We start from the raw sequence: 49,907 nt of genomic DNA on the forward strand, positions 1-49,907 counted from the left end.
AAAAAAGCCGATGAGATTATATAATCTCATCGGCTTTTTGGTGATAATCACCAATTGACAATGTTTTATTCTTTTTTCGCCAAATCCACCAGTGAATGGGTAAAGAGGAATAAGAACCTTTCAGAAAAGACTTCTGGTGGAACGGGTTCATCTTCCGTGAGCCAGACACTGATAGCGGCCATAACGGAATTGATGGTTAGCTCAGCGAGCGTTTTGGACGTGAGGCCGTGGACGTTGCCATCTGCACCTTCATAGTAGGGCATTAAGAGGTCAACGTATTGCTTGTTGAGGTAGGGGCGCCAAGCCGGGTCAGCAACGTGGGAGTAGAAGACCCCTAAAAAGTCATGCTTTTCATAGAGGTTGGGGATGATTTCCTCGGCAAAAAAATTTAATAACTCTGGCAGGTCGTAACTCTCTTGGTGTTTGACGAACCGTTTCATGGCTTGAAAGGGTTTATTATCGACGTAGTAATGCAGGGATTGCGTCAACTCGTTGATATTTTGGAAATGATTTTTGTAGATGGCCTGACGGGAGACTCCCAACACTTCGGCAATTTTAGCCAAAGAGATGTCCTTTGGGTTGTCGGCATGACGGGCAACCTGTAAATAGGCATGAAAAATTCGTTCTGTTGTGAGGGGAGAAGGGTTATCCATAGGCACCTGCTAACTTTAATTAATTACTCCCAGTATAGCACCAAATGTTTCAAAGAGGTTTGAACGGGTCAAGTTAACGAGTGACAACCAAAAGCGGTTGAAGTATAAGTACATTTATCGGTAAAATGTAACTATTGTGATACTGACATATTTTTGAAATTTTGTAGTGAAGAGAGACACTACCGAAAAATTGTTGGTCGCTTGATGTTCGATGTGTTGTTCCAGTTAATCTATACATAGATTTCCAAGTTTGAAGAAAGAGACTAAGTTATTGAGAGTTAACTTAGTCTCTTTCTTATTCATATAAAATTGAATTTATAATAATATGACCTAAATTATAATATGGTAAAGAATGGTCAAAATGCCAGTCGTAGCAGTGGCTAAGACTTGCAATTTTTGAAAATACCCGTATAATTATTAACAGAAGCACTGTAAATAAATACGGCATTTGTGATCTCTTGTCCATAAAAGCCTTCATAATAGCAATGCCCGCTCCTTATCACGAGGTGCGAGGCTTGCTTTTTTTGTGCCTTTTTGGCCGGAAAAACGAAGGAAAATGGAAAATGTAATCAAAATGTAATATTTTATTTGCTCGAACAGTGAAATATAGACGAGGTGATACTGTGGCAGGACATTTAGTAAATTATGGTAAATACCGTACCCGTCGATCATATGCCAGCATTAAAGAAGTGTTGGATCTTCCAAATTTGATCGAGGTACAACTGGCATCCTACCAATGGTTCTTAGATGAAGGAATCAAGGAGATGTTTAACGACATCATGCCAATCGAAGACTTCCAGGGTAAGCTCTCTTTGGAGTACGTGGACTATCAATTGATGGAACCAAAGTACAACATCGATGAAGCCCGTGAACACGATGCAAACTACTCTGCACCCTTGCACGTAACTTTGCGCTTGACGAACCATGAAACTGGTGAAATCAAGTCCCAAGACGTTTTCTTTGGTGACTTCCCATTGATGACGGAACAAGGAACATTCATTATCAACGGAGCAGAACGAGTTATCGTTTCTCAGTTGGTTCGTTCACCTGGAATCTACTACAACCAAGAAGCTGACAAGAACGGTCGTCCACACTTTGGTACAACTGTTATCCCTAACCGGGGAGCTTGGTTGGAATACGAAACGGATGCGAAGGGGATTGCCAACGTCCGCATCGACCGTACTCGTAAGTTGTTGATGACTGAATTGATTCGTTCACTTGGTTTTGGTTCTGACTCAGATATCATTGATATCTTCTCAGACAGCTATGATGCCTTGAACATGACTTTGGAAAAGGACGTTCACAAGAACATGTCCGATTCCCGTGTTGAAGAATCATTGAAGGACATCTACGAACGACTACGTCCGGGAGAACCAAAGACGGCGGATTCATCACGAGCACTTTTGGTCGCTCGTTTCTTCGATCCAAAGCGTTATGATTTGGCACCGGTTGGTCGTTACAAGATTAACAAGAAGTTGTCTTTGAAGACGCGCTTGTTAAACCAAACTTTGGCCGAAACTTTGGCTGACCCTGATTCAGGTGAAATCATTGCCGAAAAGGGAACGGTTGTTGATAAGGCTGTTATGGCTAAGTTAGCACCATTCTTGGATAACCCTGACTTTAAGACGGTTACTTATACACCATCTGGTGATGCCGTCTTAGAAGACGAAGTTATCTTGCAAAAGATTAAGATTGAATCACCAGAAAACCCCGACAAGACTTTGCTCTTGATTGGTAACGGTCACTTGCCTGAAAACGAACATAACGTTCGCCCAGCCGATATCTTGGCTGGTATGAACTACTTCTTGAACTTGCAAGAAGGTGTTGGTCAAGTTGATGATATCGATCACTTGGGTAACCGTCGTATTCGTTCAGTTGGTGAATTGTTGCAAAACCAATTCCGTATCGGTTTGACTCGGATGGAACGTGTGGTTCGCGAACGGATGTCAATCCAAGACGCAGCTACTGTAACACCACAACAATTAATTAACATTCGTCCAGTTGTGGCGGCTGTGAAGGAATTCTTTGGTTCATCACAGCTTTCACAGTTCATGGATCAGACTAACCCATTGGGTGAAATGAACCACAAGCGTCGTTTGTCAGCCCTTGGCCCTGGTGGTTTGACTCGTGACCGTGCCGGTGTTGAAGTTCGAGATGTTCACTATACTCACTATGGTCGAATTGATCCGATTGAAACGCCAGAAGGTCCTAACATCGGTTTGATTAACTCTTTGGCCACTTATGGTCGTATCAACAAGTATGGTTTCATTGAAACACCATACCGTCGTGTTGATTGGGGAACCCACAAGGTTACCGAAAAGATTGATTACCTAACTGCCGATGAAGAAGACAACTACATCGTTGCCCAAGCCAACACGGAATTGGAAGACGATGGTTCATTCATCCACAAGACAGCCATGGCTCGTTTTGGTGAAGAAAACGTTGAAACACCAGTCGACAAGATTGATTATGTCGATGTTTCCCCTAAGCAAGTTGTTTCTGTTGGAACATCTGTTATTCCTTTCTTGGAAAACGATGATTCCAACCGTGCCTTGATGGGAGCCAACATGCAGCGTCAGGCCGTTCCTTTGCTTGACCCTCATGCACCAATCGTTGGTACTGGTGTTGAATATAAGGCTGCCCACGATTCTGGTGCTGCTATTATCTCAACTGCCGGTGGTGAAGTTGAATACGTTGATGCCAAGGAAATTCGTGTCCGTCGTGAAGATGGTCAATTGGATACCTACGAATTGATGAAGTTCCGCCGTTCAAACGGTGGTAAGAACTATAACCAAAAGCCAATTGTTAAGGTTGGAGAACAAATCGATGCCGATCAAGTATTGGCCGATGGACCTTCAATGGAAAAGGGTGAATTAGCCTTGGGTCAAAACCCATTAATCGCCTTTATGACTTGGCACGGTTATAACTTCGAAGATGCCATCGTTTTGAACGAACGTTTGGTCCGTGAAGATGTTTATACATCAATTCACATCGAAGAATATGATTCAGAGGCTCGTGATACAAAACTTGGCCCTGAAGAAATTACCCGTGAAATCCCTAACACTGGGGAAGAACAACTTAAAGACTTGGACGAAAACGGAATTATCCGGATTGGTGCCGAAGTTAAGGACGGCGACATCTTGGTTGGTAAGGTGACACCAAAGGGTGTGACTGATTTGTCAGCCGAAGAACGTTTGCTCCATGCCATCTTTGGAGAAAAAGCTCGCGAAGTTCGCGATACTTCTTTGAAGGTTCCGCACGGTGGTGGCGGGGTTGTTCAATCTGTCCGCATCTACACACCTGAAAATGGTGATGAGTTGGCCCCAGGGGTTAACATGATGGTTCGTGTTTATATTGCGCAAAAGCGTAAGATTCAAGTTGGTGACAAGATGGCCGGTCGTCACGGAAACAAGGGTACTGTTTCAGTCGTTGTTCCTGAAGAAGACATGCCATACATGCCAGATGGAACTCCAATTGATATCTTGCTTTCACCCATGGGTGTGCCATCACGTATGAACATTGGGCAGGTTTTGGAATTGCACCTTGGTTTTGCCGCTAAGAAGTTAGGCATCCACGTTGCTTCTCCTGTCTTTGATGGTGCTTCTGATGATGAAATCGAAGAAGCATTGGCCGAAGCTGGTTTGCCACAAGATGGTAAGTCTGTTGTTTATGATGGACAAACTGGTGAAGCCTTCGACAAGCGCGTTGCCGTTGGTGTGATGCACTATATGAAGTTGGCCCACATGGTCGACGACAAGATTCACGCCCGGTCAATCGGCCCTTACTCTCTTGTTACACAACAGCCTTTGGGTGGAAAAGCTCAATTCGGTGGACAGCGTTTCGGAGAAATGGAAGTTTGGGCACTGGAAGCTTATGGTGCCGCTTATACTTTGCAAGAAATCTTGACTTACAAGTCGGATGACGTTGCTGGCCGTGTTAAGGTTTATGAATCAATCATCAAGGGCGAAGCAATCCCTAAGCCAGGTGTGCCGGAATCATTCCGAGTTTTGGTGAAGGAATTGCAAGCCTTGGGACTTGACATGCGTGTCTTGGACCAAACTGGTGAAGCAGTTCAATTGAAGCAAATGGACGAAGACGACTCAGTCTTGCCTGTTGATGCTTTGGAAAAGTTGGCTCGAACAAACCCTGATTTGCTTAACCGTGATGATGAAGAAGTTAAGGTAGCCTTTGATAAGGTTGGGGATGAAGCAACTCCGGTTGCCCCAACTGATGAACAAGAATAATTAAAGAAAGGTGACCGAATAGATGGCAATCGATGTTAATAAGTTCGAAAGTATGCAAATCGGTCTGGCCTCACCTGATCAAATCCATGACTGGTCTCATGGAGAAGTCAAGAAGCCTGAAACGATTAACTATCGAACTCTCAAGCCCGAAAAAGATGGCTTGTTTGATGAACGAATCTTTGGTCCAACTAAGGATTACGAATGTGCCTGTGGAAAGTACAAGCGCATCCGTTATAAGGGAATCGTCTGTGACCGCTGTGGTGTTGAAGTTACTTCAGCCAAGGTTCGTCGCGAACGCATGGGGCACATTGAATTAGCTGCTCCTGTAACCCACATCTGGTACTTCAAGGGAATCCCTTCACGAATGGGATTGGTCTTGGATATGTCACCCCGCTCATTGGAAGAAATTATCTATTTCGCTTCTTATGTCGTGGTTGAACCAGGGGAAGCACCCGTTGAAAAGAAGCAATTGTTGACGGAACGTGAGTATCGTGACTACAAGAAGGAATTCGGTGCTAACTTTAAGGCTGGCATGGGTGCCGAAGCTGTTAAGGAATTGTTGGCTAATGTTGATTTGGCCGGCGAAGCCGATGCTTTGAAGCACGAATTGCAAGAAGCAACTGGTCAAAAGCGTGTCCGTGCGGTTCGTCGTTTGGATATTATTGAGGCCTTCTTGCAATCAGACAACAAGCCAGAGTGGATGGTCATGGATGTTATCCCTGTTATCCCACCTGACTTGCGTCCAATGGTTCAATTAGAAGGTGGCCGTTTCGCCACTTCTGATTTGAACGATTTGTACCGTCGTGTTATCAACCGTAACAACCGTTTAAAGCGATTGTTCGACTTGCATGCTCCTGGCATCATCGTTCAAAACGAAAAGCGGATGTTGCAAGAAGCCGTTGATGCTTTGATGGATAACGGTCGTCGTGGCCGTCCAGTTTCTGGACCAGGTAACCGACCATTGAAGTCTTTGTCTCACATGTTGAAGGGAAAGCAAGGACGTTTCCGTCAAAACTTGCTTGGTAAGCGTGTCGATTATTCTGGTCGTTCAGTTATCGATGTTGGTCCATTCTTGAAGATGAACCAAATGGGCTTGCCTCGTCCAATGGCAATCGAATTGTTCCGCCCATTCATCATGCGCGAATTGACGAAGCGTGGCCTTGCAGGCAACGTTAAGTCAGCTAAGCGTAAGATTGACAAGGCTGATGAAGATGTCATGGATGTTTTGGAAGATGTAATCAAGGAACACCCAGTTCTTTTGAACCGAGCACCTACATTGCACCGTCTTGGAATCCAGGCCTTTGAACCAGTTTTGGTTTCTGGTAAGGCGATGCGTTTGCACCCATTGATCTGTGAAGCCTATAACGCCGATTTCGATGGTGATCAGATGGCCATTCACGTGCCTTTGTCTGATGAAGCTCAAGCTGAAGCGCGTTTGTTGATGCTTGCTGCAGGTCACATCTTGGCTCCTAAGGATGGAAAGCCAATCGTTGCTCCTTCACAGGATATGGTGATTGGTAACTACTACTTGACGACTGAAGAAGAAGGTCGTGAAGGCGAAGGTATGATTTTCTCATCTGTTGACGAAGCCCGTTTGGCCTTTGAAAACAAGTTTGTGCACTATCATACTCGTGTTGGAATTCAGACAGCATCATTCCCTGAAGAAAAGCCATTTACGGCTGACCAACGCACTAAGATTATGGTGACATCAGTTGGTAAGTTGCTCTTCAACGAAATCTTGCCAACAGAATTCCCTTATATCAACGAACCTTCTGACGATAACTTCAAGGGACTTTCAGACGACTTCTTCATGGAAGCCGGAGAAGACATTCATGACTTCTTGGATAACCGTGAAATTATTAAGCCGTTTAAGAAGGGCTTCTTGTCAGATATCATTGCTGAAGTTTACAAGCGCTACAAGGTTACTGAAACTTCATTGCTTTTGGACCGCATGAAGGACTTGGGTTACGATATTTCAACTCAATCTGGATTGACTGTTGCCATGACCGATGTTACGGAATTGGCCGACAAGCCTCAAATTTTGGCTGACGCCCATAGTGAAGTTGAACAAATCACTAAGCAATTCCGTCGTGGATTGATTACTGATTCAGAACGTTATCAACGAGTTGTTGATGTTTGGTCAAAGGCCAAAGATAAGATTCAAGACGAATTGATGGCAACCTTCGACCCTAAGAACCCAATCTATATGATGCAGGATTCAGGGGCTCGAGGAAACATTTCGAACTTCGTCCAGTTGGCCGGAATGCGTGGATTGATGGCTGGACCTGGTGGTAAGATTATCGAATTGCCAGTTACTTCGAACTTCCGTGACGGTTTGACTGTTATGGAAATGTTTATCTCAACCCACGGTGCTCGTAAGGGTATGTCTGATACGGCCTTGAAGACGGCCAACTCAGGTTACTTGACTCGTCGTTTGGTCGATGTTGCCCAAGATGTTATCGTCCGTGAATACGACAACGGTTCTGACCGTGGTGTTGCTGTTCGTGCGATTATCGATGGTAGCTCATTGGTTGAACCATTGTACGACCGAATCCTTGGTCGTTACGCAATGAAGTCAGTCTTTGATCCAGAAACTGGTGAAAAGATTGTCGCTCGTAACGAAATGATTGACGAAGATGCTGCTAAGAAGATTGACCAAGCTGGTATCGAAGAAGTTACTATTCGTTCCGTCTTTACTTCAACCACTGAACACGGAGTTTCTGTCTTGGATTATGGACGAAACTTGGCCACTGGTGAAGAAGTTGAAGTTGGTGAAGCCGTTGGTACTGTTGCCGCCCAATCAATTGGGGAACCTGGTACGCAGTTGACCATGCGTAACTTCCACATGGGTGGAGTTGCCGGTGGAAACGATATCACGCAAGGTTTGCCTCGTGTGCAGGAAATTGTTGAAGCTCGTATCCCTAAGGGTCGTGCTGAAATTTCTGAAGTCACAGGTAAGATTACGACTATCGAAGAAAATCCAGCTGAACGGACAAAGGAAGTTACGATTGAGGGTGAAACTGATACTCGTACTTATACTTTGCCTTTGACAGCCCGCATGCGCTTCGGTGAAGGCGATTTGATCCAACGTGGTGATGCCATCAACGAAGGACCAATCGATCCGAAGGAATTGTTGGCCGTTACGGACACTTTGACTGCAGAATCATACATGTTGTCAGAAATCCAAAAGGTTTACCGTTTGCAGGGTATCGAAGTTTCCGACAAGCACATCGAAGTTATGATTCGTCAAATGCTTCGTAAGATCCGAATCATGGATCCAGGTCAGACTGACTTGTTGCCAGGAACTTTGATGGATATTGCTGACTTTAAGCGTGCGAACGAACCAGCTTTGTTCGCCGGCAAGACTCCAGCGACTGCTCGCCCAGTCTTGCTTGGAATTACTAAGGCTGCCTTGGAAACTAATTCATTCTTGTCAGCTGCATCATTCCAAGAAACAACTCGTGTCTTGACTGATGCTGCTATCCGTGGCAAGAACGATCCACTTGTTGGATTGAAGGAAAATGTTATCATTGGTAAGATTATTCCTGCCGGAACTGGAATGGCTGAATATCGTAAGATTAAGCCTGAAGTTGTTGGTGAAGTTGTTGCTCAACCTGAAAATTCAGATGACATTCAATCTTTGGACGACGTTGCCCACACGATTGATGGCCAAGATTAATTTCTTGGGAAAAACCAGCGAAAGCTGGTTTTTTTATTGTTCAAAGCGCCTGAGTACGGTAGACTAGAAATAGATTTTAAAACGAGGCAATTATGAAAAAAGTAGAAATTCAATGGAACCCCTGGGTTCAAAAATTAAGCAAAACCAAGTTGTGGTCAATCTTTGGAGGGGCGATAGTAATTTTGTTAGCCTTGCTAGGCTTACAATTTGCAAGTGGTAATGAACCATACAATCCGAACTGGTTTGTCTATTGTTTTACCATTTTTTACGCATTTGCATTTTGCCCAATTGGGGAGCAAATGCAATTTCGACTTTTCCCGAAGTCAATCCCACATAACCAGTACCAGGTAACGACTTGGGGGCAGTGGAAGCAAGCAATGTTGATTTCATTTGTTTTGATAATTACGTCATTGCTATTCTGGCCGATTCAAAAGCAGGGTGAAATTGCGATTCATTTGATTGCTGCACTAATCGCCGGATTCCTAATTATGTGGGGAATCCGCATGGTTCAAGGCATGCTGGCAAATAAAAAAGGGTAATCACGCTTTTTATACCAAGCAATTTGGGATATTTTCAAGGAAAAAGTTTGGAATTGTTCATTTATGCTAATTTTTAGCGAAAATATGGCAAATTCGGGGTTTTGACTTGGCAAAAAATGCTGTCCCTGTTATTGTCAAGGTGTTAATAGCCAGGTTGAACCGTAATAAAAGGAAAAACATGGAACAATTAGACTATCAACAAATGAATGGGTTGTCGCTAGCTTATATTGGTGATGCGATTTATGAACTCACGGTGCGCAATCATTTGGTGTCATTAGGGTTAACCAAGGTAAACGACTTGCAAAAAAAGTCGCGCGACTATGTTTCGGCAAAAGCACACGCTGCCTTATATCAGTTGATGGAAGAAAACCATTATTTGAATGATGAAGAAATGGTTTACTTTAAACGAGGCCGCAATGCCAAGTCGTATACAAAAGCGAAGAATACAAATGTTGTTGCTTATCGAATCTCAACGGGGGTTGAGGCAATGATTGGTTATCTGTATTTATCGCAACAGCAAGAACGTTTAACCGAAATGATGGAATGGATTTTTATCCAAGTTGAAAGTGGGAAAACCAATGAAAGCAGATGAACAAACACCGGCCTTTGTCTATGGCCATCATGCTGTAGTGGAGACACTGAAGCAAAAGAAAGCAATTAATAAACTTTGGTTGCAACCAGGGCTACAACCCCGAGTGGAACGAGAAGTTAGTCAACTAGCAAAAGCGCAAGGAATTGTTATTCAACAGGCCCCCAAAGCAAAATTAGATGAATTAGCCGATGGTGGTAATCACCAAGGGTTGGTTTTGTCTGTTGCGGCCTTTGAATATGCTAGCCTTGATGATTTATTTGCTAACGCAGCTGAAAAGAACGAAGAACCGTTTTTCTTGATTTTAGATGAAATTGAAGACCCCCATAATCTGGGATCAATTTTAAGAACAGCTGATGCAGCCGGAATTCACGGTGTTATTATTCCTAAGCGTCGGGCCGTTCAATTAACAGGAACGGTTGCTAAAAGTTCCACTGGGGCCATTGAACACGTTCCCGTATGCCGAGTAACAAACTTGGTGCAAACGGTTAAGACACTCAAGGAACGTGGTATCTGGGTCTTTGGAACCGATATGGCTGGACAAGACTATCGGTCTTGGGATGCCAAAGGGGCAACAGCTTTGGTGATTGGTAACGAAGGCAAAGGCATTTCGCCATTACTTAAGAAACAAGTTGATGGCATGCTAACCATTCCAATGATTGGACATGTCCAATCATTGAATGCTAGTGTGGCCGCTAGTTTGTTGATTTATCAAGGATTTAGTTCGCGACACCCTCGCTAAGGTGGCTGATTGAAGCCGCCGTTAGGAGGGCTTCAATGATCACAAACACAAGGAAAGAACGAATTCATAAGGCATTACTTGCAGCACAACAAGGTGATGAAGAAGCATACAGCTTGTTATATGATGATTTAAAGGGTCTGTCTTTTAAAATTTATTTTAATTTTTTACATGGTTCTTACCGGTCTGATGATTGGGAATCCGACGCCTTAGAAGTTTTGTTGCGGTGTGTTCAGCACTATGACTGTCAAAATAATCGAGCGTTATTTTCAACTTACTACATGACAGCTCTCCACCATAAGGCTGTTGATCGGCTGCGAGAAATGTACTCGCGAAACAAGCGGATTGAGCAAAAAATGTTGTACTACAATGGTTTAGACGCGCCGTGCATTGATATTAGGACCGAAAATTATAATCCAGAAGAAATTGCCATTACTCGAGCAGCAATCGAAGAAATGGCAATTCCTAAAAATGCCGATTATCGGAAGGTTGTTGCCTTCCTAATTGGTCAGGGACCAAAGCTCCACCAACCAGGGGCCCAAACTGAACCAGTCATTCGGGTTTCGTATCGGTTTAAAAAATTATTATTAAAGCATTTGCGCCAACACTAAGTTGTCAAATGGCATTAAAGATGCTATTATAGACACTTAGTGAGGTAAAATTATGCCAAGTCAAAGAGCATCACTGGCCTGTGAGGTCTGTGGATCAAGAAATTATACCGTTACCTTATCAAAGGGACGGGTTGAACGCTTGGGAGTTAACAAGTTTTGCCCCCATTGTGGAAAACACACTTTTCACCGCGAAACAAAGTGAGGTATTGAAATAATGATTACTTATTTTAAAAACGTCGCCGCAGAAATGCGTAAAGTTTCATGGCTTTCAATGGAACAGACGACCAAAGAGTCGGTTGCGGTTATTAGTATTTCAATCGTCTTTGCCATTATTATCGGGTCATCAGACTGGCTTTTGCAAAAGGCAGTTGATTTCTTCTTGGCACGATAAGGCCGGTTATAGTATACTTAAAGCAGTTAGAAGAGTCAGCCGACTCTTTTTTATTTGCACTTAAAGGAGGAGGGCATTTGCCCTAATATCAATTATGACTGAAGAAATCGAAAAAGCTTGGTTCGTTGTCCACACATATTCTGGTTACGAACATAAGGTCCAAGCAAACTTGGAATCACGGACACAAACAATGGGCATGGCCAACCAAATCTTTCGGATTTTAGTTCCGGAACAAGAAGTTGCCACCGTTCAAGATGGTGAAGTGAAAAAGTCAATCGAAAACGATTTCCCAGGTTATGTCCTTGTTGAAATGGCCACACCACAAGAGGGGAACATGACCGATGAAGCTTGGTATGTTGTTCGAAACACACCAGGAGTTACTGGTTTCTTGGGTTCTCACGGTGCTGGATCAAAGCCTAATTCATTGTTACAAGAAGAAGTTGACTTGTTGATGAAGCGGATGGGCATGACTGGTCAAGCAACGGTGGACTTGGACCTTGAAGTTGGCCAAGTTATCAAGATTGTGGCTGGTCCCTTCAATGGTATGGAAGGTGTGGTTCGCTCAATTGATGCTGAAAAGCAAGAAGTTGAAGCAACGGTTGAAGTCTTTGGTCGGGAAACACCAACTGAATTAGGCTTTGACGACATCGATACTAACTTTTAATCAAAATTAATTTTAAAAATTTCAACTATCCTTTACAGGGGATGGTTTTTTTGTTAAAATAGTTAAGTATGTCAAAGACATGCGTGGAAGCAGCATTCAAGCTGCGCTCTACCACAACACGAGGAGGAAATATATCGTGGCTAAAAAAGTAATCAATGTTGTTAAATTGCAGATTGCCGCTGCCAAAGCAACACCAGCTCCACCAGTTGGTCCTGCATTGGGTCAAGCCGGTATTAACATCGCGCAATTTACTAAGGAATTCAACGCACGGACTGCGGACCAAGCTGGTTCAACTATCCCTGTTGAAATCTCAGTTTTCGATGACCGTTCATTCGAATTCGTAACTAAGACTCCACCAGCAGCTGACCAATTGCGTAAGATCGTTGGTAAGGGTTCTGGTGAACCTAACCGCGTGAAGGTTGGAAACGTTACCTTGGACCAAATTCGTGCAATTGCTGAAAACAAGATGGCTGATTTGAACGCCAACGACGTTACAGCAGCAATGAAGATGATCGAAGGAACTGCACGTTCAATGGGTGTTACTGTTGAAGGTGTGGACTTGACTGTTGAAGGTACAGCAATCAAGGAGGACGCAGAATAATGACACAAAAGCATGGTAAGAAGTATTTAGAAGCTGTTGCTAAGGTTGAAGCTGAAAAGGCTTACGCCTTAACAGACGGAATTTCTTTGTTGAAGGAAGTTTCATACGCAAAGTTCGACGCTTCAGTTGAAGTAACATTCAAGTTGAACGTTGACACTCGTCAAGCTGACCAACAACTCCGTGGTGCTGTTGTTTTGCCTAACGGTTCTGGTAAAGACAAGACTGTTGTTGTCTTTGCTCAAGGCGACAAGGCAAAAGAAGCCGAAGCTGCTGGTGCTGACGTAGTTGGTGCTGCTGACTTGGTTCAACGCATCCAAGACGGTTGGTTAGACTTTGACGTTGCTGTTGCAACTCCTGACATGATGGCACAAGTTGGTCGTGTTGGTCGCGCATTGGGTCCTAAGGGATTGATGCCAAACCCTAAGACTGGAACAGTAACGATGGATGTTACAAAGGCTGTTTCAGATGCTAAGGGTGGTCAAGTGACTTACCGTACTGACCGTGACGGAAACGTTGCTGTTACTGTTGGCCGTGTATCATTTGATGATGCTAAGTTGGCAGAAAACATCAAGACAATTGCTGAAACTGTCTTGAAGGCTCGTCCTGCTGCTGTTAAGGGTACTTACGTTGCTAACGTAGCTCTTTCATCAACAATGAGTCCTGCAGTTACTTTGGACTTGGCTTCTCTTTAATTGACAGCCGGTTTCAAAACTGCTAAGATTATTAAGTAAATCAAATCAATTTTGCCTAAGACTCAGGTGGTGCTTGCACCTTAATATCCTGCCGAGGAAGTTAATTATTAACTTTACCCGTCTGTCTTTTGCAGGCGGGTTTCTTTTGCAAAAAAATCTTTGAAAGGAGTACATTTACATGAGTGAACAAGCTATTGCTATCAAAGCACAAAAAGTTGCTGAAGTGGCTGACCAATTCAAGAATGCTGCTGCTGCCGTTGTCGTTAACCCCCGTGGTTTGACAGTTGCGGAATCAACAGACTTGCGTGGACAATTGCGCCAAGAAGGTGTCCAATTGGAAGTTATCAAGAACAAGGTCTTGGTACGTGCTGCTGAAGAAGCTGGATATGCTGAATTAAACGATTTGTTTGCTGGACCATCAGCCGTTGCCTTCTCTACTGAAGACGCAGTTGCCCCAGCCCGCATTTTGAAGAAGTTTGCTGACGGAAACGAAAAGCTCGTTATTAAGGGTGGAGTTGTTGACGGAAGCGTTGCTAGTCTTGATGAGATTAACAAGTATGCTTCATTGCCTTCTCACGAAGGTTTGCTTGGCCAGTTGATGGCCGAGTTCCAGTTCCCAATCCGTTCCTTCGCATATGCTGTTAAGGCAGTGCAAGAAAAGATGGAAGCTGAAGCCGCTGCTGAATAAGCAGTTTGACACATTACAAACTATTTAAACTAATTGGAGGATTTAATCATGGCTTTTGATAAAGACGCGATTATCGCATCATTGAAGGATGCAACAATTTTGGACTTGGCTGACTTGGTTTCAGCTATCGAAGAAGAATTTGACGTTTCAGCTGCTGCTCCTGTAGCCGCTGCTGGTGCTGGTGCCGAAGGCGCAGCTGCTAAGTCAGACTTCGACGTAGAATTGACTTCAGCAGGTACTGCTAAGGTTAAGGTTATCAAGGCAGTTCGTGAAGCTACTGGTCTTGGCTTGAAGGAAGCTAAGGACATGGTTGACAACGCCCCATCAATCGTTAAGGAAGGGCTTGCAGAAGCCGAAGCTAACGAATTGAAGGAAGCTTTGGAAGCTGCCGGTGCTGCAGTTACTTTGAAGTAATTACAAAAGGAGAGCCGTTTGGCTCTTTTTTTATACATAAATTTTAGTACACTAGAGATAGAGGATATAACGATGACTGAGAAAATTTCAGGCGAACAATACTTTACGGCCCAGCCAGACGCGGCCCATGATTACCAAGATTTTGATTTTGAATTATTGGGTAATCAAATTCATTTCACCACCGATGCTGGGGTTTTTTCGAAGCGGACAGTGGATTTTGGGACGCGGACGATGCTTGACGTTGCCGCGGGTCTTGATTTTCCCACGGGTAAAATCCTGGACTTGGGAACAGGTTATGGACCGGTTGGGATTGCGATGGCTAAGGCATTGAATAAGAATGTCGATATGGTTGATGTCAACGAACGAGCCTTGGAATTGGCTCGGAAGAATGCCGACCGGAATGGTGTCGGTAGTCAGGTCAATGTCTTCCAATCAAATATCTACGATCAAATTAACGACCAATATGCGATGATTTTGGTTAATCCGCCAATTCGGGCTGGGAAGACGGTCGTGACACAGATGCTGCAAGAGGCTCAACAACACCTAGTGCCTGGCGGCAAGTTGATTGCCGTTTTGCAAAAGAAGCAGGGAGCACCATCGGCCCAGAAAAACTTGGAAGCAGTATTCCCCACGGTTCAGGTTGCTGGCAAAAAGAAGGGCTACTACGTTTTGGAGGCCATTAATGGCTGAGATTCCAGACCTGACTTCTCAAGAGGTCGCCCATTTTATGGATTTGGCCTTAGAAGAAGCCCGTAAGGCCGAAGCAATCGGTGAGGTGCCAATTGGCGCGGTTTTGGTCAAGGATGGCCAAGTGATTGCCCGCGGGTCCAACCGACGAGAAATCGACCAAGAAGCCAGTAGCCACGCCGAACTATTAGCAATCAATGAAGCTAATCAAACACTTAAGACCTGGCGTTTGGAGAATACAGCCCTCTTTGTGACCTTAGAGCCGTGTTTGATGTGTGCTGGGGCAATTATTAATGCCCGTATCCCATTGGTCTACTATGGAGCCAAGGACGCCAAGGCGGGGGCGGTTTCGTCGTTGTACCACGTCTTTGATGACGATCGCTTAAACCACCAGGTTAAAACCTATGTTGGCATCAAAGCTGATGAATCCAAGTCCTTACTGAAAAATTTCTTTCAAAATATTAGGGCCCAGCAAAAGCTGCGAAAGCAATTACGTAAAGTAGAAAATCTCAGCGAAAATCAAGGGGAAAACTCGTGAAACTATCGGTTTTATCCCCTTGGTATTTCTTGCCTTTCGACTAAAATTTCGCTATAATATTAGATGCAGGCAAGGGTTGCCTTCGAACCGAGTCAGGACAGAGATGTAGCAGCTCTAAGATTGATTAACCTTGTGCCTGTGTACATAAGCAAAACCGCCTAGGGGCGGCTTTTTTTGTAAGGAGGAATCATGGCATACCAAGCGCTTTACCGGGTTTACCGGCCCAAGACCTTTCAAGATATGGTCGGCCAAGACGTCATTACAAAAACGTTAGAAAATGCCATTGAGCAAAAGCAGACTGGACATGCTTACCTATTTTCCGGGCCACGGGGAACAGGGAAAACATCGGCAGCCAAAATTTTTGCTCGGGCGGTTAACGGAATCAGTCCTGACCAAGCTGGGGCGTCTCATCCGGATATCATCGAAATCGATGCGGCTTCGAACAACGGTGTTGATGAAATTCGGTCAATCCGTGATTCTGCTAACTACGCGCCAATCGAAGCTCCCTTTAAAATTTATATTATTGATGAAGCCCACATGCTTTCGACGGGGGCTTTTAATGCGCTATTGAAAACGCTAGAAGAACCACCAGCCCAGGTCAAGTTTATTTTGGCGACGACTGAAATCCAAAAGATGCCAGCCACGATTCTTTCGCGGACTCAGCGGTTTGAATTCAAGCGGTTAGCTAATCAAACCATCAAAGACCAAATGGTCAAAATTTTGCAGATTGAAAACCAGGCATTTGATGAACCGGCATTAGATGTGATTGCTTCAGCTGCCGAAGGTGGGATGCGCGATGCCTTGTCGATTTTAGACCAGGTTATTGCTTTTGGCCCCGAGAAAATTACGGTTGATAATGCCTTAACGGTCACTGGGTCAGTTCAAATTGATCAGTTACTCGCCTATTTGGATAAGGTTTTGATCCACGAAACGGCGCAGGCATTGGAAGTTTTGTCAACTATCCTCCTAGCTGGTAAAGATGCCAACCGTTTTTTGGCTGATTTAATGTCAGCTCTACGAGATATCATGCTGGTTGAAATTGCTCCTGATTTGGTCAAATCAACCAACCAGTTGGCCGAATTAAAAGTCTTCAACCAGCGTCTTAACCAGACAGATTTGCAAACAATGCTGGTCACGATTGATGATATTAAGACACAGTTAGCACAATCATTACAAAGTGATATTTATTTGGAAATTTTAACGGTCAAATTAAGCCGAGTTGGACAAGAATCAGTTTCTCCTGTTGGTAAGGAAGCAGAAGATAGTCCAGCTAAACCAGCAGTTAAAGAAATCACCCAGCCACAAGTTAGCCAAGCCCCAAGTCAAATGAAGACTGACCAACCAGTTGAGACACCTGCAACGGAGTCAGTACACGCTCTCGACAAGAAAGAAACAGCTAAGTCAGATTTAGCCGATTCAGAAAACCAGTCTGATGAAGGATTGCAAAACTTGGTTAATCAAGCGGATCAAAGCGAGAGTCCTGACCAAGACATACGCCCAGTAAAGCAGTCCCCACAAGAGCCGGTGGCGACGCCGGCACCAGTTGAATCTGTTGCTTTGCCAACCATTTTTACCGGTCAAGAACCAGTTCAAGCGGTGCTAAGTCAGGCTAAGCGAGAAAGTCTAACCCATGCCCAAACTATTTGGTCAGAGTTAGTTCAAGGGTTTGCAGTTAAAGACCAGGCCGTCTTACAGACTGCTGAACCAATGGCTGCCTCACAAGATGCATTGATTTTAGCTTTTGATTTTCCAGCAATTTTAGCAGCGACAATTGAAAATCCAACTTTGCTCGCTAAGCTGGGTCAAGAGCTAGCTAAGAATAATTTACCAGAGGTATTGGTTTTACGAACGAAGGATGAATGGTTTAATGACCGTGCAGCTTACGTTCAGGCATTGAAGTCCGGCCAGGCTAGTGCAATCAAACTAAGTGACTTAGAGCCACATATGATAGCTGGCCAAGTAGTGAATAAAGTTGAGACAGAAGAAGTTGTTGCAGAAGAGACTCAACCGGCTGAAACAGGTTTTGACTTAGTTGCTGAAGCCAAAAATTTATTCGGTGACGATTTGGTTGTCGTGACTGATTCAGGGGATGAGGAGAAGTAGATATGCAGTATCCAGAGCCAATTGCAAAACTAATTGATTCTTATACGAAGCTGCCTGGTATTGGTGCTAAAACCGCCAGTCGACTTGCTTTTTACACCTTGGGAATGGACCAAGAAGATGTAAGGGACTTTGCTAGTGCCTTGGCAACTGTTAAAGATTCGATTACATTTTGCGATATTTGCGGTAATATAACAACAAAGGATGAAAACCCTTGTGCAATCTGTTCAGATCCAAGTCGTGACCAAAGTATTGTCTTAGTCTTGCAAAATCCTAAAGATGTCATGGCAATGGAACAGACTGGCGAATACCACGGGCTTTACCACGTTTTAAATGGTGTTATATCGCCAAGTTCTGGTACAGGGCCTGAAGACATTAACCTCCCAGCATTAATTAAACGATTGTCAAAGGATGAAGCTATCCAAGAGGTGATTGTTGGGACGAATGCTAATACGGATGGTGAAGCGACGGCGATGTACTTAGCCCGGTTATTAAAGCCAGCTAATATTAAGGTAACGCGCTTGGCAACTGGTTTGGCAGTTGGTGCAGACATTGATTACGCAGACCAATTGACTTTAATTAAGTCAATTGAAGGCAGAAATGAGCTCTAATGTTTAACAAAAAAAAGAAAAATACTCATCGTCAATTGAAGGATGAATATGATGCAATACTTTTACGTCAGGTTAATGAAGCTCGGGTAAACTATCAACAAGCACAGGAATCTGAAGTTGCCTTAATTGATTCTCGGGTCAATGGTCACCTAATTCAAGCCCAAACAGCAATGGAAAAGGCCAAGTTTAGTTACTTGTACAACGAAGCTCGGCGGCGCAAGACTGTGGCTAAAAATCCACTCTTGTTCCATCAGCCACAAGATTAGGAGTTCGAAAATGACAAAGATGCAATTTTTATCATTTGAAGGGCCCGAGGGGGCGGGAAAAACAACCGTTATTCAGGCGATTCAACCGTTTTTGGCGGAGCTAACGGGGCAAGAAGTCTTATTAACTCGAGAACCCGGTGGTAGCCAGGTTGCCGAAGGGATTCGATCAATCCTGCAGACGAAAACAACGCCTGCCATGGATGGCTGGACCGAAGCCTTGCTCTTAGCAGCCTCTCGGCGGGAACACCTAGTACAGACGATTCAACCAGCCCTTGCTGCTGGGAAAGTGGTTCTCTCAGATCGGTACTTGGATTCCTCATTGGCCTACCAAGGTGGCGGTCGCGGACTGGGGATGGATAAAGTTAGGGCACTCAATGAATTTGCGATTCAAGGACGGATGCCGGACCTAACCATCTATCTTGATTTACCGGTGGAGATTGGCTTGCAGCGGATTTTTGAAAACCGGCAGGACAAAATTGATCGATTGGATGAAGAGGCCTTGTCCTTTCACCAACAGGTTCGCAGGACCTACTTAGAATTAGTTGATGAGCAGCCACAGCGAATTAAACTCGTGGATGCCAATCAAGACTTAGATCGTGTTATTGCTCAAGTTCAGGAAATCTTACAAACACACTGGAGGTAAGAAAATGAAGTTAGTAAACGCAATTGTTCAAGATAAAGATGCAACTAAGTTAGCCAATGCTTTTGTGAAGGCTAAGATTCAAGCAACACGATTAGCCACATCAGGTGGTTTCTTACGGTCTGGTAACACCACCTTCATTATCGCCATTGATGAAAACCGAGTAGAAGAAGTTTTACAGATTATCAAAGAAGTCTCACAAAAGCGTAAGCAGTTCATGGTCCCACCAATTGGTGTTGAGGGTGAACGAACCGGTGCCTTTCCAGTCGAAATTGAGGTTGGAGGCGCCACTGTCTTCACGCAAACGATTGATGATTTCTACCAGTTTTAATGGCTAAGCAGGGAAAAATAAAGGGGGCGAACCCTGAAAATAATACACCTGTCTTAGCTGATACAGATTTTTTAGGGCGAGCAGAAAGGGCTTACCCAGATAACTTTGGCCAATTTCAACAGGTGGTAGCCGAAGACCGGCTCTCACACTTATACCTAATTGGTGGACCGGGACAAGAAGAAAAGCTTGCTCTGGCACAAAGCTTAGCCTCTTTTGTTTTGGGACGGGATTCGCTCACCAAGCAACGTATCGCGGCTTTTGATCACCCTGATTTTATTACGGTTCTAGCCGAGAAGCCTGGGGCAGCCATTAAAATCGCTCAAATTCGGGCCCTTGTACCAGAATTGACGACTACTGCCCTGGAAGGTTCTAAAAAAATCTTCGTGATTGACCAGGTAGAAACACTGACAACAGCTGCAGCAAATTCGCTCTTAAAATTTATTGAAGAGCCAGCAGGGCCTCAATTGATTCTGCTGTTGACTAATCGAGTAGCAGATGTCTTGCCGACGATTAAGTCTCGAGCCCAACTTGTGACCTTGCATGCCAGTGATGCAATTAATCAAAGTCATGTTGAGGCTCGACAAGAGTTTTTAAACCAGGCACAACCAATCGCTGTTAAATGGTTTGAAAAGGCTATGCGGGCTGACGTTTCCTTGATGGCCTACTTACAACAAGAGCTATTACCAATGGTTACAACCGGTGAACAAGAGGGCCAGGTTTTAGCCTGGCTACAGGCATTGGGACGGGATTTGACGCTTTATTCCTATGTGGATAAGAGTCAGCTTAATTTTCCGAATTTAGTTGGTTTTTACCAAAAAATGAACCAAACATATACTGCAGACCAGCTTTTACAGGTTAGTGAATTGATCTTAGAGGCGGATAAATTGCGGACGGTTAATATTTCTTGGCAAAGTCGGCTAGAAAAATTAGGATTAGAAATGACGATGATTCTCGGATAGGTTTTTATGCAAATACAAAAAAGTTTTTCACAACAAACGGTCGGGACCTTATTCCTGGTCGCGACGCCAATTGGTAATTTACAAGATATGTCGAATCGGGCGGTCACAACTTTGTCAGAAGTTGATGTAATTGCGGCTGAAGATACTCGGCACACGCAATTACTACTTAATCATTTTGATATTCACACCAAAAAAACTGCCTTACATGAACATAACTGGCAGGAGAAAGCACCATTATTGGTCCAAGATTTATTAGCAGGCCAGTCAATTGCTCAGGTATCAGACGCGGGTTTGCCCTCAATCTCTGACCCTGGGAAGGAACTAGTGGCTCAAGCAATTGCTGCTGGAATCCCGGTGGTTCCTATTCCAGGTGCTTCAGCCGGGATTACGGCCTTGATTGCCTCTGGATTAGTACCACAACCATTTTATTTCCATGGCTTTTTGCCAAGAAAAAAGACGGAGCAAATCCAAGAAATTCAGACTCTGGCTGTGCGGCCAGAGACGTTGATTTTTTATGAAGCCCCCCACCGATTGAAAGCAACGATTGCTAACTTCTTGGAGGTTTGCGGACCAGACCGTCAGCTGGTTTTAGCCCGGGAATTAACCAAGCGTTACGAAGAGTTTTTACGGGGAACGACGGCGGAACTGTTGGCCTGGTTTGAAGAAAATCAAGCCCGTGGCGAGTTTGTGCTGATGGTTTCGGGAGCAAGTCCCGCTGACCAAAAGCTAATTACGGCCGGGGATGCTGACCAGGAAACGGATACGAGTGACTTGCCGGTTGCGCAAGCAGTGCAAGCCTTAGTTGAGAGTGGTCAAAAGCCTAATCAAGCGATTAAGCAAGTTGCTAAGGACCGGGAAATGAACCGCCAAGAAGTTTACAAAATTTACCATCAAATCGAGGAAGACCATGGCTGATATCTTTTCAATTAACCGACCCGTTGAATACTACCAAGTTGATTTAACGCGGAAGTTGTCATTACCAATGGTCTTGAACTTAGCAATCTTGTGCTCCCGGCTTCAAGGTGAGCACCTTAAGATTGGCTACCGTGAGACCGACCGCCGTGGATTAGGTTGGGTTATTTTACAATACGACCTGAAAATTAACCGCCGTCCTAGCCTAGGGGAAACCATTACGATTGAAACTAAGGCTGGTGAGTGGTCCTCTTTCTTTGCCATGCGTGGCTTCTTAATTAAGGATGAGGCAGGTGAAGTCATCATTGATATTGATTCACTCTGGGCCTTGATTGACTTGGAGACCCGGCGAATGCAAAAGCTGCCCGAAGACCTAGTTGTCCCTTACGGAGGTGACGAAGTTCGCCGCTTATCAAAAATGGTTAAAATTGATAAAATCAAAGATGATGAAGTCGAAATGACACGTCCATACCAAGTCCGCTTCTTGGACATTGACGGCAACCGTCATGTTAATAATTCGAAGTATTTGGAGTGGATGCTGGATGTTTTGCCATTGGACTTTGTTAAAGACCATGAGGCGACAGCGGTGACGATTCGTTATGAAAATGAAGTCCATTATGGCCACCGGGTTGAGTCGCAGGCGATTTTAGCCGATAATGTGTCTAGACATCGAGTTCAAAAAGAAGATGGCATTGCCGCTGAGGCAATGATTACATGGGATTCAGTCCCCAATCAAATTAGTGAGGATAAATAAATGTCTGTATTAGTATTAGGTGGAGCCGGGTATATCGGTTCACACATGGTTCGTCGTTTGCTTGACCAAGGACAAGATGTAGTTGTCGTTGATAACTTGGTTAAAGGACATCGTGGTGCCTTAGCACCGGAAGCTAAGTTCTACGAAGTTGACATCCGTGATAAGGAAGCTTTGTCAGCGGTCTTTGAAAAAGAAAACATCGAATCCGTTGTTCATTTTGCCGCTTTTTCAATCGTGCCTGAATCAGTTGCTGAACCATTGATGTACTTCGATAACAATACTGCCGGAATGGTCACTTTGTTGGAAGTCATGAAGGAACACGATGTGAAGAAGATTGTCTTCTCATCAACGGCCGCTACTTATGGTAACCCCGTTAACATTCCAATCAAGGAAACTGACCCACAAAATCCAATCAACCCCTATGGGGAATCAAAGTTGATGATGGAAAAGATGATGGCTTGGGCTGATTCAGCCTACGGTATCAAATGGGTGGCCTTGCGTTACTTCAACGTCGCTGGTGCCTTGGAAGATGGATCAATCGGTGAAGACCATGGCCCTGAAACCCACCTAGTACCAATCATCTTGCAGGCAGCTGCAGGACAACGTGACTACATCGAAATGTTTGGAGACGACTATAACACTCCTGATGGCTTTAACGTCCGCGATTACGTCCACGTCGTTGATTTGGCCGATGCTCATATCCTAGCCCTGGACTACTTAGGTCAGGGTAAGGATTCAGCTCAATTTAACTTGGGTTCTGCGACAGGATTCTCTGTTAAGGAAATGGTGGAAGCAGCTCGCGAAGCCACTGGTGTTAATATTGAAGCCAAGGTTGGCCCTCGTCGTGCCGGAGATCCTGATATCCTAGTTGCCGATTCAACAAAGGCTCGTGAAGTCCTTGGTTGGCAACCAAAGTACGACAATGTTCAAGACATTATTAAGACAGCTTGGAATTGGAAAGAACTCCATCCAAATGGTTATGATGACCGTAAGTAAAATTAAAAGCCCAATTGGGCTTTTTTTTATTCCATTTCGCAATAAAAAACATTAAAATGAAAGAAAGAGTTGAAGATTTACCTGTAAACGCTTACAATATAGATAAAGAACCTCACATTTTTAAAAAATTTAAGGTTCAAACAAAAGCGGAAAGGGAGTTAAATATGGCACTATTAGGAGCAATCGAAGGCGGCGGCACAAAGTTTGTTGTTGCTGTCTGTGATGAAGACATGAAGATTGTTGACCGGCAGTCAATTCCGACCGAAGATGGTCAGAAAACAATGGATGCGGTGATTGCCTATTTTGACCAATACGAAGACATCAAGGCGATTGGAATCGCGATGTTTGGACCAATTGATATTAACCCCGAATCAAGGACCTATGGTCGAGTTTTGGATACACCAAAACGTGGTTGGTCAGGTTACGATGTTTTAGGACGGATGAAGGCCTGGCGAGACTTGCCTTACTTCTGGACGACAGACGTCAATGGTGCTGCTTGGGCGGAATATAAGACCGGTGCCATTGAACCAGATCATTCGCTTGTCTACTTAACTGTTGGGACCGGTGTTGGAGCAGGAATCATTAACCGTGGTGAATTGCTTTCCGGTTATGGTCATCCCGAAGCAGGTCATCTGATGATGCAAAAGCACCCTAAAGATACTTACAAGGGTCACTGCCCATTCCACCAAGACCGTTGTTTGGAGGGACTGGCTGCAGGGCCAGCAATGGCTGAACGTTGGGGAAAGACTGCCAAGGATTTGTCAGATGATGATATTGCTTGGGAAATCGAAGCAGATTACCTTGCTCAGGCTGCTGTTGATTTCACGGTTACGCTTCGACCAGATAAGATTATTTTTGGTGGTGGGGTGCCTCACCGTGAAATCCTGTTGCCATTAGTACGTAAGGCATTTTCTGAAAAATTTAGTAATTACCTAGCAACACCTGATTTAGATGATTACATTGTGCCTGTGTCAACTGGGGATAATGCTGGAATTCTTGGTTGCTTCTACCTGGCGCAAAGCAAATTAGAAAAAATTAGCTAATTTTGCGTAAAAAGCTTGCTGACAAGCCATATTCATGGTATGATATCTTTTGTTGTGAAAGACATCATGGTTAGCTAGCTCAGTTGGTAGAGCAACGGACTCTTAATCCGTGGGTCCAGGGTTCGAGCCCCTGGCTGACCATCATAATGAAAAAGTCAGGGAAACCTGGCTTTTTTTGTACACAAAATTTAGAAAGAGAAGCTTGTCATGAAAAAATCATATCTTATCATTGGATTAGCGGCCTTGCTTGCAATCGGTCTTGCAGCTACTGTCTGGGCCGTCACTAGCCACCCATCGTCAACTAGTTCTAAGAACTCGAAACAGTCAAAATCGAGTAAGCAAGGCTTGCCAGCCGGTGTTAAAACGACTGACTGGGACTTAGTGTTAGTTAATAAACAACATTCGAGAAGTTCTGAAATGTCTTTTGAACAAGGGCATGTTGGCGATAAGGCGGTTAATGCCAAGATACAGCAAGCCGTTGTTGATTTTATGAATGGGGCCCAACAAGCGGGCTATGCAACAACCTTAGTTTCGGGATATCGATCAATCGAATATCAAAAAGAGGTCTTTGCCAATGTCCTAGCAAGCAATAAGGCGAAGGGGATGTCTGATGAGGCAGCAGAGAAGGCAACCAAAGCAGTTGTTCAAACACCTGGTTCATCAGAACACCAAACAGGGCTAGCAATCGATTTGGCTGGTAATGATGCCCTTGCTAAGTATCCAGGATTAGATGGGGCGATGGACCAGTTTGCCTCGCAGCAATGGCTGATCAAGCACGCACCAGAATACGGATTTATCTTGCGGTATGGGTCGACTAAAGAGGACCGCCGTGAAACAGGGATTGCTTATGAATCTTGGCATTTCCGGTACGTGGGTGTGAAAAATGCTGAATATATCACTAAGCATCATTTGACATTGGAAGCCTATTTAGCTCAAGTAAAAAAGCAAAATAGTTGATTTATTGGTAGAGAGCCTTTGTTTATAATTGGCTCTTTTTTATTGCTTTTAATTTGTAAGAAAATAAATAAAGATAGCAACTATACCAATTTTGGAATGGGTGTTCGCTTGTCATTGAGGAGGATGTGTGGACGACCGTTGAATGCCGAAAAGTATTCGGATATTTTGAATTGAAAGTGCGATTGTAACAGATAAATGAGATAATAGAAGCGAAACAAAAAGTAAAAACCGAATATTTATTTAGAATAGAAGCGAACAAATGTGCTCGGTGCAACCACAACAGTAGATTGGGGATAAAGGGGGATAAAAAAGATAAAATCCGCTCGGAATGGGCTTTGTAGGAATGGAAAAGTTATCCCCGTCAACTGTGGATAAGTGGTGCTTTTGGGGATAACTTCGATAGAAGACACTGTTATTAGTGATATATTGATAAAGTAATAAGTATATTTGTGGATAAATACGGGTATAAAAACTAAAATTGGGGAGAAGTTCTTGGTTTAGACCAAAAACATAAGAGAAATTTAAATGAAAATTAAAGTCATTACTGTTGGAAAATTGAAGGAAGATTATTTAAAAAAAGGCATTGCGGAATATTGTAAAAGACTGAATCGTTTTGGCACAGTTGAGATGATTGAAGTGCCAGACGAAAAAACGCCAGAAAAGGCGTCACAAGCGGAAAATCAACAGATCATGGCTAAAGAAGCTGACCGCATACAAGGTAAAATTGGTGACCGTGATTTTGTTGTAGTTCTGGCCATTGAAGGAAAGCAGCTTCCATCTGAAAAACTGGCAGATAAATTAGAAAGTGCAAAAAATTCTGGTCACGGAACGCTTACTTTTATTATCGGTGGGTCATTGGGACTTGATCCGGTGATTAAAAAACGAGCAAATATGCTCTTGTCGTTCGGCTTACTAACGTTACCGCACCAATTGATGCGGTTGGTCTTAGTAGAACAAATTTACCGGGCAATGATGATTTCGGCTGGTTCGACTTACCATAAATAAAAAGTGACCTAGCCTAGCTAGGTCACTTAAATAATGTTAATTATTGGTTGAGAATTTAAAATCGTTAGGGACAACGATACCGATATCTTTTACAAGAACTTGTCCCGCCATTTTTTTACCTTGGCCCTTAAAGAGCCCTGCCTTGCCAAAGGCAAAGCAGATGGTCGTTTTAGCCTTTAAGGCCGCTCCCATTACTTGTCCGGAAGTACCATCAACACCGGTTGGTACATCTAAGGCAACGACGGTGCTTTCGATATGGTTAGCAGCTTTAACCATTTTTTGGAGACCATCTGGTAGGTCATGGTTCAGACCGGTACCGAAGATGGCATCAATAATCAATGAAGCCTGCTTAAAATCAGATTTTTCTGACCGAGGAACCCCGCAAGCTTGAGCAATTTTAAGCTGTCGCTTAACCGTGTCCTTGGCTTTATTAACATTACCAACAAATTGTAAAGTAACAGGAATATTTAATTGGTGAAGGAGGCGGGCTAGGGCAATGCCGTCAGCTCCGTTATTACCAAGTCCAACCAAGACCAAGACATTGGAAAGGTCATAGTTGCCAGCTCCAAGGACTTCTAAACTAGCTAAGGCTGCTCGTTCAATCAAGACGTCCACAGAGAGGCCGACTTCAGTGATGGTGTGCTGGTCAAGGGTTTGCATTTCATCTGTTGTCACGAGTTGTTTCATTGAATTCACCTTAGTATAATAGATATAGTTTAGTCGCAAATAGTTGTACTACAACTCATTATAATATATAAGAAGAAAAAAGAATAATTAGGAGGCAATAAATATGGATAACATGGAAGTAGCGGATGACTACCAAGAGGTCAAAGACCAGGTCGCCATTTTAAATGCTCGTGGCGAGGCAGTCACTGAAGACCAGGTCGTTGAAAGAACCTTACGCCGTGGTTTGGAACAAATCATGGAGTACCGGATGGATAACACTTACTATAGTGTTAAATGGAACGACCAAAAAGAACTGGACATTTATGATATGTACAGCGACTTAGTTGGTACAATCAAGCCAAAGGGTGAAAACTTTGTTGATGATTTTAAAAAGAATGACCAGGGTGTTTGGGATTATTTCAACGACGAATTGAAAACTTTAATTACTCGATAGTATTCTAAACGCTTGCCGTTAAGGTAATAATCTGTTATGATATTATCTGTTATGGAGAAGTACTCAAGAGGCTGAAGAGGCGCCCTTGCTAAGGGTGTAGACGTGTTAAAGCGTGCGAGGGTTCGAATCCCTTCTTCTCCATTTTGCTTATCAGGAGCAGTCAAGAGGGGTCACAAAACCCAGTCTTAAGCGATTTTGATTTTTTGAGTCATCAAGAGAAGTCAAGAGAAATCAAGCAAAAGTACAGAAAAAGGTACAGAAAAAAATAAGCATGTTCTAGCTCTGTGGCGGCCCTCTGGTCGCTTTTTTTGTTGCTCTAATAACTTAAAAAGTGCAGAAAAACCTTACATAAAGAAATGCTTCCCTAACTAACAACCGTGCTTGCGAACACGCCTGTTCAAGTTGTCTAATTGTCAGCCCTGTATAATTATCTTAAAAGCTATTGGGGGATGACATGAAACAGCGTAATATCATAAGGCATTACTTCACGGGTTACGGTAAGTGGTCACTAGATGGACTTGAAAACTTAAAGGAAGAGGGGCAAGGCAGTTTTAAAGATCGGTACGCAGAAGAAAATTATAATTTTTGGATAGAGGTACACCGTGTTTTTGATGCCTATACAGCCACACTACCCCCAGAAATTGTTAATATGGAGCGTGAGCATTATAGAGAGCGCATCCCCTTTGGTCAGTCTTACAACGTTGTAGCTCCTACTGCTGTGATTCAAGAGGTAAACAACGAGTTGAACAGGTTGGCAAAGTCAATCGAACAGCCCGAGCGGATCAAACAAGTTAGTTAGTTATCTCCGCCAGAAGTGGCGGAATGCCTGTAGTACTGATTTGGTACTTGAGAAGTGTGGGCATATTTCTAAGGTCGTGAAATGCGACCCCATACTATTGTTTTAGTATTCTGGTAGAATTATATATACCCATGGGAGGACATATGATATATTTAGTAAATATTTTTAGCACTTTGGTTGCGTTAGAATTTTTTTATATTATGTATTTAGAAACATTTGCTACTGAATCAAAAGAGACCGCGCGGGTTTTTAATTTATCGAGTGAGATATTAGCAGATAAAAATTTGCAAACGTTATTTAAAAATCAAGGAGTCTACAATGGTCTGATTGGTGTGGGAATTCTATACGCTGTTCTTTTTATGCCAGAAATGCTGTTACCGATCATGATTTATATCGTCTTAGTAGCACTGTATGGCAGCCTATCGAGTGGGAATAAGACTCTCGTTTTTAAACAGTCAGGGTTAGCTATGTTAACGATTCTATTAATACTGTTAGAACACCTTTAAGGCGATTTGTGCTTTTTTTAAAGTAAATCATCTTTTTAGACCTGACATAACGAAACGTTATGCCAGCTTATCTTTTCTTGTCACATGGTCAAACTCTCGACAGAAGTGTCGAAAAAGAAAAATCTAGCATGTTCGCCACGATTGGCGAAAATAGAAATTGTTCCCACTTAACAACATCACATATAGGTGCTGTTGTGAGATCATCCCCACATAAAAAGGCAGGGTGTGCTTACATCCACGCCCTGAAAGAAAAAGCCTTACTCAATCGAGTAGGGCTATTTTTGTGCTTAATTATGCCAACAAATGCCAACATCTAGAACCTGACAAAACTTGACATAAAAACCTATGCTTACAACCTAATAAAACCTAATATGTGTTATTACTAAAACTTGTCAAAACATGACATTAAAACCTGTGAAAACCTGTCATTAAAAATGCTATCAAAAGCTATCATTTATGTGAGTAAAAGTAAGTATTTTATACCAACTAATACCATCATTTTATCCCAACATTTTCCAACATTTAACCTTAACAATTCTTAACATTTATTCCAGTATTTTCCAGTGTGAACCTTAGCATTTCTTAGCATGTAATTGCAGTGTTTTGTAGTATATGAAGGCCAATATATAGCCATCCAGATCAGTGAATAAAGGCCGTTAAAAGCGTTGCAACGTTGCAGAAAGTGTTGCAACCTTTTTGGGGGATGGTTGCAAAAGGTTGCATAAAAAAAGTTACACAAGGTTACACCCAAAAAGTTACATAGTTACAGGCTTTAAAACTTGGTTTAAGCGCCCTTATTGTGGGAATGGTTGCTAGTAATTACTAGTATTTGCAGGATATAAAATGTTAGTAAATGTCAGTATTTTAAACCCAAATAATCCTAGCAATTCCTAGCATTTTTCAGTATAGGGCTATGAATAAGGCGCAAAGGTGTGCACACAAAAATAAAAAAAGGGTGCACCCGAAAAGGTCACAAAAAAGTCACAAGGTCACACCTTTATATTCTGTTCAAAAAGTCGAAAAGGGGTTTGATTGTAAACACATAGCAAAATAAAAAGCACTCACACAAATGTGAATGCTGAATGAGTAGACGAGTGGGAGACTATTGTAGGTGTGCCTACATTTGTAATTATTCCATCCCCATTAGTGGCAACTTACAGGCGTAGGTGTGCCTACGGGTTAAAAATAGTCATTCAATAAAAGGCATAATGCCTTACAACTTTCTATATTAGCTCATATGGATAGCGTTTATAAGCAGGATAATAGCGCCTAAAATAAAAATCAAAGAACCCCAGATGATTTGAGTGATGACACTTTTATCGCCAAAGTAGAGCCGTAACAGTGGTGCAATGCTACCAAAAATAAGGATAATGATACCAATAAATACGAGTGCCAATCCAATAAGTGCAATCATTTTTTTCTCCTTGAATATTTAAAATAGGTTTTTCAACGTGTAAGCCCCATAGCGGGCTTTTTTTATTTGTTTTGTTTTTCAAGATACTCTAGCACTTCTGAAAAGGCTTTTATCATTTCAGGCTTAAAGGTCTCATCATCAAAAACCTCTCCATCTGTGATAGCTAAATTAAGATACTCATTGATGAATGCAAGGTTGTTCAATGTTGTTTCATCCCCATTAGATAGTAGTGATAAAACTGAAACAACATACATATTTTCAACTAGAGATAATTCATCATTATTAACTCTTGCCACTAATTTTTTTGCCTGTTTTCTTGATCTTGCACTGTAAGAAATACGGGCTTTTTCTGTGGCATCCTTTATGGGTTTCATGGTGTTTTCGATAATATTTTTGAGCACATTTTGAGTGTTAAAACTTGGAAAAATATTATTTATCATAGCGTTAAAATCTGCCGGTGTTTTAGGCTCTGGATATATGGCTGTTGTATCTTTAGTGATATCAACAATATCTAATCCCTGTAAAAAATCAACATCTACATGGAAAAAGTCAGCGAGTTTTTGCCATACTTCATGCTTACCCGTTTTAACTACTCCAGTTTCATATCTAGAAAGGGTGGCATATGTAACACCTAATTTTTCGGACAATTGTTTAAGTGTTAGTCCTTCTTCTTCTCTTAGTTCTCTGATTCTGTTTTTTTCCAATGTAATAACTCCTACTGTTTGTCTACAAGAATAATAACATTATTTACGAAAAACGAAAATAAATATTAAAAAATATTGACTTTACAAAAAACGTAAAGTAAGATTAGTTTTGTTGATTTACATAAAACGTAAAGATGGAGGAACGGATGAAAGTTTTAACGAAAAACTTTGTTGACGCCTTGACAGTTAAACAGGCACGAGAGCGCCTAAACTATGGGCAGTTAGCAGAAAAGACTGGAGTTAATAGCGTGACTATCTCACGAATTATTAACCGCAAGGTAGACACAGCACAAGAACGTACGTTCGATAAGTTAAACGATTGGTTGCTTAAGGAGGTGTAAGCAATGGACCAACACACGACATCACAGACCGTCACAGAGTGGCCTAGGTGGCTCAATTTGAAAGACGGGGCCAAGTATGCAGGCTGTTCCGTGAATACGTTCCGCAGGCACTTGGTGGCCACAGGAAGAGTGACCGCACACTTAACCGACTTTGGTAATAGGTACGACAGGGACGAAATCAGCCAGGCTATTGAAAACTGGTATTAAGGGGGATGTATGCAACTTTGGAATATTTTTACAACGCTGGTTACAGTCACATGTATAGCAGTAGTGGCCCTAGAAATCGGCTTTGAATTGGGACGACAAGACAAAAAGGGGCGGGATCACAATGGGCAACAATGAGTACAGCAAAGAAGTTTTTAGCTCTGTCATGTATTTAAAGGAGAATATGCAGTATGGAAGAGTTGGTATTTTTTAAAGGAATTGGAGCTAAAGCAAAGCTTTACACTACAACCGAAGTAATCGCTGAATATACAGGCATTAAATATAAGTCAGTGTATGAGTCAGTGCGAAATAATCAAGATGATCTAAAAGAGTTGGGGGTATTACCATTTGAAATGGTAGTACCTCAAAAAGGCACGGTAGGGGGACAACCTAAAAAGGTTTACCAACTTAATGAGCCACAAGCTACCCTGCTAATCACTTACCTCCGAAACACACCGCAGGTAAAGAAGTTTAAAAAGGCATTGGTCAAGGCTTTTTACAGCATGAAGCAGGAACTAGATCAGGCAAAGTTAAGCCGAGAACTTAACAAGCGGGCCAATATTAGCCTAGCCGAAACGATTAAGGAAGAGCTACCCAATGACCCACACGCTTACAGCAATTACCACCAACTAGCCTATAAGTATGTAACGGGCATGACACCCAAGCAACTCAAAAAGGCTAAGGGTGTGAACAAACCAGAAGAGGCGCTAGACAACAGTCAGAAGGAGCGCCTGGAGCGAGCAAAACAAAATATTGCCCTGTTTATTATGGATGGCAACGAATACCAAGACATCAAAGCAAAGTTGTTTGCTGATATTTAGGAAAGGAGAGCCAAAAGCATGAAAAAAGGCACAAAAAAGCACCCCCTGCAAGTTTGGCGACTAGATGGGGATGACTTGAAACAAACGCCTTTTAATACGGCTATTTGGCTATATTTTAACATGAAACCAACAGCAACTAAAACAGATATGTTACTGCTTTTAAATAACTATACAGATTCGGTAGACTCTCGCAGTATCAGAATAAACATTCTAATTAATCATATTGAAAGGATAGTAAGTAACATTGAGGAAATCGAGTTAAATGAATATTTGAGTGGTCGGATCAGTGAGCTAAATGAAACTATTTTCTTTGTTCAATCTGAAATGGACGCACTAGATAACCAAACTAAGAGCGTTGGCGAGGCAATAGCAATAGGAGGCAGTAAATGACTAACGTAAGACACCAGGACCAATTAACAGCACGGGAGAAGGCTGTATATATGGCCTTACCTTTTGGGCAAGAGAACGCTATTAAAGTACATGCCTTAGCTAAAAAGGTTGGCATTCCAGTAAGAAGGTTGTACAGCATTTTAAGCCACCTATCTGAACAGGGCTATTTGGTTGGTAGTCTCCGCAATCAACAGGGCGGAGTGTACAGAATTGTTAATAGTGACGAGTATTTTTATACCCTGAACATGCTCCGCAACAATGCTAAGAGCTATGAAAGGCGAGTGAACGGGCTAGAACAACACAGGGAGCGTTTTGAATGAATGAAGACCAAGCTACCAAAATAAAGGCCCTCATGAAGATGGGCGCTTATATCTACATTGCTCAACCCAATACTAAATACAACAAAGAAGAGGGCGGACATAAAAACAGCTTCAATCACTGGGAAGATTTAGAAGAGTGGCTGGCATGGCATCCCCAATATGAGGGCGGAAATATTGGCATTGATTTAGATCGGTCGCCCTTTGTGGTTGTTGATGTGGACCAACACAGTGCCAACGGTTTACAGAGCTTAAAAGATTATTTAAAACGTCAGCAGGTTTCCCCTGAGGTTATCTCGGCAACATACTTAGAAAAGACTGCAGGAGGTGGTTGGCACGTTTTTTATACTGACACAGCCAATCAGTCCAAAACAAGACAAATAAACGCTGTGGACGGTTTAGACGTGTTAAATAGTGGCGGTGTTATTGTTTCGCCCTCTGTTATTGATGGAAATGATTATAAAGCGGTTACGGACTTAAACACGATACAAGAAAGGCCGAACTGGGTGGACAAGATTGGTCAAACTCAAACCAGTAAGCACCTTGGAAACAGACAAGCTAAGTACAGCATAGCCGAACGGTGGAACATGGTGGCTAATGGTTTTACCACAGGCCAACGCAATGACCAGGCTACTAGTCTGATTGGTTGGGTTCTCTCTTCTCATGTTGCCCCAGCGGTTGCCTTTAATGTGGCCATGGCAGTCAATCAACAAAGCCCCGAACCTCTCAGCTATGGCGAACTTGAAAAGGTCTATATGAGCGTGTTAAAGCGTGAAATCAAGCGGGCCAAGAATAGGGGGCGAGTAATTGGCGACTGAAAAAGAACAGCTAGAACAGGTATTTGCTGACACTGTGGCCCAAAAGGTCGACTGGGTTCAATATAACCAAGATGGGAAAGCCGTTGGGGTCAAATATGTAGAGTTAGCAGACCTTATTATAAAAGAACATCCTTTTTTGGCCGTTCCGTTTGGGGATGAGCTAACCTATTACAGTTATAACGGTGTTAGCTGGGATAAAGTGACAAAAGCTAGAGCTAAAGAGCAGACAGAGCGGTATGCCTTTGACTATTTGAAATCAGCAGACGTCTACAGACCCAGAAGGATGCAAGATGTGGCCAAAACAGTGCTGGTAAATGGGCAACAGGATCATAATCCCTTCACTGACCAAAATACTGACCGAGTGGCCTTTAAGAATGGCACTTATATGCTTGATAGTGGCGAAATGAGGCCGAACGGTCCAAAAGATTATTTAATAAATGGCCACCAGATTGAGGCACAACCAGGGAAAGCATCCCCCAATATTAATGCTTGGGGTTCATACTTGTTTGGACCGTCATGGCAGTATGTTAAAGAGGTGCTAGGGTATGCTTTTATTCCTGAACAGACTACCTTTAACACCATCACAATTCTGTTAGATGAGACGGGTGGCAGTGGCAAAAGCTACTTTGTTGAAAAGATTGTTAGGCCCTTGATTGGTCAAAATAATATCACAGCTAAAGACATTGATACCCTGACAGGTAGCAACGGTAAAAGTAACCGCTTTGGCACTTTTGACCTCATCAACAAGCTAGCAAATATCCACTTAGATATTCCTGATACACGGATTGACATGCCCGACACGCTTAAAACGTTATCGGGTGGGGATGTTGTGGAGGTTGAGGGAAAGGGGACAAACTCGGTCAGTGTGAAGCTATATGCTCTTTTGATTTTCGCTAGTAATAACAAACCTAAAATAGCAGTTAGCTCCGCCTTGTTACAGCGTATGCACCTTGTGCCTGTGGTTGCTCCCAAGGTTCGGGACAATCCTCAAGAGGCCAGAGCACGGGCAAGCCTATGGAATGAAGAAAAGGCTGTAAAGGAGCTAGGTGGCTTTGCTATAGAGTGCATTGAGGCCTTTAAGCAAGCGAAAGCCCAAGGGCGTTTGAGTGTTAATGATGAGATTGAGGAAGTTACAAAGGATTGGGCGACTAGTCAAGATTTGGTAGCCACTTTCTTGTTAGAAGCTAAGAAAGAAATGCCAGAAGGTTACACGGGTGGAATATCCAAACAGGTAGCCTTTGCACGTTATCGAGAATGGCTGATAGATAACGGCATAGAATCCAAAATAAATAAGAAGAGTTTTGGAACAGTTTTGGAACAAAAAGGCTTTTTATCCATAAAAACACGCAATCACCCAGAAGGTGACAACTCTGGAAACGTAGCAAGTTGGCTAGGTTTAGACCTTGAAAAGTACAATTAGCCCCATTTTTTAGTGTTTTTGTTCCATTAACAAAACGTCAAGAGCAGTCAAGAGTAGTCACGGTTCCAATCGGGTTCTAAAACTGAAATTCTCAAAACCATTGAGGCTCTAAGGTTTATATATATTTTGTTCCATTTGTTCCAGTGTTTAGGTACTTGGTGAAAGTTGCAAAGAGAAAAAGAAGAAGTAAATACGTAAAAATACTCTATATATAGTAGGGCAGTATGGCGGAAAAGTGGGGCATTTTGGAACAAAATAGGCATAACGCTTACAGCCACAAGGGTTACATCGTTTTTAGTTTTGGAACATAAAACGGAACACAACAACTAAAAAAGAACATTGTGCAAAAGGTAAAACGGTGGCAAAATAGGGGGCGTGGTAGTCAAGAGTAATCAAGAGCTATCACGCCCTTTTTAATTTTGCTTGACCTTTAAGGAGCTAGAACGGTCGGAGAGGCAAAAGATGAAATTAAAAGAGGTTGAAAGTAAAAAAGGTAAGTCGTGGGAAGTTTCAGGAATGCTTGGGACTAACTATGACAAAACAAAAGCACGAGTCCAGAAGAGAGGCTTTACAAGTAAGCGAACAGCACAGGCATGGTTCAATAATGAAAAGGTTTTATTTGAGAATGGTAATAGTAAATACAACAAAAAAGCCCCCAAGAACGTGCTAACCGTTCGGGAGCTTTATCAAATTTGGCTAGATGGCTATCAGAATACGGTAGAAGAGAGTACCCTAGCCAAAGTATTGAACTATTTTGATTTGCACATTTTACCAGTTTGGGGGGATGTGCTTGTTAATCAGATAGAGCCAATTAAATTACAGGGTTATCTTAACACAATGCAGGCCAAACTTCTAAGATATAAAAAGGTGGTTGGCTACCTTAATCAACTTACTAAGTTAGCTGTAAAGATGGATATGATTGAGGTTGACCCGTTTACTAAGGTTTATATGCCAAGGGAACGAAAAAGCCAGCCCACTAAGAAGGCCATGGATGGGGATGAGTTCCGCAATTTTATCAGTGTGCTAGATAGTCAATATTGTCAGATCAATCGGCAGGCTTACACGCTTTTAAGGTTGGTGGCCTTTACTGGTATGAGAACAGAGGAAGTTCTAGCCTTGCAGTGGCAACACGTTGACTTTGATGGCGGTTATATCAACATAGAACAAGCGCTAGGCCGTGGCTTGCATGGTGGCACTTATATTAAGGGCACTAAGAGCGTGACCAGTACTAGAACAATCAAAGTTGCTACTGATATGCTTAGGGTGCTCTCACACTGGTATAACTTAAGCCAACGCAATGAGCCGACTGATTTTGTATTTAACAATAATGGGAAGCCGTTGCAATCCTTAAGGCCCAATAAGTGGCTACATGAAGTTAGTGACCAGTATAAAGTAGCCAATGGGGTAGCAATGCACGGCCTCCGCCACACTTGGGCCACGTTAGCCCTGGAGCAAGGTGCAAGCGTGAAGCAGGTACAGAGTTATTTGGGCCATGCTGATGCAAATATAACCTTAAATATCTATGCAGAGATAACGAAAAAAGCAAAGGAGCAAACAGGGGAGTTTTTGACTGGATTAATCAGTTAGCAAGGGAAAAAGTACAGAAAAAGGTACAATATTAGTGATAAAGCCCATAACACCAGTGATTAACTGGAGTCCCTTCTTCTCCATATTACAGTTAAAGGCTCTACACAGGATTGAGAAATCCTAGTGTAGAGCTTTTTTTAATTTTAAACGGGAAACATTTGACTATAAAATTAGGGTAAAAGTACAGAAATGGCACAAAAAGTAACACCTAAAAATTAATAATAAAGTAGAATGGTATTTGTTTAGAAAGTATAGTCTTAATAAACATTAGGGAGAAGAAATTCACGTATATCAGAGAGTAGTGCGAACTTTTTTCCATTGAAAATCACAATGGTAAGCATTGGCACTGGCGCGAATAACGAAGAGAGACGTTAAGAGGTGAGAGAAGGATGAGTGATATATTTGTACTACTATTTTTAGTTGCCTTTGTTTGGCTAATTATTGAGTGGCGACGTGGCCGGAAAAATGGTTTGAAACTACAGAAAAAAGGTAAGTGGCTTTTAGTTGCGGTGATCATTTTCGCTGTTGCAATGGTCGAAACGGAACCAGCAAATACTAACCAGACGAAGGCCGATGATCAGTCAGCCAAAAAAGCTAGTTCACAGAGCAAGAAAACGAAAAAAACGGCAGCAAGCAGTTCGAGTTCTGCCGAGTCGCAAAAAACGACTGCCAGTAGCATTAACCAAGCAAATGGTGAAAGTCAGAATAGTGAGATACTGACCTTCACAGGTAAACGCCAACTAGTTTTAGGTAACCTTGATAGCTTGGGGCGGGCAACTTTTTCCCATATTCAATTGCAGGATAAGGATGAGCCAAAAGCTAAGCGGACAACGCTAACCTACAATCCGGTGGGTTGGCATAACTTTAAGTTCTATTATGGGGCCGGAGCGAAGAAGGCCTGGTTGATGAACCGAGGGCACTTAGTCGGTTATCAGTTTAGTGGGATTAACGATGAGGCCCGTAACCTCGTTCCGGAAACGGCTTGGTTCAATGCGGGTAATTATACGGGGATGAATGATGGGAATCCTGATTCCATGCTCTACTATGAAAATCGCTTGGACTCATGGTTGTCTAACCACCCCAATTACTGGTTGGATTACCAGGTGACACCGCTCTTTACCGGCGATGAATTGGTACCACGCCAAGTCGAACTAGCCTATGTTGGTCTAGATGCGAACGGTCAACCACTGACTATTCAATTGGGCTCAGCTAAGGAAAGTACTGATGCTGCTGGAGTTACGCATGTCACCTTGGATAATTCTTCGCCAAATGCGCAAATTGATTACGCAACGGGTCGGGCAACGAATACAATTGATAAGAATGCAAATACGTTTAGTTCTGACAAATCAACGACAACGAAGAAGGGGCAAAGTAAGCAAGGAGCCCAATCAAGCAGCACGGCTGCAGTGGTAGCCGCACCAACGGCTTCATCTCGAACGGTTTATGTCAGTGGCAATGGATCATCAGATATTTATTGGTATAATCCTGACGATATGCCGGCCCGCACTAACAAGAGTAAAGTGATTACAATGACTGAAGCGGACGCACAAGCACAAGGCAAACGTCATGCTAGTAAAGAGTAAATTTTAAATTAACGGATAGGGGGACAATCATTGAATGGTTGCCCCTTTTATAATTGCATTTCTTCCAATTGTTTTATAAACTCAAAGAATAAAGAGAAGAGTTGAGAAAAGATAAATATGAAGAATTCTAAAAAAACATTGCTGGTGGCCGTTGCTATTGCCATTGTAGCTTTAACGGCTGTTGTGACGGCGACGGCTGCAAGCAAGCACAGCCAAGCCCACCATCGACAAACTGTTTCAACGAAAAAGAAAGCGACGAGTAGTACTTCAGCTAAATCAGTTACAACTAGTTCATCCATGCCAAGTAGTAGTTCAGTACAGGCATCGGCTACTCAGTCAACTGTTAGTAATAGCCAAGTTAAAACTGCAACCCCAGTAAGCACTCCGACACCAGCAACAAATGAAGTTCCGAGTGGAACACAGTTGGTGAATGCGAATCCAAATGTTTATGGAGAACCCGGAATGTGTCTGGGTTATGTTGATGGTGCCTTTGGCGTAACGGCCCGTGGGGGACAATTAAGTTATTCCGCCACTGCTGCGGCAGGCAAGGCAACAGCAGCAGGTGCCATGCATAACAACGATCAGTTTCCTGCCGGCAAGATGGTGCCCGTTTTCTGGAATCTAACAAGTAAGGATGACGGTGTCAATTATGGCCATGTTGCTATATGGGATGGCCAAGGTGGATTTTATTGGGAAGGAAACCATTCATCGACTCCAAATCATTTAACATATGCCGAGTTAACTGCCGTATTAAATGGCCAGCAACCGATTAACGGTAAGTTGGTGACGGATAGTTTTACTGGAGCATCGTTAATTGGTTGGTCGGATAATTTAGAAGGTGTTCAAATCCTTTCAAAGTAAACGTCGACTATATTTTTTGTTGACCAAGTAGATATAGTTGTTGAAAAACTTTTAAATCAAAAGGCTGATTCTAAATCAGTCTTTTTTATTTGCAATGCTCATCATAAAAAGTGATTGATTAGTTGTTAATTTTAAAAAAATAAAATCATTACAACGCATCCTGGTGTGTTTTTTATGTTATGTTAGATGTAAGGAACATTGAAAAAAAGATGCAAGGATGGTGTCTAAAATGATGACCGGATTTAGCATGAATATCAGAAAGAGCGTTTGATGCAGTTAATTAAGAACTTTTTACATAAACTTTTGCACCACCAAAAGACCTTGGCGTGGGTCTTTGTTGCTTCAATGACAGCCATTATGTTGACCTATAATATGAGTATCCGTTTTGGTTTGTCAGAAAAAATTATTTTACATATTATGATGCTTTATCCTATTGAAGTTGTGATTGTGTACTGCTTGCGGACTTATTTCAGTTTGCCACTTGTTTTGCGCGCCCACCGTTATTATCCAGGTCTCATAACTGAAAACATTCCGGCCTGGGTTAGTCGAACGGCTTCGGTCATGTTGTTGAATGTGACGGTTATGATGGCAGGATTCACGGCACTAAACCAACAATTATACCCAGACTTTTTGCCATCGTTTGCCGAAAATTGGGTTAAGTCGTACTTTGTGGCAGTTCCCGTGTTCTTTCTCGTTGTTCGGCCATTAATTCTATTTTCATTTAGGTATTTAAAGGCCCGCTATCCGATTCCAGCTGTAATAGAAGTGGTCGAATAGGTAGTGGTCCAATGCCTAAATTCTGAACAAAAATAAAATTAATAATTTTAACGGGTGATTTTTTGGTAAAGAACAAATAATAAAAAAATATCACCCTTTTTTATTTGCTTTTTTAGTTGTAAGATTAAAATATACTCATTTATTAATCATGTATTTGTTATGTAAGCTGACAAAATAATCAGAGAATCCGACAAGCCCCCGTAACATGGAAGTAAGCTTGGGCTTTTGTCGGCTAAAGAAAAGAAAACCGCAAGGAGAAATTACGATGTCAATGATCGAATTCAAAAATGTACAGAAGTACTATGGCGACTTTCATGCCCTGCACGATGTGAACTTAAAAATCGACCAGGGTGAAACGGTTGTCTTGATTGGCCCTTCAGGGTCAGGAAAGTCAACTTTGATTCGAACCGTAAATGGTTTGGAAGAAATCGAAGACGGACAGTTACTGGTGGATGGCTTTGATCTCCACGACCCCAAAACGGATATGAACAAAATTCGTAAAAATGTTGGGATGGTTTTCCAACATTTTAATTTGTACAACAACAAAACCGCCCTTGAAAATATTATGTTGGCTCCACGTTTGGTATTAGGTCGCGAAGAGGGCGAAAACAAGCGCATTGCCATGGAATTATTGGAAAAGGTTGGCTTGGCCGATAAGGCCAATAACATGCCATCCGCTCTATCTGGTGGACAAAAGCAACGAATCGCGATCGCCCGTTCATTGGCGATGAAGCCTAAGGCCTTACTCTTTGATGAACCAACTTCGGCCCTGGATCCAGAAATGATTGGGGATGTTTTGGACGTTATGCGTGACATTGCCAAGGATTCATCGATGACGCTTTTGGTCGTAACCCACGAAATGGGCTTTGCCAAGGCAGTGGCCGACCGTGTTATCTTTATGGCTGATGGCCGAATTTTGGAAGATAACTCAACGGCTGCTTTCTTTGACAATCCAACGGAACCACGTGCCAAGAAATTCCTCAGTCAAGTTGAACGCCACTAAAATAACGAGGAAGGAGAAAACCTCATGGAGAAAGCAAAAAAGCGGCGTTTTGGAATTATCGCTTCCATCGTGTTGGCTTTGGTGATTGTCTTAGGCTTCTTTTGGGCCTCAGCAACCATTTCCAAAAATGGTAAGCACCAGGACACTTTGACCCGTGTTGAGAAGCAGGGGAAGATTAATTGGGGTGTGAAAGCCGATACTAAATTATTTGGTTTAATGAATACTAAGACTGGAACTCCTGAAGGGTTCGATATTGATTTGGCCAAGGCTGTCACTAAGCAGATTGGTAAGCAAACCGGTAAGAAGCTGACGCCAACCTTTACACCTGTGACATCAGCTTCCAAAGTTCAATTGTTGAAGAATACGAATATTGATGCCGTGATGGCGGTTATGACTATTACCCCTGAACGGGCTAAGGTGGTTGACTTTAGTAATGCATACTTCCCAGCTGGTCAATCGCTCTTAGTTCAAAAAGATTCAGGGATTAATTCAGTTAATGACTTAAATGATTCAAGTAAGACAGTTTTGGTTGTGGTTGGAACAACTGCCGCACAAAACATCAAGAAATTTGCACCAAAGGCTAAGGTCATTGCCCTGCAAGATTACGCTTCAGCGATGCAAGCTTTGAAGGCAGGACAAGGACAAGCAATTTCGACAGATAATGCTATCTTGTATGGATTAGCAACTGAGAATCCAAGTTACCACGTCGTTGGCGGAACATTGACCTATGGCCCTTATGGGGCAGCCTTTGATCATGATGAAAAGCCAATGGTTAAGCAAACGAATGAAGCCTTGGCAACCTTGAAAAAGAATGGTGAATACAACCGCTTAATTAAGAAATGGTTCTCGGGTGTCCCAGGATTAAATTGGCATGAGTTGGAGGTGCACGGATGACATTATTAGAAGATCATTTTTCAGTCTTCGCGCAAGGATTTGGTCATACGTTATTAGCTAGTATCATTGCCTTAATTGGCTCACTGGTACTGGGGACATTCTTTGCCATTCTGCAAGTTACAAAATCAAAGTGGGCCCGTGGACTTGGCAATGTCTATGTCCAGATTTTTCGAAATATCCCACTGTTGATTATTACGCTTTTCTTTTATTTAGCAGTTGCTAAAGTGATTAAGATGACAGGGTTTACTGCTGGAACTGTAGCACTAACCCTTTATACTTCAGCCTTTATTGCTGAGTCTGTACGAGCAGGGATTTTGTCTGTGGATCCAGGCCAGATGGAAGGGGCTCGAGCTAATGGCCTATCATTTGCTCAAGCTATGCGGGTGATTGTTTTACCTCAAGCCTTTCGCGTAGCGATTCCTTCTTTAGGAAACCAATTTATTAATTTGGTTAAAAATTCATCAATTTTGGCCTTTGTTGGTGGTTTAGATTTGATGTACCAAGGAAACTTGGTTGCGGCTAACACCTTTGATACTTTTGCAACGTATATTATCGTTGGGGCCTTTTACCTCATTATTACTTTGCCATTGAGTTACTATATCCAGTACCTCGAACGGCAGTTGAAGCAGAAGGCATAAGGAGGCTGAACCATGTCAGGATTTTTTGATGCCTTTACGGGGGCGAATCTCGGCTACTTAATGGGTGGCCTTGGGATTACCATTGGAGTTTCTGTGATTTCCATTATCTTGAGTCTGATTTTTGGCTCGATTGTTGGAGTTGTGCTCTTCGAACGGTTCCCATTCTTTTCAAGCTTTGTTGGGACTTTGAATAATATTGTCCGTAACTTACCTTTATTGTTGATTATTTTCTTTACTTACTTTGCCTTACCTCAATTTGGTTTTCATCTGCCAATTTTTTGGTCAACAGTTGTGGCCATGTCGGTCTTTCAGTCAGCAATGCTGGCGGAAATCGTCCGTGGAGGTCTTGAAGCCGTTGATGTTGGACAATTTGAGGGAGCTCGGGCGAATGGTCTGACGAACATGCAGACGATGATTCACATTGTTTTGCCTCAGGCCTATAAGAAGATGATTCCACCAATCATTTCACAAATGATTTCATTAGTGAAGGATACGAGTTTGGCTTCTGGAATTGTTTTGGCTGAACTGACTTACCGTGGACAAATTGTCTATGCTCAAAACACTAACTTCATTGTGCCGGTTTTGATTTTCATGACGGTTGTGTACTTCTTATTGAACTATGGTTTGTCATTAGTTGCTAAATGGTTTGACAGCCGGTTAGCCTAAGAAAATTAATTTTATTATTGATCAAGAAAAGCTGCAACCAGGTTTTAAGGGTTGCAGCTTTTCTATTATTTTCATGTAGTTGGTAGTAATTTTTTCGATTGTTAATTTGATAAACCAAGATTGATAGTTCGTGATTATGGTCGATTAACACTTAAATTGAACAGAAATGAGAGAAAAAACCAAGCGAAATCGTTATGTTTTCTAACGTGCTATTCTAATCAATGGTAAAATGGAATATAAGTATATTTTGTTGATTGCTGCTAGTTTAGCAATACTAATTTTCCCGGGGGAAAGATAATGTCAATGATTGAATTCAAAGATGTCCAAAAATATTATGGTGATTTCCATGCTCTGCATGATATTAATTTGAGTATTGATGCTGGGGAAACTGTTGTTTTAATCGGTCCATCTGGATCTGGTAAGTCAACGTTAATTCGGACAATTAATGGTTTGGAAGAAATTGAAGAAGGCCAGCTATTGGTGGATGGCTTTGATCTCCACGACCCCAAAACGGATATGAACAAGATTCGTAAGAATGTTGGAATGGTTTTTCAACACTTTAATTTGTATAACAATAAAAGCGTTCTTGAAAATATTATGTTGGCCCCTCGCTTGGTCTTGAAAAGAGATGAGGCTGAAAATAAGAAGATTGCTTTAGAATTATTGGACCAAGTTGGTTTAGCAGATAAAGCGAATAACATGCCTTCGGCTCTTTCTGGTGGACAGAAGCAGCGAGTAGCAATTGCCCGATCATTGGCCATGAAGCCAAAGGCAATTCTATTTGATGAACCAACTTCAGCTTTGGACCCTGAAATGATTGGGGATGTTTTAGACGTAATGCGTGACATCGCCAAAGACTCCGAAATGACCCTTTTGGTGGTGACTCACGAAATGAGCTTTGCCAAGGCCGTGGCTGACCGAGTTATCTTTATGGCCGATGGTCGCATTCTCGAAGATAGTTCAACCGAAGTATTCTTCGAAAATCCAACGGAGCCACGAGCTAAAAAGTTCTTGAGCCAAGTTGCCCACCATTAAAATGAAAGAGGGAGTGGGGTAGGTAACCCACGTAAGGTTATGGAAAACATTAAAAAACGACGCTTTGGAATTATTGCTTCCATTGTGTTGGTCTTAGTGATGGTTTTGACAGGAATTTGGATGCATTTTGCCATTCAAAATAATACAGGGCATAAAGATACTTTGTCTCGGGTTGAAAAAAAGAAGCAAATTACCTGGGGTGTTAAAGCCGATACTAAACTTTTTGGTTTGATGAACACTAAGAAAGCCCAACCAGCTGGTTTTGAAATTGACTTGGCCAAGGCCATGACTGCACAAATTTCAAAGCAAACGGGGACTAAGTTGTCTGCAAGTTTTGTTCCCGTCTCAGCAGCATCACGAATCCAATTACTGAAAAATACGAATATTGACGGTTTAATTTCGACCATGACAATCACACCCGAACGGGCGAAGATTGTTGATTTTACGGATAGCTATTTTAACGCCGGTCAGTCACTCCTTGTTAAAAAGAATTCAGGGATTCAATCAATCCAAGATATGAACAGCTCGAAATATACTGTCTTGGTTGTCGTTGGAACAACAGCCGCCCAGGAAACGAAAAAGTACGCTCCTAAGGCCAAAATTGTCGCTCTCCAGGACTATGCATCAGCAATGCAGGCCTTAAAAGCAGGACAGGGACAGGCCTTGTCGACCGATAATGCAATCTTGTATGGGTTAGCGACAGAAAATCCCGACTACCACTTGGTTGGCGGTGTCTTTACCAAAGCACCTTATGGAATGGCATTCGACCACAATCAGAAACCAATGACTAGAGAGGCGAACCAAGCGTTGGCGACTCTCAAAGCCAACGGAACCTATAACCGCTTGATTGAAAAGTGGTTTAAGAGCGTACCGGGCTTAAATTGGCACGAGCTGGAGGTTTAAGAATGACAGTTTTCAACCATTATTATTCCGTGTTGATGCAAGGGTTCGGCCATACTCTTTTGGCCAGTCTAATTGCCTTGATTGGATCATTAGTTTTAGGGACCCTCTTTGCGATTATGCAGGTTTCTTCTTCTAAAACTGGGCGTGTCATCGGTAATATTTATGTACAAGTTTTCCGTAATATTCCGCTTTTGATTATTACCCTCTTCTTGTACTTGGCAGTTGCTAAAGTGATTAAGATGACTGGTTTTGTTGCCGGGACGGTGGGACTGACTTTATATACTTCAGCCTTTATTGCTGAATCGGTACGGGCTGGAATTTTGTCGGTTGATGCCGGTCAAATGGAAGGTGCTCGGGCAAATGGATTATCGTTCAGTCAAGCCATGCGAGTGATTGTTTTGCCTCAGGCCTTTCGGGTGGCGATTCCATCCTTAGGGAACCAATTTATTAATTTGGTTAAAAACTCTTCGATTCTCGCCTTTGTCGGTGGTTTGGATTTGATGTACCAAGGAAATTTAATTGCGGCCAGTTCATTTGACACTTTTACAACCTATATTATTATCGGTTGTTTCTACTTAGTGATTACGATGCCACTCAGCTACTATGTCCAATATTTGGAAAGAAAATTAAAGAAAGCGGCCTAAGGAGGAACTATGTCTAATTTTTTTGATGCATTTACGGCGGATAATCTTAGTTACTTGTTAGCGGGCCTGGGTGTCACGGTGGGAGTTTCTATAATCTCAGTGATTTTGAGTTTAATTTTTGGTTCGTTGATTGGTATTATTCAATTTGAAAAGATTCCTTATTTTTCATTGCTAGTTGGTACATTGAATAATATCGTCCGTAACCTGCCTCTGCTATTAATTATCTTTTTTACCTACTTTGCCTTGCCTCAACTTGGTTTTCATTTACCAATTTTTTGGGCAACTGTCGCGGCAATGACCTTCTTTGAATCTGCAATGCTAGCCGAAATTGTTCGAGGTGGATTGGAAGCGGTAGACCGAGGACAATTTGAGGGAGCTCGAGCTAATGGGTTGTCTAACGGTCAGACGATGGTTCATATTGTATTACCCCAGGCCTACAAGAAAATGATTCCACCAATCATTTCGCAGTTAATTTCCTTAGTAAAGGATACTAGCTTGGCCTCGGGGGTTGTATTGGCCGAAATGACCTATCGTGGTCAAATTGTGTATGCACAGAACACAAATTATATCGTTCCTGTCCTCATTGCCTTGACACTTGTCTACTTCCTGCTAAACTATGGGTTATCATTAGTTGCAAAGTGGTGCGACAAAAAGTTGGCTTAAAATTTAGTTGGAAGTAAGAAAAGTATGTTGAAAATAAAGAGAAAACATTGCATAATTGGTTTCTTGGTCCTAGCAATGCTAGCTTTTATTGCGGTAAATTACAATAAATCATTATCAGGTTTTGCCAGTGATGTAACAGTTAGAGTTCGTTCTGGCATCAATGATAAGAGAAAAAGTATTCAGACCCAAATCAATACGGTTAGGGCGCAAAATGCTCGAGACAATTTTGATAATGACTAAAAAAGAGACCTCCCGGTCTCTTTTTTATTGTCCATATTAGTGATAAAACCTACTAAGCTTGTTTAAGCTGCATCTTGGTCACCTGTAGTTGGTGCACTTTGATTGTTAGCATCATCATCGCCTTGAGAATTATTTTGACTGCTAGAAGAGCTTGAATCTTGGTCCGTGTTGTCGGTATCATCATTGTAAGTTGAATCATTATTATCGTTGTCATCATTGCTAGAGCTAGAGCTAGATTGAGAATCACTAGAACTATTTGCACTTTGACTGCCACCCTCATTTGGATAGTCCTTTTGATCCTTATTGATACCATCTTGGACGGGCTTTTCATCGATAATGCTTTTGGCATCGGAAGATTCTTTAAAGGAAAAGACAAAGGTATTTTGGTTATCAAACGATTGGCTCCATTGGTTAAATGTAACTTTGCCATTCGTGATTTGATAAGGGATCTTGTACTGTCCGTCGTCGAGTATTAACGCTGTGTCTGTGATTTGATACTGCTTTGTTTGAGAGCCAACGTACATGCCTAGACCGGTCGTTCGATCGGAGTGGGCGTCGGTGAAATAATAGAATTGAGTGTAGTCGTGGACAAGATTTTGGGGTGCATTGGGTTGTCCCATTGCCGTATCGACATCAAGGCCATTATAGGTAACAGGCTCAATTTCAAAGCCATGACCAATTAAGGCATTTTGAACCAATGAAATCTTATTGCTGTCATTATTGGTTGATCCTGATGAGCTCTTTCCATGTTGACTTTTGTGAGTTACTTGGCTGGTTTTTGTAGCCGAGCTTTTACTTGCATGTGAGGGGTGACCCATGTCTGCAAAGGCGAATGTTCCACCCAGCAAAATGGCTGCGGTGGCAATTCCTGTGATAATTTTTAATTTTTTCTGCATGGCTTCTCTCCATTAATTACATACTTTTCCCTAATTTTATAATTTGAATTTAGCACAACTTGAAACAAAAGTAAAACTAGTGCAACAAAAAAGAGAGGAAATGTTCTAATTTAGCTTGTATATTCAATCAATCAGCGTTAAAATCTCCTTTGATTGAAAGAAAAAATGTCTGACCTTTAAAAATTAAAGTTGCTTTAATTTTCATATTGAAGCGGTTAACATTAATTTTGATCCGAATTGATTGAACAATGAATTAGCCAAGTCGCAAACGCGAAAGGTTGGATGAATTCATTTTGTAGGAGAGAAAAGAATGGCTGAAGCAAAGAAATCAAAGATGAAGTATGCTGGTTTCCTAATTGCCCTTGGAATTGTCTATGGGGACATTGGAACATCACCACTTTATACGATGAATGCAATTATTGCCGGCAATGTTCATACCGACAACATGAAAAACTTAGTAATTGGATCAATATCCTTAGTTTTTTGGACATTGATGCTAATTACCACTATTAAATATGTCTTAATTGCCCTGCGGGCTGATAATCATGGTGAAGGTGGAATCTTTTCGCTATATAGTAAGGTGCGTAACCGCAATATGAAATGGCTGATTATTCCGGCCATGGTTGGTGGGGCAGCTCTATTAGCAGATGGGGCCTTGACGCCAGCTGTGACGGTAACGTCAGCTGTTGAAGGGTTAGAGGGGCAAAGCTTTGGACCGTTTTCTTTTCCAACGGGGACTGATTTTGTCGTGACGACGGTGTTAGTCATTTTACTGATGGTTTTTTCCTTTCAAAGGACGGGAACCACTAAGATTGGTCGGCTATTTGGACCACTAATGCTCTTTTGGTTTTCATTTATTGGGATTTTTGGTTTACTCCAAGTTGTGCAAAACCCAGTAGTTTTAAAGGCTTTATCACCAGTGTATGCTGTGGAAACACTTTTTAGTCCAGATAACCGCCTGGGTATTTTTATCTTAGGTAATATTTTCCTGGCAACGACAGGTGCTGAGGCTCTTTACTCTGATATGGGCCACGTTGGTAAGAAAAATATTTATATGAGTTGGCCCTTTGTTTATACAATGCTAATTTTAAACTATATGGGTCAAGGCGCATGGGCGATTAGCCACCATGTTAGTGGCCAAAATTTGAATTTATTTTTCGATATTTTACCCAATCAATGGCGGTTAGTTGGTGTTTTGATTAGTACTGTAGCTGCCGTGATTGCCTCACAAGCTTTGATTACCGGGGCCTTTACGCTGGTATCTGAGGCAATTAGTTTGAAGATCATGCCTCGGTTGCGGATTTCATATCCAAATGACGTTCGTGGCCAAATGTATATCAGCCAGGTTAACTGGATGCTCTTTGTAGCCGGTGTTTTCATTGTCTTTTACTTTAAAAGTTCTCACAATATGGAAGCAGCCTATGGTTTGGCCATCACGGTTACTATGTTGATGACCACTATCTTGTTGTTTGAATTTATTCGTTTTAAGACTAAGACGGTATGGGCCGTTTGCTTCGCTGTTCCCTTTGGTATTTTGGAAGTTCTCTTCCTCTTAGCCAGTCTGGTCAAGTTTGTCCATGGCGGTTATGTTTCCGTCATCTTAATGTTGTTGATTTTGTCAGTAATGGTCTTCTGGTACTATGGAAACAAGCGCCGAGAGGCTTTGTCATTTAATAATGATTACTTATCATTAATTGACTACCGTAAGCAACTTTTGCAACTGGCAGCAGATAGCGATGAACCATTGATGGCCAAGAATTTGGTCTACATCGTCAATGTTCATGATGACTATAAAATTAAAAAATCAGTTATCTATTCAATTCTAGGAGCTCGACCAAAACGGGCTAAGGTCTACTGGTTCGTGACGATTAAGGAATCGATTAACCCTTATGAAAAGAGTTATTCAGTCGATTTAATGAGTAGTCAAAACATGGTTCGAGTGGTCTTAAACCTTGGCTTCAAGGTTGATCCACAGGTCGAATACTACATTCACCGAATTGCCAAGTCATTGGTTAAGCAGGGATTCTTGGAACCACAAAAGATTCGCTATGGTTTGGACAAGAGTCGAAGTGTTGGTGACTTTAAGTATATTGTCACGAATAACTACTATACAGATCTAAAAACTGTTTCGAAAATTTCTTTCTGGGACCGGTTCTTGATTGGTGGTCGAATTTGGCTCCAATCACACAGTGTCCATCTCCGTTATTTCTACCGATTACGCTTAAGTGATACGGTGGAAGAGATTGTGCCATTGTTTATTGAACGTAAGCCGGCGGTAATTTTGAAACAAACTGAAGTAAAAAATCAAATGCCAAAGTTTCATCGAGACTGAGGCAAAGTAAAAGAGGGCTGACCACATT

Annotated in this window: 55 protein-coding genes, 2 tRNA genes, 1 other RNA gene and 1 other annotated feature; of the genes, 53 read left to right on the plus strand and 5 right to left on the minus strand. The window is 42.3% G+C overall.

Features of this window, described 5'->3' with window-relative positions:
- Nucleotides 1-65: 65 nt before the first annotated feature.
- Nucleotides 66-653 (minus strand): TetR/AcrR family transcriptional regulator, encoded by a 588-nt coding sequence (locus tag AOQ29_RS00510; protein ID WP_061992606.1) that lies wholly within the window; start codon nt 651-653, stop codon nt 66-68.
- A 623-nt stretch (nt 654-1,276) separates the two neighbouring features.
- On the opposite strand from AOQ29_RS00510, the gene rpoB reads away from it, so the two are divergent.
- The 29 genes from rpoB to rlmH all read left to right on the plus strand — a co-directional run bounded on the left by rpoB (nt 1,277) and on the right by rlmH (nt 26,303).
- Nucleotides 1,277-4,897 carry a DNA-directed RNA polymerase subunit beta gene (gene rpoB, locus AOQ29_RS00515; RefSeq protein WP_061992607.1) on the plus strand — a complete coding sequence of 1,207 codons (3,621 nt, stop codon included), beginning with the start codon at nt 1,277-1,279 and terminating at the stop codon, nt 4,895-4,897.
- Between the two features lie 22 nt (nt 4,898-4,919).
- A complete protein-coding gene (gene rpoC, locus AOQ29_RS00520; protein WP_061992608.1) occupies nt 4,920-8,576 on the plus strand; it encodes a DNA-directed RNA polymerase subunit beta' in 3,657 nt (1,218 codons plus the stop codon).
- A gap of 92 nt (nt 8,577-8,668) precedes the next feature.
- Nucleotides 8,669-9,115 (plus strand): hypothetical protein, encoded by a 447-nt coding sequence (locus AOQ29_RS00525; protein ID WP_061992609.1) that lies wholly within the window; start codon nt 8,669-8,671, stop codon nt 9,113-9,115.
- A gap of 178 nt (nt 9,116-9,293) precedes the next feature.
- A complete protein-coding gene (locus AOQ29_RS00530) occupies nt 9,294-9,707 on the plus strand; it encodes a Mini-ribonuclease 3 (RefSeq protein ID WP_061992610.1) in 414 nt (137 codons plus the stop codon).
- Nucleotides 9,694-10,446, plus strand: coding sequence for a 23S rRNA (guanosine(2251)-2'-O)-methyltransferase RlmB (rlmB, locus tag AOQ29_RS00535; RefSeq protein WP_061992611.1), 753 nt, complete (start codon nt 9,694-9,696; stop codon nt 10,444-10,446). The genes AOQ29_RS00530 and rlmB overlap by 14 nt, the downstream gene beginning before the upstream one ends.
- Nucleotides 10,447-10,481: 35 nt before the next feature.
- On the plus strand, nt 10,482-11,054 hold the full coding sequence (locus AOQ29_RS00540; RefSeq protein WP_061992612.1) for a hypothetical protein: 573 nt from the start codon (nt 10,482-10,484) through the stop codon (nt 11,052-11,054).
- Nucleotides 11,055-11,106: 52 nt separating this feature from the next.
- The gene (gene rpmG / locus AOQ29_RS00545; protein ID WP_083989188.1) at nt 11,107-11,256 is read left to right on the plus strand and encodes a 50S ribosomal protein L33; all 150 of its coding nucleotides are present in this window, start codon (nt 11,107-11,109) and stop codon (nt 11,254-11,256) included.
- A 12-nt stretch (nt 11,257-11,268) separates the two neighbouring features.
- Entirely contained in the window at nt 11,269-11,445 is a 177-nt protein-coding gene (gene secE / locus AOQ29_RS00550) for a preprotein translocase subunit SecE (protein ID WP_061992613.1), read from the plus strand.
- A gap of 94 nt (nt 11,446-11,539) precedes the next feature.
- Nucleotides 11,540-12,109, plus strand: coding sequence for a transcription termination/antitermination protein NusG (gene nusG, locus AOQ29_RS00555; protein ID WP_061992614.1), 570 nt, complete (start codon nt 11,540-11,542; stop codon nt 12,107-12,109).
- A 136-nt stretch (nt 12,110-12,245) separates the two neighbouring features.
- Complete coding sequence (gene rplK, locus AOQ29_RS00560; protein ID WP_061992615.1) at nt 12,246-12,710, plus strand: 50S ribosomal protein L11; 465 nt, start codon at nt 12,246-12,248, stop codon at nt 12,708-12,710.
- Complete coding sequence (gene rplA / locus AOQ29_RS00565; RefSeq protein WP_061992616.1) at nt 12,710-13,402, plus strand: 50S ribosomal protein L1; 693 nt, start codon at nt 12,710-12,712, stop codon at nt 13,400-13,402. Before rplK ends, rplA begins: the two co-directional genes overlap by 1 nt.
- Before the next feature lie 36 nt (nt 13,403-13,438).
- Nucleotides 13,439-13,557, plus strand: a sequence feature (ribosomal protein L10 leader region).
- A 23-nt stretch (nt 13,558-13,580) separates the two neighbouring features.
- Nucleotides 13,581-14,090, plus strand: coding sequence for a 50S ribosomal protein L10 (gene rplJ / locus AOQ29_RS00570; RefSeq protein ID WP_061992617.1), 510 nt, complete (start codon nt 13,581-13,583; stop codon nt 14,088-14,090).
- Between the two features lie 48 nt (nt 14,091-14,138).
- Nucleotides 14,139-14,504, plus strand: a complete 366-nt coding sequence (gene rplL / locus AOQ29_RS00575; protein WP_061992618.1) for a 50S ribosomal protein L7/L12 — start codon at nt 14,139-14,141, stop codon at nt 14,502-14,504.
- Between the two features lie 72 nt (nt 14,505-14,576).
- Nucleotides 14,577-15,194, plus strand: coding sequence for a class I SAM-dependent methyltransferase (locus AOQ29_RS00580; RefSeq protein ID WP_061992619.1), 618 nt, complete (start codon nt 14,577-14,579; stop codon nt 15,192-15,194).
- On the plus strand, nt 15,187-15,729 hold the full coding sequence (gene tadA, locus AOQ29_RS00585; protein ID WP_061992620.1) for a tRNA adenosine(34) deaminase TadA: 543 nt from the start codon (nt 15,187-15,189) through the stop codon (nt 15,727-15,729). The genes AOQ29_RS00580 and tadA overlap by 8 nt, the downstream gene beginning before the upstream one ends.
- Before the next feature lie 61 nt (nt 15,730-15,790).
- Nucleotides 15,791-15,876: signal recognition particle sRNA small type (ffs, locus tag AOQ29_RS00590), an RNA gene on the plus strand.
- Between the two features lie 42 nt (nt 15,877-15,918).
- Nucleotides 15,919-17,832, plus strand: coding sequence for a DNA polymerase III subunit gamma/tau (gene dnaX / locus AOQ29_RS00595; RefSeq protein ID WP_061992621.1), 1,914 nt, complete (start codon nt 15,919-15,921; stop codon nt 17,830-17,832).
- Nucleotides 17,833-17,834: 2 nt separating this feature from the next.
- On the plus strand, nt 17,835-18,440 hold the full coding sequence (gene recR / locus AOQ29_RS00600; RefSeq protein WP_061992622.1) for a recombination mediator RecR: 606 nt from the start codon (nt 17,835-17,837) through the stop codon (nt 18,438-18,440).
- Nucleotides 18,440-18,706, plus strand: coding sequence for a DUF2508 family protein (locus AOQ29_RS00605; protein WP_061992623.1), 267 nt, complete (start codon nt 18,440-18,442; stop codon nt 18,704-18,706). The genes recR and AOQ29_RS00605 overlap by 1 nt, the downstream gene beginning before the upstream one ends.
- A gap of 10 nt (nt 18,707-18,716) precedes the next feature.
- Nucleotides 18,717-19,349, plus strand: a complete 633-nt coding sequence (tmk, locus tag AOQ29_RS00610; RefSeq protein ID WP_061992624.1) for a dTMP kinase — start codon at nt 18,717-18,719, stop codon at nt 19,347-19,349.
- Nucleotides 19,350-19,353: 4 nt separating this feature from the next.
- Nucleotides 19,354-19,677 carry a cyclic-di-AMP receptor gene (locus AOQ29_RS00615; RefSeq protein WP_061992625.1) on the plus strand — a complete coding sequence of 108 codons (324 nt, stop codon included), beginning with the start codon at nt 19,354-19,356 and terminating at the stop codon, nt 19,675-19,677.
- Nucleotides 19,677-20,636 carry a hypothetical protein gene (locus AOQ29_RS00620; RefSeq protein WP_061992626.1) on the plus strand — a complete coding sequence of 320 codons (960 nt, stop codon included), beginning with the start codon at nt 19,677-19,679 and terminating at the stop codon, nt 20,634-20,636. The genes AOQ29_RS00615 and AOQ29_RS00620 overlap by 1 nt, the downstream gene beginning before the upstream one ends.
- Before the next feature lie 6 nt (nt 20,637-20,642).
- Nucleotides 20,643-21,551: a 16S rRNA (cytidine(1402)-2'-O)-methyltransferase gene (gene rsmI / locus AOQ29_RS00625; RefSeq protein WP_061992627.1), complete on the plus strand. Its 909-nt coding sequence runs from the start codon at nt 20,643-20,645 to the stop codon at nt 21,549-21,551.
- The gene (locus AOQ29_RS00630) at nt 21,544-22,302 is read left to right on the plus strand and encodes an acyl-[acyl-carrier-protein] thioesterase (protein WP_061992628.1); all 759 of its coding nucleotides are present in this window, start codon (nt 21,544-21,546) and stop codon (nt 22,300-22,302) included. The genes rsmI and AOQ29_RS00630 overlap by 8 nt, the downstream gene beginning before the upstream one ends.
- Nucleotides 22,303-23,298 (plus strand): UDP-glucose 4-epimerase GalE, encoded by a 996-nt coding sequence (gene galE / locus AOQ29_RS00635; RefSeq protein WP_061992629.1) that lies wholly within the window; start codon nt 22,303-22,305, stop codon nt 23,296-23,298.
- Nucleotides 23,299-23,462: 164 nt separating this feature from the next.
- Nucleotides 23,463-24,341 (plus strand): ROK family protein, encoded by an 879-nt coding sequence (locus AOQ29_RS00640; RefSeq protein WP_061992630.1) that lies wholly within the window; start codon nt 23,463-23,465, stop codon nt 24,339-24,341.
- Between the two features lie 68 nt (nt 24,342-24,409).
- A tRNA-Lys gene (locus AOQ29_RS00645) sits at nt 24,410-24,482 on the plus strand.
- Between the two features lie 66 nt (nt 24,483-24,548).
- Complete coding sequence (locus tag AOQ29_RS00650; protein ID WP_061992631.1) at nt 24,549-25,298, plus strand: M15 family metallopeptidase; 750 nt, start codon at nt 24,549-24,551, stop codon at nt 25,296-25,298.
- A gap of 525 nt (nt 25,299-25,823) precedes the next feature.
- Nucleotides 25,824-26,303, plus strand: coding sequence for a 23S rRNA (pseudouridine(1915)-N(3))-methyltransferase RlmH (gene rlmH, locus AOQ29_RS00655; RefSeq protein ID WP_061992632.1), 480 nt, complete (start codon nt 25,824-25,826; stop codon nt 26,301-26,303).
- A gap of 36 nt (nt 26,304-26,339) precedes the next feature.
- Here the strand turns inward: rlmH and AOQ29_RS00660 are convergent, their stop codons facing one another.
- Nucleotides 26,340-26,990 (minus strand): NAD(P)H-hydrate epimerase, encoded by a 651-nt coding sequence (locus tag AOQ29_RS00660; RefSeq protein ID WP_061992633.1) that lies wholly within the window; start codon nt 26,988-26,990, stop codon nt 26,340-26,342.
- Nucleotides 26,991-27,093: 103 nt separating this feature from the next.
- Here AOQ29_RS00660 and AOQ29_RS00665 point away from each other — a divergent pair, with 103 nt between their 5' ends.
- From AOQ29_RS00665 to AOQ29_RS00680, 4 genes are all read left to right on the plus strand, one after another.
- Nucleotides 27,094-27,423 carry a hypothetical protein gene (locus tag AOQ29_RS00665; protein ID WP_061992634.1) on the plus strand — a complete coding sequence of 110 codons (330 nt, stop codon included), beginning with the start codon at nt 27,094-27,096 and terminating at the stop codon, nt 27,421-27,423.
- 53 nt (nt 27,424-27,476) lie between these two features.
- Nucleotides 27,477-27,564, plus strand: a tRNA-Ser gene (locus AOQ29_RS00670).
- Nucleotides 27,565-27,877: 313 nt separating this feature from the next.
- Nucleotides 27,878-28,222: a hypothetical protein gene (locus tag AOQ29_RS00675; RefSeq protein WP_061992635.1), complete on the plus strand. Its 345-nt coding sequence runs from the start codon at nt 27,878-27,880 to the stop codon at nt 28,220-28,222.
- Nucleotides 28,223-28,365: 143 nt separating this feature from the next.
- Complete coding sequence (locus AOQ29_RS00680; RefSeq protein WP_061992636.1) at nt 28,366-28,728, plus strand: DUF1304 domain-containing protein; 363 nt, start codon at nt 28,366-28,368, stop codon at nt 28,726-28,728.
- 1,228 nt (nt 28,729-29,956) lie between these two features.
- Here AOQ29_RS00680 and AOQ29_RS00685 read toward each other — a convergent pair.
- Entirely contained in the window at nt 29,957-30,142 is a 186-nt protein-coding gene (locus tag AOQ29_RS00685; protein WP_061992637.1) for a hypothetical protein, read from the minus strand.
- 62 nt (nt 30,143-30,204) lie between these two features.
- The gene (locus tag AOQ29_RS00690) at nt 30,205-30,846 is read right to left on the minus strand and encodes a helix-turn-helix domain-containing protein (RefSeq protein WP_061992638.1); all 642 of its coding nucleotides are present in this window, start codon (nt 30,844-30,846) and stop codon (nt 30,205-30,207) included.
- A gap of 146 nt (nt 30,847-30,992) precedes the next feature.
- Between AOQ29_RS00690 and AOQ29_RS00695 the strand changes: the two genes are divergently transcribed.
- The 19 genes from AOQ29_RS00695 to AOQ29_RS00790 all read left to right on the plus strand — a co-directional run bounded on the left by AOQ29_RS00695 (nt 30,993) and on the right by AOQ29_RS00790 (nt 46,651).
- A complete protein-coding gene (locus AOQ29_RS00695; protein ID WP_061992639.1) occupies nt 30,993-31,187 on the plus strand; it encodes a helix-turn-helix domain-containing protein in 195 nt (64 codons plus the stop codon).
- A 395-nt stretch (nt 31,188-31,582) separates the two neighbouring features.
- Nucleotides 31,583-32,212: a Rha family transcriptional regulator gene (locus AOQ29_RS00705; protein ID WP_061992641.1), complete on the plus strand. Its 630-nt coding sequence runs from the start codon at nt 31,583-31,585 to the stop codon at nt 32,210-32,212.
- An 18-nt stretch (nt 32,213-32,230) separates the two neighbouring features.
- Complete coding sequence (locus tag AOQ29_RS00710) at nt 32,231-32,602, plus strand: hypothetical protein (protein ID WP_061992642.1); 372 nt, start codon at nt 32,231-32,233, stop codon at nt 32,600-32,602.
- On the plus strand, nt 32,599-32,922 hold the full coding sequence (locus AOQ29_RS00715; RefSeq protein WP_061992643.1) for a hypothetical protein: 324 nt from the start codon (nt 32,599-32,601) through the stop codon (nt 32,920-32,922). Before AOQ29_RS00710 ends, AOQ29_RS00715 begins: the two co-directional genes overlap by 4 nt.
- Nucleotides 32,919-33,737, plus strand: a complete 819-nt coding sequence (locus tag AOQ29_RS00720; RefSeq protein ID WP_061992644.1) for a bifunctional DNA primase/polymerase — start codon at nt 32,919-32,921, stop codon at nt 33,735-33,737. The genes AOQ29_RS00715 and AOQ29_RS00720 overlap by 4 nt, the downstream gene beginning before the upstream one ends.
- A complete protein-coding gene (locus AOQ29_RS00725) occupies nt 33,727-35,157 on the plus strand; it encodes a phage/plasmid primase, P4 family (protein ID WP_242977370.1) in 1,431 nt (476 codons plus the stop codon). Before AOQ29_RS00720 ends, AOQ29_RS00725 begins: the two co-directional genes overlap by 11 nt.
- Before the next feature lie 462 nt (nt 35,158-35,619).
- Nucleotides 35,620-36,744: a tyrosine-type recombinase/integrase gene (locus AOQ29_RS00730; protein ID WP_061992645.1), complete on the plus strand. Its 1,125-nt coding sequence runs from the start codon at nt 35,620-35,622 to the stop codon at nt 36,742-36,744.
- Nucleotides 36,745-37,133: 389 nt separating this feature from the next.
- Complete coding sequence (locus AOQ29_RS08335) at nt 37,134-38,327, plus strand: DNA/RNA non-specific endonuclease (protein WP_061992646.1); 1,194 nt, start codon at nt 37,134-37,136, stop codon at nt 38,325-38,327.
- Between the two features lie 117 nt (nt 38,328-38,444).
- On the plus strand, nt 38,445-39,188 hold the full coding sequence (locus AOQ29_RS00740) for a hypothetical protein (protein WP_061992647.1): 744 nt from the start codon (nt 38,445-38,447) through the stop codon (nt 39,186-39,188).
- A gap of 270 nt (nt 39,189-39,458) precedes the next feature.
- Nucleotides 39,459-39,965, plus strand: a complete 507-nt coding sequence (locus tag AOQ29_RS00745) for a hypothetical protein (protein WP_061992648.1) — start codon at nt 39,459-39,461, stop codon at nt 39,963-39,965.
- A gap of 265 nt (nt 39,966-40,230) precedes the next feature.
- Nucleotides 40,231-40,968, plus strand: coding sequence for an amino acid ABC transporter ATP-binding protein (locus tag AOQ29_RS00750; protein WP_061992649.1), 738 nt, complete (start codon nt 40,231-40,233; stop codon nt 40,966-40,968).
- A gap of 24 nt (nt 40,969-40,992) precedes the next feature.
- Entirely contained in the window at nt 40,993-41,862 is an 870-nt protein-coding gene (locus tag AOQ29_RS00755; protein WP_061992650.1) for a transporter substrate-binding domain-containing protein, read from the plus strand.
- Nucleotides 41,859-42,500: an amino acid ABC transporter permease gene (locus AOQ29_RS00760; RefSeq protein WP_061992651.1), complete on the plus strand. Its 642-nt coding sequence runs from the start codon at nt 41,859-41,861 to the stop codon at nt 42,498-42,500. Before AOQ29_RS00755 ends, AOQ29_RS00760 begins: the two co-directional genes overlap by 4 nt.
- A 12-nt stretch (nt 42,501-42,512) precedes the next feature.
- Nucleotides 42,513-43,166: an amino acid ABC transporter permease gene (locus AOQ29_RS00765; RefSeq protein WP_061992652.1), complete on the plus strand. Its 654-nt coding sequence runs from the start codon at nt 42,513-42,515 to the stop codon at nt 43,164-43,166.
- A gap of 297 nt (nt 43,167-43,463) precedes the next feature.
- The gene (locus AOQ29_RS00770; protein WP_061992653.1) at nt 43,464-44,201 is read left to right on the plus strand and encodes an amino acid ABC transporter ATP-binding protein; all 738 of its coding nucleotides are present in this window, start codon (nt 43,464-43,466) and stop codon (nt 44,199-44,201) included.
- Nucleotides 44,202-44,240: 39 nt separating this feature from the next.
- Nucleotides 44,241-45,104: a transporter substrate-binding domain-containing protein gene (locus tag AOQ29_RS00775; RefSeq protein ID WP_061992654.1), complete on the plus strand. Its 864-nt coding sequence runs from the start codon at nt 44,241-44,243 to the stop codon at nt 45,102-45,104.
- Nucleotides 45,105-45,106: 2 nt separating this feature from the next.
- On the plus strand, nt 45,107-45,748 hold the full coding sequence (locus AOQ29_RS00780) for an amino acid ABC transporter permease (protein ID WP_061992655.1): 642 nt from the start codon (nt 45,107-45,109) through the stop codon (nt 45,746-45,748).
- Between the two features lie 9 nt (nt 45,749-45,757).
- Complete coding sequence (locus AOQ29_RS00785; protein WP_061992656.1) at nt 45,758-46,411, plus strand: amino acid ABC transporter permease; 654 nt, start codon at nt 45,758-45,760, stop codon at nt 46,409-46,411.
- Between the two features lie 24 nt (nt 46,412-46,435).
- On the plus strand, nt 46,436-46,651 hold the full coding sequence (locus tag AOQ29_RS00790; protein ID WP_061992657.1) for a hypothetical protein: 216 nt from the start codon (nt 46,436-46,438) through the stop codon (nt 46,649-46,651).
- 62 nt (nt 46,652-46,713) lie between these two features.
- Here the strand turns inward: AOQ29_RS00790 and AOQ29_RS00795 are convergent, their stop codons facing one another.
- Nucleotides 46,714-47,547 (minus strand): hypothetical protein, encoded by an 834-nt coding sequence (locus AOQ29_RS00795; protein ID WP_061992658.1) that lies wholly within the window; start codon nt 47,545-47,547, stop codon nt 46,714-46,716.
- A gap of 310 nt (nt 47,548-47,857) precedes the next feature.
- Between AOQ29_RS00795 and AOQ29_RS00800 the strand changes: the two genes are divergently transcribed.
- Nucleotides 47,858-49,879, plus strand: coding sequence for a KUP/HAK/KT family potassium transporter (locus AOQ29_RS00800; protein WP_061992659.1), 2,022 nt, complete (start codon nt 47,858-47,860; stop codon nt 49,877-49,879).
- Nucleotides 49,880-49,907: the final 28 nt, after the last annotated feature.

It is taken from the genome of Fructobacillus ficulneus, from assembly GCF_001047075.2.
Taxonomy (GTDB): Bacteria; Bacillota; Bacilli; order Lactobacillales; family Lactobacillaceae; genus Fructobacillus; species Fructobacillus ficulneus.

What these genes read in the sequence shown, in the direction of transcription:
- rlmB (WP_061992611.1), top strand. Translation starts at nt 9,694, where the DNA reads ATGAAAGCAGATGAACAAACACCGGCCTTTGTCTATGGCCATCATGCT.
- AOQ29_RS00615 (WP_061992625.1), top strand. Translation starts at nt 19,354, where the DNA reads ATGAAGTTAGTAAACGCAATTGTTCAAGATAAAGATGCAACTAAGTTA.
- AOQ29_RS00660 (WP_061992633.1), bottom strand. Translation starts at nt 26,990, where the DNA reads ATGAAACAACTCGTGACAACAGATGAAATGCAAACCCTTGACCAGCAC.
- AOQ29_RS00715 (WP_061992643.1), top strand. Translation starts at nt 32,599, where the DNA reads ATGACTAACGTAAGACACCAGGACCAATTAACAGCACGGGAGAAGGCT.
- AOQ29_RS00620 (WP_061992626.1), top strand. Translation starts at nt 19,677, where the DNA reads ATGGCTAAGCAGGGAAAAATAAAGGGGGCGAACCCTGAAAATAATACA.
- AOQ29_RS00750 (WP_061992649.1), top strand. Translation starts at nt 40,231, where the DNA reads ATGTCAATGATCGAATTCAAAAATGTACAGAAGTACTATGGCGACTTT.
- AOQ29_RS00705 (WP_061992641.1), top strand. Translation starts at nt 31,583, where the DNA reads ATGGAAGAGTTGGTATTTTTTAAAGGAATTGGAGCTAAAGCAAAGCTT.
- AOQ29_RS00540 (WP_061992612.1), top strand. Translation starts at nt 10,482, where the DNA reads ATGATCACAAACACAAGGAAAGAACGAATTCATAAGGCATTACTTGCA.
- AOQ29_RS00780 (WP_061992655.1), top strand. Translation starts at nt 45,107, where the DNA reads ATGACAGTTTTCAACCATTATTATTCCGTGTTGATGCAAGGGTTCGGC.
- secE (WP_061992613.1), top strand. Translation starts at nt 11,269, where the DNA reads ATGATTACTTATTTTAAAAACGTCGCCGCAGAAATGCGTAAAGTTTCA.
- AOQ29_RS00800 (WP_061992659.1), top strand. Translation starts at nt 47,858, where the DNA reads ATGGCTGAAGCAAAGAAATCAAAGATGAAGTATGCTGGTTTCCTAATT.
- rpmG (WP_083989188.1), top strand. Translation starts at nt 11,107, where the DNA reads ATGCCAAGTCAAAGAGCATCACTGGCCTGTGAGGTCTGTGGATCAAGA.
- AOQ29_RS00665 (WP_061992634.1), top strand. Translation starts at nt 27,094, where the DNA reads ATGGATAACATGGAAGTAGCGGATGACTACCAAGAGGTCAAAGACCAG.
- AOQ29_RS00770 (WP_061992653.1), top strand. Translation starts at nt 43,464, where the DNA reads ATGTCAATGATTGAATTCAAAGATGTCCAAAAATATTATGGTGATTTC.
- AOQ29_RS00605 (WP_061992623.1), top strand. Translation starts at nt 18,440, where the DNA reads ATGTTTAACAAAAAAAAGAAAAATACTCATCGTCAATTGAAGGATGAA.
- AOQ29_RS00755 (WP_061992650.1), top strand. Translation starts at nt 40,993, where the DNA reads ATGGAGAAAGCAAAAAAGCGGCGTTTTGGAATTATCGCTTCCATCGTG.
- galE (WP_061992629.1), top strand. Translation starts at nt 22,303, where the DNA reads ATGTCTGTATTAGTATTAGGTGGAGCCGGGTATATCGGTTCACACATG.
- AOQ29_RS00695 (WP_061992639.1), top strand. Translation starts at nt 30,993, where the DNA reads ATGAAAGTTTTAACGAAAAACTTTGTTGACGCCTTGACAGTTAAACAG.
- rplL (WP_061992618.1), top strand. Translation starts at nt 14,139, where the DNA reads ATGGCTTTTGATAAAGACGCGATTATCGCATCATTGAAGGATGCAACA.
- rpoC (WP_061992608.1), top strand. Translation starts at nt 4,920, where the DNA reads ATGGCAATCGATGTTAATAAGTTCGAAAGTATGCAAATCGGTCTGGCC.
- AOQ29_RS00775 (WP_061992654.1), top strand. Translation starts at nt 44,241, where the DNA reads ATGGAAAACATTAAAAAACGACGCTTTGGAATTATTGCTTCCATTGTG.
- nusG (WP_061992614.1), top strand. Translation starts at nt 11,540, where the DNA reads ATGACTGAAGAAATCGAAAAAGCTTGGTTCGTTGTCCACACATATTCT.
- rsmI (WP_061992627.1), top strand. Translation starts at nt 20,643, where the DNA reads ATGCAAATACAAAAAAGTTTTTCACAACAAACGGTCGGGACCTTATTC.
- AOQ29_RS00640 (WP_061992630.1), top strand. Translation starts at nt 23,463, where the DNA reads ATGGCACTATTAGGAGCAATCGAAGGCGGCGGCACAAAGTTTGTTGTT.
- AOQ29_RS00530 (WP_061992610.1), top strand. Translation starts at nt 9,294, where the DNA reads ATGGAACAATTAGACTATCAACAAATGAATGGGTTGTCGCTAGCTTAT.
- AOQ29_RS00630 (WP_061992628.1), top strand. Translation starts at nt 21,544, where the DNA reads ATGGCTGATATCTTTTCAATTAACCGACCCGTTGAATACTACCAAGTT.
- tadA (WP_061992620.1), top strand. Translation starts at nt 15,187, where the DNA reads ATGGCTGAGATTCCAGACCTGACTTCTCAAGAGGTCGCCCATTTTATG.
- AOQ29_RS00680 (WP_061992636.1), top strand. Translation starts at nt 28,366, where the DNA reads ATGATATATTTAGTAAATATTTTTAGCACTTTGGTTGCGTTAGAATTT.
- AOQ29_RS00525 (WP_061992609.1), top strand. Translation starts at nt 8,669, where the DNA reads ATGAAAAAAGTAGAAATTCAATGGAACCCCTGGGTTCAAAAATTAAGC.
- AOQ29_RS00710 (WP_061992642.1), top strand. Translation starts at nt 32,231, where the DNA reads ATGAAAAAAGGCACAAAAAAGCACCCCCTGCAAGTTTGGCGACTAGAT.
- tmk (WP_061992624.1), top strand. Translation starts at nt 18,717, where the DNA reads ATGACAAAGATGCAATTTTTATCATTTGAAGGGCCCGAGGGGGCGGGA.
- rplJ (WP_061992617.1), top strand. Translation starts at nt 13,581, where the DNA reads ATGAGTGAACAAGCTATTGCTATCAAAGCACAAAAAGTTGCTGAAGTG.
- rplA (WP_061992616.1), top strand. Translation starts at nt 12,710, where the DNA reads ATGACACAAAAGCATGGTAAGAAGTATTTAGAAGCTGTTGCTAAGGTT.
- AOQ29_RS00650 (WP_061992631.1), top strand. Translation starts at nt 24,549, where the DNA reads ATGAAAAAATCATATCTTATCATTGGATTAGCGGCCTTGCTTGCAATC.
- AOQ29_RS00760 (WP_061992651.1), top strand. Translation starts at nt 41,859, where the DNA reads ATGACATTATTAGAAGATCATTTTTCAGTCTTCGCGCAAGGATTTGGT.
- dnaX (WP_061992621.1), top strand. Translation starts at nt 15,919, where the DNA reads ATGGCATACCAAGCGCTTTACCGGGTTTACCGGCCCAAGACCTTTCAA.
- AOQ29_RS00765 (WP_061992652.1), top strand. Translation starts at nt 42,513, where the DNA reads ATGTCAGGATTTTTTGATGCCTTTACGGGGGCGAATCTCGGCTACTTA.
- AOQ29_RS00510 (WP_061992606.1), bottom strand. Translation starts at nt 653, where the DNA reads ATGGATAACCCTTCTCCCCTCACAACAGAACGAATTTTTCATGCCTAT.
- AOQ29_RS00580 (WP_061992619.1), top strand. Translation starts at nt 14,577, where the DNA reads ATGACTGAGAAAATTTCAGGCGAACAATACTTTACGGCCCAGCCAGAC.
- AOQ29_RS00745 (WP_061992648.1), top strand. Translation starts at nt 39,459, where the DNA reads ATGCAGTTAATTAAGAACTTTTTACATAAACTTTTGCACCACCAAAAG.
- AOQ29_RS00790 (WP_061992657.1), top strand. Translation starts at nt 46,436, where the DNA reads ATGTTGAAAATAAAGAGAAAACATTGCATAATTGGTTTCTTGGTCCTA.
- AOQ29_RS00675 (WP_061992635.1), top strand. Translation starts at nt 27,878, where the DNA reads ATGAAACAGCGTAATATCATAAGGCATTACTTCACGGGTTACGGTAAG.
- AOQ29_RS08335 (WP_061992646.1), top strand. Translation starts at nt 37,134, where the DNA reads ATGAGTGATATATTTGTACTACTATTTTTAGTTGCCTTTGTTTGGCTA.
- AOQ29_RS00785 (WP_061992656.1), top strand. Translation starts at nt 45,758, where the DNA reads ATGTCTAATTTTTTTGATGCATTTACGGCGGATAATCTTAGTTACTTG.
- rlmH (WP_061992632.1), top strand. Translation starts at nt 25,824, where the DNA reads ATGAAAATTAAAGTCATTACTGTTGGAAAATTGAAGGAAGATTATTTA.
- AOQ29_RS00730 (WP_061992645.1), top strand. Translation starts at nt 35,620, where the DNA reads ATGAAATTAAAAGAGGTTGAAAGTAAAAAAGGTAAGTCGTGGGAAGTT.
- recR (WP_061992622.1), top strand. Translation starts at nt 17,835, where the DNA reads ATGCAGTATCCAGAGCCAATTGCAAAACTAATTGATTCTTATACGAAG.
- AOQ29_RS00720 (WP_061992644.1), top strand. Translation starts at nt 32,919, where the DNA reads ATGAATGAAGACCAAGCTACCAAAATAAAGGCCCTCATGAAGATGGGC.
- AOQ29_RS00795 (WP_061992658.1), bottom strand. Translation starts at nt 47,547, where the DNA reads ATGCAGAAAAAATTAAAAATTATCACAGGAATTGCCACCGCAGCCATT.
- AOQ29_RS00685 (WP_061992637.1), bottom strand. Translation starts at nt 30,142, where the DNA reads ATGATTGCACTTATTGGATTGGCACTCGTATTTATTGGTATCATTATC.
- AOQ29_RS00740 (WP_061992647.1), top strand. Translation starts at nt 38,445, where the DNA reads ATGAAGAATTCTAAAAAAACATTGCTGGTGGCCGTTGCTATTGCCATT.